Here is a 42,526-nt window from a genome sequence, read left to right on the forward strand (position 1 = left end):
CCGGCCCCGGCCACAGGCCGAGCCCGCCGCAGAATCCCCTGCCGAATCCCCCCGTCGGCCCCCCCCGTCGAACCCGGTCCCGCCGCGGAGCCTCCTGCCGGGCCCGGTCCCGCGCGGGCGGAGGGAGCGGAGCGGCCGAGGCGCAGGGCATCGGCCAGGCACGCCAGCGTCCGGGCGATCAGACCGCCGGGGGCGCTCCCGAAGAAGGAAGGCCCGCCCGAGGGAGGATCCCCGGAAGGCCCGTCCACAGGTGGGCCGTCCGGCGGGGATCCGTCCACAGGCGGGAGCGGCGGGCCTCCGGCGAAGGGCGGACCGGGGGAGACTTCCACCACGGACCCGGGCGGCGGTGAGGAGGAGTCATGACGCAGGCGGTGCCGTCCTACCTGTCGCCGACCGGGCAGGAGGTCGTCTTCCTCCTCCTGGGAGTGCTGGCCGTCGGTTCGGCGCTGCTGGTCGTGACCACTCGGCAGCTCGTCCACGCCGCGCTCTGGCTGGTCGTCTGCTTCGGCGCGCTCGCCGGGTGCTATCTGGTCCTGACGGCCGAGTTCGTGGCGTGGGTCCAGGTGCTGATCTACGTCGGGGCCGTCGTCGTCCTGCTCCTGTTCGGCATCATGCTCACCCGCGCCCCGATCGGGAGGGCCGCCGACCTCGACAGCGGCAACAGGGTCGCCGCCGCGGTCGTCGCCCTCGCGACCGCCGCCGTCCTGGTCACCGTGGTCGTCGACGGCTTCCACACGGCCTACGCCCCTCTGGAGCCGGGCCGCGGTTCGGCGGATGAGCTCGGCTCCAGCATCTTCCGCACCTGGGTGCTCCCCTTCGAGGCGCTCTCGGTCCTGCTGCTGGCCGCGCTGATCGGAGCCATCGTCATCTCCCGCACCGACATCCACGGGAGGCGGTGACGTGCACATCGTCTATCCGGCGGTCGTCTCGGCGCTGCTGTTCTCCATCGGTGTGTACGGCGTGCTCGCCCGCCGCAACACCATCCTCGTCCTGATGTCCGTCGAGCTCATGCTCAACGCGGTCAACCTCAACCTGGTCGCCTTCGACGTCTGGCTGCGCGACCGGCTCCACGGCGGCCAGGTCCTCACGCTCTTCGTCATCGTGATCGCCGCCGCCGAGGTCGGCCTCGGCCTCGCGATCATCCTCGCGCTCTACCGCAACCGCCGGACCGTCGACCTCGACCGCCTGCGCGCCCTGGCCGAACCCGGCGCCCCCGTTCCGGACGGCGCCTCCGGTCCGGACGGTCCCGGCAGCGATGCCTCCGGTCCGGGCGGTCCCGAACCCGGCGCCCCCGGTTCAGACGGTCCCGAACCCGGCGCCCCCGCGCCGGGAGCTCCCGCCGGGGCGTCCCGCTTCGAAGCCCTCACGACCCTCACGACCGCGTCCGGTGCCCCGGCACCGGACCGTGACGGCATCGGCGAGGATCCCGGGACGGTGACGCCGTGATCGCCCTCGCCGCCCTCGCCGTCGCCCTGCCGTTCCTGTCCGCGGTCGTGGCGCTGCTGGGATCGCGCTGGCCGGGGCACGCCCGGGGCGGACCCGCCGACACGGCCGCGAACCGCCGGGCCGCCTGGATCGCCGTCGTCCCCACCGCCGCCTCCACCGCCCTCACGGCCTGGCTGGCCTACACCCACTGGACGCGGTTCGGCGACGAGGGGGGAGCGCCGTTCCCGTTCGCGGACGCATCCGACGTCCCCTCCGTCACCGGGACGCTCACCGTCGTGGAGACGGGCTCGGTGCCGATCTCCCTCGGCCTCCAGCTCGACGGCCTGTCCACGGCCATCGCGGTCCTGGTCACCGTCGTCGCGCTCACCGTGCAGGTCTACTCGATCGGCTATCTGCGCGGCGACCGCCGCTACCCGTCCTACAGCGCGTTCATCAGCCTGTTCACCGCCGCGATGCTGCTGGTCGTCTACGCCGCCGACCTCCTCGTCCTCTACGTGGGCTGGGAGGTCATGGGCCTCTGCTCCTACCTGCTGATCGGCCACTGGTGGGAGGACCGCGCCAACTCCCGGGCGGCGGTCAAGGCGTTCCTGGTCACCCGCGTAGGCGACGTCGGCTTCCTGTTCGGCGTCTTCGTGCTCGGCACGGCCGCCGGCAGTTTCAGGATCGACGACGTCCTCGCCGCGGCCATGAACATCTCGCCCGTCGATGCGGGGGGCACGGGCACGGCGATGCCCGTCAGCACGCTGACCATCGCGACGATGCTGATCCTCGCGGGAGTGGCGGGCAAGAGCGCCCAGGCCCCGCTGCACACCTGGCTTCCCGACGCGATGGCCGGTCCGACTCCCATCAGCGCCCTCATCCACGCGGCCACCATGGTCGCCGCCGGGATCTTCGTCGTCGTCCGGCTGCACACGCTCTTCGTCCTCGCGGACCTCACCCTGAACGTCCTCGCCGTCCTGGCCGCCCTCGGCATGCTCGGCGCCGCCCTCGCGGCCCTCGCCCAGGACGACCTCAAACGGGTCCTGGCCTACTCCACGATCAGCCAGCTCGCCTACATGGCGGCGGCGCTGGCCGCGGATTCCGACGAAGCCGCGGTCTTCCACCTGATCACCCACGGCGCCTTCAAGGCCCTGCTCTTCCTCTGCGCGGGAGCGGTCATCCACGCGGTCGGCTCCAACCTGATGAGCGCGATGGGCGGCCTGCGCCGGGAACTGCCCGTCACCTTCGCGGCGATGACGATCGGCTTCGCGGCCCTGGTAGGCCTCCCGCCGACCAGCGGCTTCTTCAGCAAGGACGAGGTCCTGGTCGCCGTCGAGCGGGCCGTCTCGCACGGGCCGCTCACCGACGCCGCCGCCCTGCTGCTGTACGGCAGCGCCCTGGCCACGGTCGCGGTGACCGGCGCCTACGCCACCCGCGCCTGGCTGCGCACCTTCTTCGGGGAGCGTCCCGCGGTCGCCCTTCCCGAGCCGGCTCCCGGCACGGCCCACGTGATCGACGTCCACGAGGCTCCGGCCACCATGCGCCGGCCGATCCTGGTGCTCGCGGTGCCCGCCCTCCTGCTGGGCTTCGCCGGTACCGCCGGCGTGCACTGGGGCACCGCCGCGCTGAGCGTCGCGGTGGCGCTGCTGGGCGCCGGGGCGGTCTACGCGATGTGGCGCAGCGACCCGCGGGCCGACCCCGCCCGCCTGCTCGGCCCCTTCCGGGTCCCCTGCGAGCGGGCCTTCTCCATCGACTCCGCCTACCGGGCGCTGTTCGTCCGCCCGGTCCTCGCCCTCGCCGGACTGGTCGTCCGCACCGACGACCGGGCGGTGGACGGCGCGGTGCGCGGTTCCGGCCGGGCGACCCTCGGACTGTCGGGCCTGATGCGGTCGGCGCAGAACGGCAACCTGCAGCTCTACCTGACGGGCCTGCTCGCGGGCGTGCTGCTCATCGCGGTCGGGGCGGTGGTGTTCGGATGAGTTCCCTCCTGGCACAGGAGACCGGCGCGGCGGGGCTGCTCCCGGTCCACAGGGTATGTCCGCTCCCGACTCCCCGGGCGGGGCTGCTCCCGATTCGCCGGGTATGCCCGCTCCCGACTCCCCGGGCGGGGCTGCTCCCGATTCGCCAGGTATGTCCGCTCCCGATCCGCCGGGAGGCGGTGTGCCGATGAGCTGGGTGCCGATCGCGCTTCTCGCGGTGCCGCTGGCCGGGGCCGCCGCGCTGCTGGCGCCGCTCCCGGCGGACGCGGCGGCCAGGGGACGGCTGCTGAGGCTACACGGGCTGACCGTCTCCGGGATCACGTTCCTGCTGGCGGTGATGCTGGCGGCCGGGTTCGACCACACCGACCCCGCACGCGTGCAGTTCACGACCGACCTCGCCTGGATCCCCGGGCTGGACCTCCGTTTCCACCTCGGCGTCGACGGGATCTCGCTCCCGCTGGTCGTGCTGACCGCGCTGCTGACCTTCCTGTGCTTCGTCTACCTGTGCTGGGGCCGCTCCGACGGCCCCGGGCAGCTGCTGCGGCCCCGGCCGGGCGGCAACCGCCCCCGGGCCCTGGTGTTCACCCTGCTGGTCCTCGAAGTCGGCATGATCGGCACGTTCCTCGCGCTCGACCTGCTGCTCTTCTTCGTCTTCTTCGAGATCGTCCTCATCCCGATGTACTTCGTGATCGCCGTCTGGGGCGCGGCCGGCGCGCGGCGGCGACCAAGTTCATCCTCTACACGCTGCTCGGCTCGGTCGTGCTCCTCGTCGGCCTGCTGCTCGTCTGGGCGCAGACCGGCACTCTGGACATGGTCGCCCTCGCCGGGGCGCAGGGCACCGGGATGTCCCGGGCCGTGCAGATCATCGCCTTCCTGGCGATCGGCGCCGGGCTAGCGGTCAAGACTCCGATGTGGCCGCTGCACACCTGGTTGCCGGACGCCCACACCGAGGCGCCCACGGTCGGTTCCGTGCTGCTCGCCGGCGTGCTGCTCAAGATGGGCACCTACGGCTTCGCCCGCATCGCGATCCCGGTCCTGCCCGACGGCGCCGCCGCCGTCGCCCCCTGGCTCGGCGCACTCGCGGTGGTCGGCATCGTCTACGGCTCGCTCGCGTGCCTGGCCCAGCGCGACCTCAAGCGGATGATCGCCTACTCCTCGATCGGCCACATGGGCTTCGTGCTGCTCGGCTTCGCCACGCTCACCCCGGTCGGGGTCAACGCCGCCCTGTTCGGCAACATCGCGCACGGCCTGATCACCGGCCTGCTGTTCTTCGTCGCCGGAGCGGTCAAGGAGCGGTACGGCACCGCCGACATGCCCACGCTCGGCGGAGGCCTGCTGCTACGGCTGCCGCATCTCGGATCCGTGCTGACCTTCGCCTGCGTCGCCTCCCTCGGACTGCCCGGCCTGGCAGGCTTCTGGGGGGAGATGCTCGCCCTGCTCGGCGCCTTCGAGCCCGCTCCCGGCCTGTCCCGCCCGCTCTTCCTGACCTTCATGGCCGTCGGCGGCCTCGGCACCGTGCTCACCGCCGCCTACTTCCTGATGATGCTCTCGCGCGTCACGCACGGCCGCCCCACCGAGACCGTCCACGCCCCGGTGCTGGCCGGCCCCGGCGGGAGCACGGGTGGAGGCATCACTCTCAGCGAGGGCACCGGTGGAGGCACCGGTCCCGGCGGAAGCACCGATGAGGGCCCCGGCCCCGGAGACGGCGGTGGTGGCGGAGGGGGGATCCGGGACGTCAGGGCCTACGAGGTGGCCGCCTGGACACCCCTGATCGGACTGATCCTGCTGTTCGGCCTCTGGCCGAAGGCCCTGCTGCTCATCACCGACCCGGTGGTCCGGACCTTCGTGGGGCCCGTGATCCAGTCGATCGACCACTACGCGATCGCGCCGCCGCTGATCCTCGCGCTGACCGCGGGGCTCGTCCTGCTCCTGGACGCCTTCCTGCCCCGCAGGCCGTACTCCCGGCCGCTGCTGGGCGCGGTGACGATGGCCGGGGTGCTCGGGGCGCTGGGCGTGGTCGTGACGCAGGCCCTGCGCACCGGTGCCCCCCTGCGGACCTTCTGCGTGCCCGAAGGCCTGGCCGGGCCCTCCCAGAGCGGGCTCATCCCGTCCGGGCCGGTGGGCGGCGGATCCCCGGTGGGGGACATGCCCGCCGTCGCCGGGGGCCCCTCCTGCTCGTTCGTGGTGGACGGCTTCACGCTCGTCTTCGCGGGACTCGCGCTGGCGGCCGGGGTCGTGGTGGTGCTGCTGTCGATGGCGGAGATCTCTTCCGGAACCGACGTCCCCGCCGGGGAGTGGCACTTCCTGCTGCTCTGCGTGCTGACCGGCGCGGTGGCCCTGCCCGCGGCCCGCGACCTGGTCATGCTGGTGGTCGCCCTGGAGCTGGTGTCCCTGCCGGTCTTCGCGCTCACGGCGCTGAGACGCTACGACGGCCGCGCCTCGGAGGCCGCGGTCAAGCTCTTCCTGGTCTCGGTGGTCTCCACGGCGGTGATGCTCTTCGGGGTCTCCCTGCTCTATGGCGTGACCGGGACCGTCCACCTCGACCGGATGGCGCACGCCCTGCGGCGGTACACGCCGTGGTCCGGCGCGGCTCCCGCTCCGGTGGAGGAGAACGGGCAGGCCTACGCCTCCTCGCTGCAGATCTTCTATGACCTGCCGCCCGTGCTCACCGTGGCCATGGTGCTGGTCCTGGCGGGATTCGCCTTCAAGGTCGCGGCGGTGCCGTTCCACGCGTGGGCCGCGGACGTCTACCAGGGGGCGCCGGTCCCGGTCGCCGCACTGCTCTCGGTGATCTCCAAGGCCGCGGGGTTCGCGGGCCTGATCCTCATCCTGGTCGCGGCCCTGCCCGCCCAGGCGGCGGTCTGGGCTCCGATCATCGCGATCGTGGCGGCGCTGACCATGACCGCCGGGAACCTCCTGGCCCTCCGGCAGCGCCACGCGGTCCGCCTGCTCGCCTGGTCGTCCGTGGCCCAGTCCGGCTACATCCTCGCCCCCCTCGGCGTCCAGACCCGCGAGGCGGCGAACGCCTCGATCGCCTACCTGGTGTTCTACGCCGCGATGAACCTGGGGGCGTTCGCCGTGGTCATGCTCGTGTCGAGGCGGGACGGGCAGGAGGGGATCGACGGCTACCGGGGACTGGCCTTCCGCAGTCCCGTGGCGGGCCTGTCGCTGGTGTTCTTCCTGATCTGCCTGGCCGGACTGCCGCCGGGCCTGGCCGGGCTGTTCGCCAAGATCGTGGTTTTCCGGGAGATCGTCGACGGCGGCGGGGCATGGCTGGTCGCCGTGATGGCGGTCAACACCGTGATCGGCCTCTACTACTACGTCACCTGGGCCGCGCGGATCCTCACCCCGGCCGCGGCCCGAGTGCCGGCCGCCGACGGGACCGGCACGACCACCGAGCCGCCGGGTGCCGCCACCAGAACGTCTGGCGCCGAGCGGGCCCCCGATGCCGTCTCCGGGACGCCGGATGAGAATCGGGCGGCGTCCGATGAGACCGGTGGGGCGCCCGGCTCGCGTGCCGGATGGCTGCCCGTGGGCGTGGCGATCGTCCTGTCCGGCATCGCCGCGGTGGCCTTCTCGGCGGCCCCGCAGGCGGTGCTCGACCTGGTGCCGGGGTTCCTGCTCGCCTCGCGCTGAGCGTTCCGGGGAACGCTCGGCCAGGCCGGAGACGTTGTCACTGCAGAACCAGCATCAACGTCACTGTAGGAACCAGCGTCAACCGGGCGGGAGATGTCGTGCGGCACAACGGTCTGCGCACCGCGATCCTTCTGGGCGCGCTGTCCGCGGTGATCATCGCGGTGGGGGCGTGGCTGGGAGGCGGCGTCGGCGTACAGATCGCGGTCGTGATCGCCCTGCTGGGCAACGGCGTCTCCTACTTCCTCTCCGACCGGATCGCGCTGTCCGCGATGCGTGCCCGGCCGGTGGGAGAGGTCGAGCAGCCGGTCCTCTACCGGATCGTGCGCGAGCTCTCCACCGAGGCCCGCCAGCCCATGCCGCGGCTCTACGTCTCTCCGACCATGCAGCCCAACGCCTTCGCCACCGGACGCAACCCGCGCAACGCCGCGGTCTGCGTCACCTACGGCATCACCCGGCTCCTCGACGAACGGGAGCTGCGCGGGGTCATCGGCCACGAGCTGTCGCACGTCTACAACCGGGACATCCTGATCTCCTCGGTGGCCGGAGCACTCGCCACGATGATCACCTACCTCGGCTACGTCGGCATGTTCTTCGGCGGCGGGGACGACGACGAGGGGCCGGGTTTCCTCGGCGCGCTGCTGATGATGGTGCTCGGCCCGGTGGCGGCCGGCATGATCCAGATGGCGATCTCCCGCTCCCGGGAGTACCAGGCGGACGAGTCGGCGCCCGGCTGACCGGTGACCCGCTGGCACTCGCCTCGGCGCTGCGGAAGATCGAGATGGGTGCGAGGGAGCTCCCGCTCCCGGAGAACGGCCGCCTCGCCTCGACCTCGCACCTCATGATCGCCAATCCCTTCCGGGGTGCGGGGATCGGCCGGATGTTCTCCACCCACCCGCCCACCGCCGAACGGGTCGCCCGCCTGGAGCGCATGGCCGGTTACCGCCGCTGAGCTCCGTACCGGGAGCCCTAGGAGTGCAGGACGGCCGGGTCGGTCTCCTCCGGTGAGAGTCCGGGGATGCCGTCGATGCTCTCGCGGTTGTTCTTGGCCCGGTAGGCGCGTTTGGCCTTGGTGTCCTTGCGCTGGGCCCATTCGTCCAGCAGCGTGCGGTCCTGGTCGTAGGACATGAAGGGGACGGAGAAACCGCAGGAGTCGGCGATGCGGTCGCAGTCGACGACGATGACCGATCTCACGCCCGGATGCGGGCCGAACCTCGCGAGCAGTTCGGAGAAGCCGGGGTCCTCCGGCACGACGACGCGGCCCGTGCCGTACAGGCGCACGATGTTGGGCGGGCCCGAGAAGGCGCAGAACATGATCGTGATGCGACCGTTCTGGCGGAGGTGGGCGATGGTCTCCACGCCGCTGCCGTCGAGATCGAGGTAGGCGACCGTGGTGTCGTCGATGACGGTGAAGGTGTCGGAGTATCCCTTGGGGGAGACGTTGACGTGGCCGCCCTGCTCAGGAGCGGTGGCGACGAAGTAGACCGGCTGCGCTCCGATGAACGCGCGCAGCCGGTCGTCGATTCTGTCGTGGATTTTCCCCATGAAAGGGAAGATAACCGAGCTCACCCGCCCGGCAACCACCACGTCCAGAGACCGGACTCGATCTTGAAGGAGTCCGGCCTGCGGGCGTGCCGGTCCCCGCGCCGACCGTCCCCGCACGGCGGAGGTGATGTCGGCATTGTCGCCGGATGACAGTCCGGCGGCCGGAGTTTGACTCCGGGGCGGCTATTAAGTGTGACACGCATCACACACAATTGCCGATCATGTCTGATGTCGGGGGCCGTCGAAAGGATCGGGGATGGCTGTCTCCCGCACCGCTCTCCGCAGGCGCCTGCGTCGGCTGGCCGCGTCGGTGAGCACCGCCGCCGTCACCCTCGCCGGCACGAACGCGGCCTGGGGCACGGCACGCACCGAGCCGCTGCGAGACGTGCTGCTGGTCGGCAACGCCCAGGCGGGCACGGTCAGCTTCATTGACGGCCGCACCTTCCAGAACCTGGGCTCGCTCGACGCGATTCCCGACCTGCAGGAGCGGCTCGCGGCGATGAACCCCGTGGAGAGGGCCGGATACGAGGCGGTCAACGCCGCGCAGGGCTACCGGAAGTTCGTCGACGACATGGCGCTCTCCCCGGACGGCCGGACGCTCTACGTCTCCCGCGGCAACCTCGCCGACGTGGTCGCCTTCGACGTCAAGGCCCGCAGGATCCTGTGGCGCCACAAGATCGAAGGGTTCAAGGCCGACCACGCCGCGCTCTCCCCGGACGGCACCGAGTTCGTCGTCTCCGCGCTGACCGCCGCCAAGGCGGTGGTCCTGGACACGGCCGACGGGCGGCCCGTCGCCTCCTTCCCGACCGGGACCTATCCGCACGGCAACGACTACTCCCCGGACGGGACGCTGCTGTACAACCAGAGCATCGGCATCACCTCGCTGCCCAGGGCGATGAACCTCCTCAAAGGGGACAAGCGGGTGACGGTGGTCGACGCCCGGACGCACCGGGTCCTGCGGACCCACCGATTCGCCTACGGTGTGAGGCCCTCGGTGTTCACCGCCGACAACAGGTACATGTACGCCCAGCTGTCCTACCTCAACGGGTTCATCGAGTACGACCTGAACACCGGCAGGACCGTCCGCACGGTCACCATGCCGTTCAGCGACAGGGCCCGGTCCATGTCCCCGGACGCCTACCCGCAGAACTCCGCCCACCACGGCATGGCGCTCTCCGGGGACGAGCGGAAGCTCTGCATGGCGGGCACGATCGACGACTACGTGGCGATCGTCGACCGGCCCTCGCTCTCCGTCGCCGGATATCGCCACTACACCGCCGACAGCCTGCCGTACTGGACCGCCACCAGCGTGGACGGCCGGCACTGCTTCGTCTCCCTCAGCAACCAGGACGTCGTCTCCGTGATCGACTACGCCACCGCCGAGGAGGTCGCACGTGTCCCGGTGGGACGATTCCCCCAGCGGGAGCGCCTCGGTGCCGCGCCCCAGGACGTGCTGGACTCGCTCGCCACCGGCTGACGGCCGGTCGAACCGATCAGGCGGGGCGGACGTCCCAGCATCATGAGGATCACCCACCGGATCGCCGTCGCCGTCGAAACGAGGGGCACCCGTCGGGTCACGGCCGCCGTCGCAGTGAGGGCCACCCGCCGGATCGCTGTCGCCGCCGTCCTCTCCGTGGTCGCGGTGAGTGCGACGGCCGTACTGCTCGCCCGGTCGGCGGACGAATCGCCGCCGGTGCCGGCCACCTGCCCGCAACGCTGGGGCGGTGAGCGCCCCGGCGGCTGGGTGCCCGCCGCCGCGGACATCGACGGAGCCGACGAGTCGCTGGTGCCCGGCTCACCGATCCAGGCGTTGATCTGCGCCTATCCCGGTGACAACACACGACCGGGCGGTGAACGGCTGGCCGGGTCTCGGACCTTGACGGACCAGGTCGGAGCGATGGCCCGCGACCTGGGATACGTGCCGGTGACCGCCAGCGACCGCCGTCGCCCGTGCACGCTGATGGGCGGGACGGCGACGAGCTACCTGATCCGGTTCGCCTACCCTGACGGCCGGGCCCTGTGGCTGGGCGAGGAACCGCCCACGACGAGTTCCGGCTCTCGTTCGGCTATCCGGACGGGCCTTCGGCCGGGGTGACCGTCCTGCCGGGCTGCAGGCCCGGCGTGAACAACGAACTGCTCCAAGCCGATCTCGACGACCCCGTCAAGAACCTCCTGATGCGGCTCGCTCCGCCGGGCTGAGCGAGACCTGGCTCTCGGGCTACTTCGTCTTGTCCGACCGCCTGGATGGGGAAAGCATCGTCCAGGTCCTGAGCCCTGACATCTTGATCGGAGTCTCGATCCACGTTGATGTCTGGCACGACAGGCTGAACATCGATCATCTGCTCGGTACCGTGTTGGTCGTGAAGCCGCATCGACGTCTGCAGCGGGACCGTCGTCCGCGGAAGATCCGGACCGGGGGGAGAGCGCCGCATCTTCCGCCCGTGGTCCTGGCAGGCAAGGACGCTCTCCTCGTCGGATACTTCTCCGCCAAGCAGAAGCGGTACGCCGTACTCATGGACGAACTGGCCGCTGCGGTCGGGAATCTCGGCGCCCGGGTGGTGGGCCGCTTCGTGCAGCGCCGGGGCGTCTCCGACGGCGGTGTGAGGACGATGGACCGGCCCTATTCGTCCCGCACGCTGGTGAGCGGAGGCAAGGCGCGAGAGATCGCGTCGGCTTGCGAAATGACCGGGGTGGAGGCGGTCGTCTTCCTCAACCCGTTGACGGACCATCAGCGCGAGGTGCTCTCAGAAACCTTCGGTTGCCCCGTGATCAGCGCTGTCGACCTGCAGGGATGACCGGTGCCTACTCCGGGCTGGGTGGTTCGGCGCCGGTCCAGACACGTTCGAAGAAGCTACCGAGGTAGATCACCGCGGTGTTGTCGGTCTCGGTGCGGGTCAGATAAGTGACCGGCGCGTCGGGGGGCTCGGGCGCCGTAGGCGCGCAGGTCGACCAGGAGGTCATCTTCCGCGTGGTAGATCGGGTTGTAGAGCACCGTGCGGTGGAGCCGGACCTCGATCCCGTCGGCATCTCGAAGCGGCCGCAAGGGGGTGAAGGCGTTCCGCACGTGGGCGGCCATGACGTCACCTCCGGAGAGCGCCGGTTCGCGCCGCGGTAACCGCCATAGTGGTGCAAGGCATCGTGAAGCCACCCCCGATCGCGTCGACGGCGGCTCCGACGCCTGCCAGCACTTCAGCTTGCTCGTCCTCCGGGAGCCAGGTGAGGCTCGAAGGCGTGCGGTCGCCGCCGAGGCGGGCGTCACCAAGGGTGTCCTGCATCGGCACTTCGCCGACTTCGACGCCTTCCTCGTCGATCTCGTGCAAGAGCGCATCGCCCGGATCGACGATCAGGCCGCGGCCTTGCGCGAGGCCGCCGGGAGCGACAACCTCACCGGCGCGCTGATGGACCTGTTCGACCCGGTCGCGGTGGCGATCGTCGGTCTCGTCATCTTCCGGGACGAGCTGCGCGTCCGGCTGCGCCAAGCCAGGCCGGGCCGTGGCATCACGGTCCTTGCGGAGGCCGCGACCATGATCTCCTCTTACCTCGACAACGAGTGCGAGCTGGGCCGCATCGCGGTCGATACCGACGCCGACGCGCTCGCGCTCCCGCTGATCGGGGCCGGGCACCTGCTGTTCGCCGAGAGGGAGGGCGGCCCACCGGACGCCGGAGCCGTCGGCAAGGTCGTGATCGCGGTCATCGCCGACGTCGTGCAAAGACGGTTGCTCTGAGCTCCTCGGCAGCGGCCTTCCGGTCCGAAGCCTTCGGCCCACCTGAAGCTTCAAACCGAGAACAGACCCCAGGGGTCCGGCTTCTGAGTTCTGGAGGCCGCGGACGGGCGTGAGTCCGTGGCCCGGGACCTGAGTGCGGCGGCTGTGCTCCGCCGCGGTCGTCCGCGGGCGCCGGCGCTCAGGACGCCGTGGTCTGCAGCGCGGAGGCGATCGCGAGCGGATTCTGATACTCCCGCCAGCGGGCGATCCGTCCCTCACGGACGGTCAGCACGCCGACGAACGGGGCCGCGGCGGACACTCCCGTCGTGGCCATCGTCGCGGCCAGCTCGTACTCGACGACGATGGTGCGGGGGTCGGTGGTGTCGTGTACGGCCAGCGCGCGGCAGTCGTCGAAGCGGAAGGCCAGGACCGCGGTCCGGCCTTCGACCCGGCTGGGCCGTCCGGGCGCGGCGAACGGCATCTCCAAAATGACGTCCTCGGTGAGCGATTCGTCGTCGAAGACGGTCTCGTTGGCGATCCAGCGCTCACGCATGCGGTCGAAGGCCTCGCGTGGGGTCATACCTGCCTCCGGGATAAGATGAGTAGCGACTCGACTTAAGATAATGAGTCGAGACTCATTTTCCAAGGGGGTCGGCGTGCGGGCGGATGCGCAGCGCAACCGGGAACGCATCCTTGACGCGGCCGAGGAGGTGTTCGCGCACCGCGGTACGTCGGCGTCCACCGAGGAGGTGGCCCGGCTGGCCGGCGTGGCGATCGGCACGGTCTTCCGGCATTTCCCGACCAAGGACGACCTGCTGGCGGCGATCCTGAAACGCCTGCTGGCACGGCTGGCGGAGGAGGCGGCGACACTTGGTGGGGCGGACGGCCTGCACGTCTTCTTCCGCCGACTGGTCGAGCAGGCGGCGACCAAGCGCGCGGTGGTCGACCTGGCCGGCGTCAGCGTCCCGGGGGCGGTGGGTCAGCTGGGCGAGGCGGTGGGTGAGCTGTTGCGCCAGGCGCAGGCCGCGGGCACGGTACGCGGTGATGTCGGCCGGCCCGAGGTGATGGCTCTGCTGGTGAGCGTCTGCCAAGGCGCCTGCAGGGCGGCTGGGACGTGGAGCTGCAAGAACGGACACTTGCCGTCATCTTCGCCGGCCTGGCCGCGTAGGCGTCGTCCGCCGGGTCGGGACGTCGGCTTCCGCGGGATGAGCAGGATGGCGAGGCCGAGGTCTTTCCGCCGTTCCGAGGGAGATCTCGTGGCACCGGACGGGCCGCACCGCTCGGAGCGGGGAGCGGCCGGGGCTTAGGAGATCTCCGGCCCCGGCCGTGTGCCCTGGATGTGCGCTGATCAAGACGGGAATCACAAGACCCCAGGTCAGAGCGTTGATTGCCCGCCAGGTTAACGGTAGTTCGTGAACTGGAGGGCGAGGTCCAGGTCCTTGCCCTTGAGGAGGGCGATGACCTCCTGGAGCTCGTCCCGCTTCTTGGAGCTCACGCGCAGTTCGTCACCCTGGATCTGCGCCTTGACGCCCTTGGGGCCCTCATCCCGGATGATCTTCGAGATCTTCTTGGCGCTCTCCTGGTCGATGCCCTCCTTGAGGGTGACCACGAGGCGGTAGTCCTTGCCGGACAGCTTGGGCTCACCCGGGTCAAGGATCTTGAGAGACAGGCCTCGCTTGATCAGCTTCTCCTTGAACACGTCAAGGACGGCGTTGGCGCGCTCTTCGCTATTGGCCTTGATCTCGACGGCCTTCTGGCCGCCGGACCATGCGATGCTCGCGCCGGTGCCCTTGAAGTCGAACCGGTGCCCGATCTCCTTGACCGTCTGGTTCAGCGCGTTGTCGGCCTCCTGATGGTCGATCTTGCTGACGATGTCGAAACTGCTGTCGGCCATGCGTCGACTGTCCTCTCTAGCTCTCTCGATGACCCTAGCGCTTTGCCTGTCAGCCCATGATGAAGGTGATCGTCGACATCATGGTGCCGGTTCCAACACTGAAACCGGTTCGGATGGCGGGACGGAAGGTGGCGGGAGCCGGAGGCCGAGAAGACCGCTCGGCACGGACCCATCGGCCGTGTTCACGGCCTCGGATGCCGTAGCCGGACCGTGGGCGCGGGTCCGTGGACTCCGGCGCGACAGGCCGGTGCTGGGAGCCGCCGCCGATGTCACGTCACGTCCGGAAGTCCGCTATTCTTCTTCATGTCGCCGCCTCGAGCGGATGATGCGGCAGGTTGCCCGAGTGGTCAAAGGGAGCGGTCTGTAAAACCGTCGGCTCAGCCTACGCAGGTTCAAGTCCTGCACCTGCCACCAGCAAAACTGGCAGCTTAGAGGCCCTCCGGGGCCTCTTTTGCTTTCCCGGGACATGCGTCCCCGGGCGACCGGCCGACGCCACGGCCCCGTTCGGGGGTGATCCTCGTAGTCGTCGGTCAGGAGTCGAGCACCTGGGTGTTCTGGCAGGCGGCCAGGCGCCAGTGGCCGTCCTCCTTGGACATGACGTACAGCGGGCTCCCCTCGTCCCCGACCGGTCGGCCGTCGAGGGTCAGATACCGCTGGCGCACCTTGACGGCGGCGACGTCGGAACGGATGAACAGTACGTGCACCACCTCGTAGACGGGTGTCATGTCGTTCATCGCGCCAGGGAGCACCCGGCGGGTGAACAGCGCGCGTGGCGCCCGTCACCCGCTGAGCGCGGCCCACAGGGTGGCGAACTCCTCGGCGGTCAGTGGGCTCAGGCCGAAGTCGTCAGGATAGAGCGGGCCTTCGGCCAGGAAGCCGTGCTCATCCTCCATGCGGTGCCACGAGTACTGGCGGGCGAGACCGTCGGCGCCGAGTTCGGCGTGCCTGACCGGCCAGTACTCGCCTCCGTCGTCGAGGACCGTCTCGAACAGCCACACATGGCCGGCGGCGTCGACCCCGTGCCAGTACAGGTGGGGGCGGTCGCTCTCGTCGAGGGCCCGGATCGCCTGCCTGCGCTGATCCTGCACTGGTCCTCCCCATCGGTGGGAAATCGGTAGGAAAGTCGGCAGGCGGACCCGGCCGTGCTTCCTCTCCTCATCATCGGGGAGACGGGGGGTCGGCCGGAACCGCGGCGACCGCCTCGATCTCGATCAGGATGTCAGGCCGGAACAGGCCAGCGACCTGGACGAGCGAGCTCGTGGGCGGCCGCTCCGGATCGATGAACTCGTCGCGTACGGCCCGCACGACGGGCAGCGCCGAGGTGTCGACAACGAAGATCGTCAACTTGAACACGTGCTCCCAGGCCGCTCCGGCCGCCTCGAGGGCGGCACCGACGTTCCGCATGACCAGGCGGGTCTGGGCCTCCCAGTCGCCGGCGGCGGCGGGCGTGCCGTCCGCGGCGATCGGGACCTGGCCCGAGGTCCAGACGAGCCGGCTGCCCGGTGGAACGCTCGCGACGTGGCTGTAGCCGTTGGTCGCGGGCAGCGTCGGCGGGGTGCCGAACTCGATGTGCGTCATGCGTTCTCCTTCGTGCGCGCCCGGGCGGGCGGTGCCCGGGCCGGACGGGACCGTACCGGAACGGGGTGTGCGATCTGATTTCGCATCGCGCGCGCCGGACGTGTATGGTTACACCTGTCCGCAGCGCGAGAGCGACAGCGGACAGGCCCCTATAGCTCAGTCGGCAGAGCGTCTCCATGGTAAGGAGAAGGTCAACGGTTCGATTCCGTTTGGGGGCTCCACAGCCTGAATGCCCTGGCCTTATGGTTGGGGCTTTTGGCTTGGGTGGACTCGATGCAGCCACCTGGAAATGCTCAAGGTTCCCGGCGCGTGGGCGGGCACATCGGGGCAAACCCCTGATAGTGGCTCCGACCTGCACAGGTACGCGGTCGCTCCGCGAGTCGGGTATCCTTGCGGAGGCCGGTCGATTTCGTCGGCCTCAAGGCGGAGTAGCTCAGTCAGGCAGAGCAAACGGCTCATAATCGTTGTGTCGCCGGTTCAAGTCCGGCCTCCGCTACTACCCTCCCGGGCTCCCTTCCCTAGAAGGAGCCCTGGCGTGGGTTGTCCCAGTCCCGAACGTAGAAAGGCACTCCCACGTGGCTGCCACCGACGTTAGGCCCAAGATCACGCTGGCCTGCCAGGAGTGCAAGCACCGCAACTACATCACGCGGAAGAACCGGCGTAACGACCCGGACCGGCTTGAGCTCAAGAAGTACTGCCCCAACTGCAAGACGCACCAGGCGCACCGCGAGACCCGCTAGTCTCCGCGCGGCCCTCCGCTCCGGTGGAGGATGAGCGCTTCTGCAGCTCTACAGCTCTGCGGCATTCACATATTCATTCGACGGCCGGCGTCCTCTCCGAGGGCGCCGGTTTGTTGTTTCCGGACAGCTTTCCCTCGCGGGTGTTGACCGTGCTCCACACCCGGATGAGCCCTTGATCAGGCTACGGTTTCCTGGTGGCCGTCGGGGGACTGCTCTCCCGAATGTTGTTCTGTTAATGTCGGCCTCACCAGCTCGGATTCCGCAAAGGAGCACGATGGCTCTGAACCGTGATTTCGTCGGGCGGGCGTCCGCGCCCTCCTCGCCCTACGAGGTCAGTCGCGTGAAGATCAAAGAGTTCGCGACGGCGATCGGGGACAACAACCCCATCTACCGGGACAGGGAGGCCGCGCAAGCAGCCGGTCACCCGGACGTCGTGGCCCCGCCGACCTTCCCCATCGTGTTCAGCCTGGCCGGAGGGGCGATCCTGGCCGACCCCGAGCTCGGCCTGAACTTCGCGATGGTCGTCCACGGCGAGCAGCGCTTCCAGTACCAGCGGCCCATCTACGCCGGTGACGAGCTGGTCAGCGTCTCGACCGTGACCGACATCCGCAGCGTCGGCCGCAACGAGTTCATCACCGTGCGAAGCGATGTGACGACCGTCGGGGGCGAGCCCGTCTGCACGACCTACAACACCATCGTCGAGCGTGGAGGAGCGGGCTGATGGCCGCGACGGTCAAGTACGACGACATCGAGGTGGGCCAGAAGATCCCGGCCGCGGACTACCCGGTCCGCCGCGCGAGCCTGGTGATGTACGCCGGCGCCTCGGGCGACTTCAACCCCATCCACTGGAACGAGCGCTTCGCCAAGACCGTGGGGCTGCCCGACGTCATCGCCCACGGCATGTTCACCATGGCCCAGGGGGGACGCTTCGTCACCGACTGGGCAGGGGACCCCGCCGCGGTCGTCGACTACGGTGTGCGCTTCTCCTCCATGGTGGTCGTCCCGGACGACGAGAAGGGCGCCGTCATCACGGTGAGCGGCGTGGTCGAGGAGAAGCTCGAGGACAAGCGCGTGGTGGTCGCCCTGACCGCCAAGTGCGACGGCTCGCGGGTGCTCTCCAAGGCTCGCGCGGTGGTCCAGCTCTCATAGGGGGCGCCGGAGCTCCTTCGACGCCGCTGCGGATCGAGCGGTCCGGCCGCGGATCGGGGCGAGAATCTTCCCCCGGTCCGTGGGTAGGCGTCCGGGCATGAGCGAAACACCACGTCACGTCAGTGAGCGGGCCGAGGAACGGGCCGGTGAGAGGGTCCACGACCGGCCCGTGGAGGAGGCCGCCGAGACCGCGAGGCGGGGCGGTTCCCCCGAGAGGGCGGACCCGCCCGGCGCCAAGCTGCTCGCCGACGAGGAGGCGGCACCGGAGCAGGTGCCCGAGGGGTCCGAGCTCGTCGGCCGGGAGGGTGACAACGAGCTGGAGGGCAACCCCGAACGGGCGGTCTCCTCCCAGCGTCTCTGGGATGGGAGCCTGTCGGTGTCGCGGCTGGACGAGGCCATGCCGCAGGGCCAGGACGAGGATCCCGCGGGCTCCCCGGGACCGTCCCCACGTGACGCGGCCACCTGACCGCCCGGACCGGTGCGACGGCGCGGCCACCTGACCGCCCGGACCGAGCCTGTCCGTGTCCGGGATGTTCGGGGCCACATAGGCTGGTCGCGAATTTTGTCGGGTCTGCTGGGGATGGGGCATGGCTGAGCGGGTCGCAGGGGTACGGCTGGCGCCGTACACGACGTTGGGGCTGGGCGGACCGGCGCGGGCGTTCGTGGAGGCGGGGTCGGCGGAGGAGCTCGTCGGGCTGGTCGCGGAGGCGGACCGGGCGGGCGAGCCGGTGCTCGTGCTCGGCGGTGGCAGCAACCTGGTCGTGGCCGACGCGGGATTCGACGGCCTGGTCGTGCGCGTCGCGTCGCGGGGCGTCGAGACCGACGGCGGCGAGAACGGTGCCGGTGGAGGGAACGGCGGCGGGAACGGTGCCGGTGCCGGTGGAGGGAACGGCGGCGGTGCCGATGGTGGGGACTCCGGCGCCGGCGGCTCCGGCCGGGACGGCGGGGACAGGATCACCGCGCAGGCCGGGGAGGACTGGGACGCGCTGGTCGAGCGGGCCGTGGCGGAGGGGCGGCCGGGGATCGAGTGCCTGTCCGGCATCCCCGGGCTGGTCGGCTCCACCCCGATCCAGAACGTCGGGGCCTACGGGCAGGACGTCTCGCAGACGATAACCGCGGTCCGGGTCTACGACCGCGTGGCGGGCGAGGTGCGGGACCTGACCGCGGACGAGTGCGGGTTCGCCTACCGGAACAGCGCCTTCAAGCAGGAGCCCGGGCGGCACCTCGTGCTCGCGGTCACCTACGCGCTCCCGCGGGACGCCGGGAACGGCGGCCTGTCCGCGCCGATCGCCTACAAGGAGCTGGCCGCCCGGCTGGGCGTCGGCCTCGGCGACCGGGCGCCGCTGGCGGAGGTACGGCAGGCGGTCCTGGCGCTGCGCGCGGGCAAGGGCATGGTCCTCGACCCCGCCGACCCGGACACCCGGAGCGCGGGCTCGTTCTTCACCAACCCGGTGCTGACCGCGCGGGAGGCGGCCGAGCTGGAGCTGCGCGCGCCCGGCTTCCCCCGCTGGGACATGCCCGGCGGCGCGGTGAAGGTCCCCGCGGCCTGGCTGATCGAGAACGCGGGCTTCCCCAAGGGCTACCGGCGCGGCCCGGCCGCGATCTCCACCAAGCACACCCTCGCCCTGACCAACCCGGAGCTGGCGGCGACCACCGAGGACCTGCTCGGCCTCGCCAGGGAGGTCAGGGACGGCGTGCGGGAGAAGTTCGGGGTCACGCTGGTCAACGAGCCTGTGATGGCCGGCACACGGCTGTAGCGGAATGAGCCTCGGGCACCGGGTGTTAAGGTCGGGTGGAAACACCCGAAGGGGAGTAGTCCCAATCGCGTGATCGACATACTGGCGCCCCAGGGCGCCCGGTCACGCGGGCCTGGCATCCGCAGGCGGACGAGACCTTCGGCCTGGCAGGCATACCGAAATCCATGCCGCCGGGCCGAAGACGTGCCCGAGACTCCCCGGGTGCCCCTTCCGGCTCGGTCGCATGCGCGTGAAGGGCGACCCCGTTGGAAGCGTTCTGGATCAGTCTCGCTGTGATCTTCGTCGCCGAGCTCGGCGACAAGAGCCAGCTCATGGCGATGACCTTCGCCACCCGGTTCAAGCCGTGGCCGGTCCTGGCCGGCATCACCCTGGCCACCGCGGTGGTCCACCTCGTCAGCGTCGGTCTCGGCGGGCTGCTCGGCGACTTCCTCCCCACCACCGCCATCACGATCGTGGCGGGCATCGCCTTCCTCGGCTTCGCGCTGTGGACGCTTCGCGGCGACGAGTTGACCGAGGAGGAGGCGGCCAAGGCCAAGCGCACCACCCGGTCGGCGATCATCGCGGTGACCGTGGCGTTCTTCCTGGCCGAACTCGGCGACAAGACCATGCTCGCCACCATCACCCTGGCCACCCAGCACGGCTGGTTCGGCACCTGGATCGGCTCGACGGTCGGCATGGTCGCCGCCGACGCGCTGGCCATCGCGGTCGGCCGCCTGCTCGGCAAGAACCTGCCGGAGAAGGTCATCCGGTACGGCGCCGCCGCCGCGTTCGCGGTCTTCGGCGTGCTCCTGCTGCTTGAGCCGGTGCTCACCTGATCGGCATGATCCCCGGCTGGGGGACGTGCCGCCGGGCGGCCCCCACCGGTCCTCCGGCCAGGCGGCACGCGAGGCAGTCGGCGTGGGCCGTCATCGGGTCCCTCAGCCTCCAGTCCCACTGGTCCGCGGGCCGGGGTCCGCTGGGCTTGCCCCAGCCCATCAGGTGCAGCACCCACGTGACCGCTCCGGCGGCCGCGATGATCCCCGCTCCCAGCCAGACACCGGGGAGCCACGTCGCGCACATGGACGCCCCGACGGTCGCGGATCCGGTGAGGGCGACGCCGCACCCGGTCCAGCCCGCGACCGTGTGGCCCAGGTCGTAGTCGCCGTGCGTTCCGCTCATGACTCTCCTCGATGGGACACGATGTCCGGCGTAGAGTGGATGAAGATTTATCTCACTTACTAAATATCTTAGATGCTAAGGAGAATGGTCGTGGAAGGCAAGCCCCGTCCTGAGGCGTCGAGCGCCGAGGCGCTGGCAGGCATGGATCGGCTCATCGCGCTGAGCATCGTCGGGCAGCACGACATCGCCCAGCGGCTGGGCCTGAACGTCACCGATCTGACCTGCCTGGCCCACATCTGGGACGCCGGGGACGAGCCCCTGACCGCCGGCGACCTCGCGGAGAAGGCCAACCTGACCACCGGCGCGATCACCGGGGTCGTCAACCGTCTCGAACAGGCCGGTTACGCCCACCGCCAGGCCGATCCCGCGGACCGCAGGCGGGTGCGGATCGTCGCGGACGCCTCCGCCGCGGCCCGGGTCGCCGTGGTCTACCAGCCCTTCTACGACCGGCTCTCCGAGGTGTTCGCCGACTATTCACCCGACGAGATCGCCGTGCTGGCCGAGTGGTTCACCCGTGCCGCGGACGCGATGCGCGTCTCGCTGGAGGAGATCCGCGGAGGACGCTCCCCGGCCGCGCCCTGACCTGCTCCGGTCGGGTCCTGGCCGGGTCCTGGCCGGGTCCTGGCCGCGCCTTGGACGGAGATCCGGGACGGGGCCGAGGAGATCCGAGAAGGGACCCGGAAAAGGGGCCCGAGGAGGGCTCCGGGGATGTCTCAGCCGATCAGGGCCAGGCGGTGGGCGGCCGCGGCGGCCTCGCCGCGGGTCGAGACGCCGAGCTTGCCCAGGATGTTGGAGACGTGCACGCTCACCGTCTTGGCCGAGATGAACAGCTCCGCGGCGATGTCCCGGTTGGAGCGTCCCTGCGCGACGAGCCGGAGCACCTCCTGCTCGCGCGGGGTGAGCGCGACGGCGTCCGCGACCCCCTCCGCCGCCTCCCGCGCCCCGGTGCGAGCACGGCGCCGACCCGGCGGGCCAGGGACTCGATCTCGGCGATCAGCGGCCGGGCCGACAGCGCCTCCGCGATCGGATGGGCCGTGCGGAGCCGTACGGCGGCGCCCTCGCGGTCGCCCGCCGCCGCGGCGGCGCGGGCCGACTGGAGCAGCGACGAGGCGCGCAGGAACGGCCGGTCCAGCCGCTCCCAGGCGGAGGCCGCGGCGTCGTGGTCGCCGGTGAGGCAGCACCGGTAGGCCTCGGCGACCGGGCCGTCCGCGGTCATCGCGGCGGTGGTCTCCTCGATCCGGCCGCGCAGCGCCGCCGCCCGCTCGGGCGCGATCGGGCCGGCGGCCTCGCACACCGCGGCGATCTGGGCGGCCAGCCGCCAGCCCAGCTCGGGCTTGCTCAGGATGTGCGCCTCCAGCGTGACCCTCTCTGCCACGTCGAGGGCGGCCGCCGGCTCGCCCTCCAGCAGGTGCAGCCGCATCGCCAGGCAGGCGTTGACCACCGCCTCCTGGGTGAACTCCGCCTGCTCGGGGGAGAAGGCCAGCTCGGCCAGGACGGCCCTGAGCACGCCGGTCTCGCCGCGGACGGCGGCCACCGCCGCCCGGCTCCGGTTCAGGTGGTGCCGGTCACGCGTGGCGGGATCCCTGGCGAGCTCCCGCTCGACCAGCTGGGCCGCCTCGTCGAAGCGGCCCAGCGACACCAGCGCCTCGGCCCGGTTGTTGGCGATGAAGGCGCCGTGGGCGCGGTAGCGGCCGTACTTCCTGGCCAGCCTCTCACCCTCCAGCGCGAGCTCGACGGCCTCGGCCGAGCGGCCCAGGTTGACGAGCGCGTCCACGGTGTTGGCCAGGGCGCGCAGCACGATCCGGCCGGAGCCCAGGCGCCTGCCGATCTCCATCGCGGTCTCGTTGGCCTCGACCAGGAGGTGGAGCCGGCCCGCGATCGAGTGGCCCACCCCCAGGTTGAGCAGGAGATCGGCTTCCAGGCACTCGTCACCGTGGGCGCGGGCGATGGCCAGCGCCTCCTCGGTGAGCGCGGTCCCCTCGTCCACCTCGCTGCGGAACATCAGGTAGGAGCCGAGCCTGGCCAGCACCTGGGCGCGGGCCAGGCCGGGACCGGGCACCAGCCGCTCGGCGTAGCGGAGGTCGTCGAGCGCCCCCGGCTTCCGCTTGGCCAGCTTGAGCTGCGAGAGCCGTACGACCAGCTCGGCCACCCGTTCCGGTTCCGCCGCCTCGTCCAGCTCGGCGAGGGCGGCCTTGACGAACTTCGTGCCGCGGTCGAGCTCCCCGCAGGCGTAGGCGGCCTCCGAGGCCTGCTCCAGCACCGTGGTGTGGTCCGCGCCGATCCGCGCCGAGGCGTCGGGGACCTTGCTCCACAGCGCGAGCACCCGCTCCAGCAGCTGCACCTTCTCGTTGTAGGCGAAGGTCCGCGCGGCCTTCTGCGCGGCCTCCCAGGCCGAGACGAGGGCCCACAGGTCGTCGCGGGCGGAGTACCAGTGGTGGGCGATCTCGATGGCGGCGCGGCCCGGCGGGACCAGGGCGCGGTCCCGCTCGATCTCCTCGGCGAAGCGGGCGTGCAGCCGTACGTGCTCGCCGGGCAGCAGCTCGTCGTGCACGGCCTCGCGGATCAGCGCGTGCCGGAAGGCGTACGCGCGGCCGTCGGCGACCTGGATCACGTTGGCCGCGACGGCGGGCCGGATCGCGTCCTCCAGCTCCACGTCGGACAGGCCGCTGACGGCGGCGAGCAGGTCGTGGCCGACCCGGATGCCGCCCGCGGCGGCGACGCGCAGCACGCGCTGGGTCTCGTCCGGCAGCCGCTCGACCGAGCCGATGATCAGGTCGTGCAGGGAGTCGGGGAAGGAGCAGTCGTCGCACTCCATCAGCGCCTCGACGAACAGCGGGATGCCCTCGCTGCGCCGGTAGACCTCGCCGACCCGGGCGAACTCCGGGAGCGTGCCCAGGATGCCCGCCATCTGCGCGGCCACCTCGTCCTGGGTGAGCCGGGGCAGGTCCATCCGCAGGACCCCGTCCACCCGGCCGAGCTCGGCGAGCACCGGCCGGAGCGGGTGCTGGCGGTGCAGGTCGTCGGAGCGGTAGGTGAGGACCATCAGGACCGGCGCGGCGCTCAGGTTGCGGCTGAGGAAGGCGATCAGGTCGCGGCTGGACCGGTCGGCCCAGTGGATGTCCTCGATGACGAGGACGACCGGGCGCTGCTCGGCCAGGCGCTCCAGCAGGGTCAGGATCTGCTCGAAGAGCCGGGCCCGCGCGGTCTCGCTCTCCACGTCGCCGCTGGGCTCGCCGAACTCGGGCAGCAGCCGGGCCAGGTCGCGGGCCGCGCCGTCCGGCAGCAGCGCCGCCACCTCGTCGGCTCCCCGCTCGCGGACCAGCTGGCGGATCGCGGCGGTGAAGGGCGCGTAGGCGAGGCCCTCGGTGGACAGCTCCACGCAGCCGCCGGCCAGCACCCGGGCGCCGTCGAGCGCGGCCCGCTCGGCGAAGCACGCGACCAGGCGGCTCTTGCCGACCCCCGCCTCGCCGCCGAGCAGCACCGCGGCGGCGTTCTTCTTCCGCGCCTGCTCGAAGGCCTCGGCCAGATCCGCGAGCTCCCTCTCCCGCCCCACGAAGACGGGGCTCACCGCCCGACCCATCATGTTTTCCAGCATGTCATGTCTTCTGTCGTGATTCCTCCGTTTAAACCGGAGGGCCGCCCGCCGGGAAGCCGCGCGCCCCGTCGGCGGGACGCCCGCGGCGGCGAAGACGCCCCTGCGGGCGGGGACGCCTGCGGAGGCGGAGGCACGTCCGCGGAGGCAGAACCCCTGCGGGGGAAGAACCTCTGCGAAGGCGGAATCCCTGCGGAGCAGGACTCCTACGGAGGCAGAGATGCCCGGCCGGGCAGAGGCGTGCGGCCGGGCTCTCGTACGGACCTCATGCGGCGCTGGTCTTGCCGAAGAAGCGCAGGCTCCTGCGGAGACCGCCCTCGGAACGGACCTTGCGGGCGGACTGGACCTCGCGCGCCCGGCGGTGCGCGGCCGCCTCCTCGCGGAGCTCGGCGTTGCGGTTGATCATTACCTGGAAGTGAATCTCGGGACCCATGTCGGGCTCCTCCTTGAAGCGGTGCGATTTCCTTACACACTCAAGGTTCGTCCTAAGGCCCCTTGCCCCGCATCGGACAGATGCCTTATCTCAAGCGGTGAATGCGGCCTGAGAGGCACCTAAGGCAACCCTAGGCAGGCACATCAACGCGGGCACACGTAATGGGTTAGGACATCGGCGAGCTGATCGATCCAGTCGACAGCTTCTCGCGCCTCGTCTGCTCTCATCGGACGCCGCTGGCCCTGGCTGTCGAGATCGGCCTGGTGGGCAATGGAGTTCCGCCGGGCCGCGATGGTGCTGTCGTGGAACTCCTTCGCCTCGGTCAGGCTCATCCCGGCCGCCTGAGCGACCTTGCCCCAGATCATGTCCTTGGAGTCATCGGTGAGGAGTTGGACTCCTCGGGTGATGCCTTCGACACTGTGGTAGCTGTCGCGCCGTAGCTCCTCGGTGAGGTAGTCGTGGAGGACTTCGCCTCTTTCTTTCTTGAGCATGCCGTCCACGGCCGCGAAGGGCAGCTTCAACTTGAGCAGACGTTGGGGACGCGGTGTGGTGACGCTCCGGACGAGGATGGCGGCGCGTTTCGGGATCTCCAGATGGAGCCAGTGCTCCATGGCCGAGACTGCCTGGCTCCAGGCAGCCCGGTAGAGGTCCTCGGGGTGGGCTGCCACGAGGGTGCCTTCACTGATGAGGCCGACCTGTTTGATCTTTTCGATCGCCTCGCCGCCAGTGATCATCCCGCGTGCGAACGTGAGGTTCGCCCGAAAGAGATCATGGGGGGTTGCACGTTCCAGGGGATCGGTCACGCTAACTCCCGAGTCGTAGCGCTCGGTGACCACCCTCATGTCTAATGCGTCCGACTAATCGGGTATGTCACCTTCTCCAGGAGAAGACTTTAACCCCTCTAAGGGATTTATGATCAAGCTCATTCGACCGGACTGGCTCGGCTCTGTACCGATCATGCGGACTCGTCAGTGGACGGGGCATGTGCCGAGGTGGAACGGATGTTCGTCGATCGAGCGGAGGAGAGGTTGCCAAGGCTTCCAGTCGGGATTGATATGGCGGCCAAGCACTACGGTCACGACCTTGGCGGCACCGGCGTTCTTGAGCGTGTAGGCGGCGGACTGCACCCGGGAGCCCGTGGTCCAGGTGTCGTCCAGCAGGAGTACACCGGCGCCACGCAGGGATCCGCCGGGTGCGTCCACGGGCGGAGCGTTGAACCGGTCGGTACGGAACTCCCGTAGTTCGGCAGGATGCCTGGGGTCGGCCACGAGGTCGACCCAGGGCAGGGTGATGTGGCTGCCGGCCAGGCGCTTCAGGGGGTGCTCTCCGGGCCGTCGCCGGGTGCTGGGGACGACTGCGGCATGGGTCAGGGACGAGGTGCCCGCCGCGTCGAGCAGGCAGGGAAGGTGGTCGCGTAGAAAGACCAGCAGCAGAGCGAGGAGGTTGGCACGCGCCTCAGGCGCGTCGAAGGACCCCTTGTACGCGTACAGGGCGTGGTTGTGCTGCTGCTTGCGGATGGAGTATGAGATCGGAGCAACCACGTCCGAGATCTGGCCCCGGGCGGCCTGACGGTGGCTCTCGCAGGCAATGCAGCGAATGTATCCCGCATTGGCGGGTCCACGGCAGACGCCGCATACCCCGGTCTGGGGAGGGAGAAGATTGCGGAGGTAGTGGACTTGCTGCTGGACCCGGGCGCGAAGGCCGCTCCACGGGTCGTCAACGGCTCCAGGCAAATTGAGGGATCTCCGGAAGGGCTTCGGGACCGGTGTCGAGTGTGTGGATCAACGTCTCAACGATCAAGAGTAGCTCCTGAAGGCCCGAGACGACATGCACACCGGGTTTCTGTGCCATCTCACGCGCCCAGTCATGCATGAGCAGTTCTGTTGGTATGACCACCGGGCGACCGTGCTCCAGGGCAAGCCGGGCCTGGATCCGCGCCCCGCTCTTCCACGGAGCTTCGACCACGACGGTGGCGGCAGCGTAACCGCTCATCACCGCGTTGCGCATCGGGAAGCTCTGCTTCGTCGGGGACGCATCGGGCCAGAACTGGCTGATGACCAGTCCCTCGCGAGTGATCTGCTCCTGGAGCGGGCGGTTCTCTGGTGGATAGAACCGACTGATGCCCGTGCCGACCACGGCGACCGTACGGCCGCCAGCCGCTAGCGCCGCACGATGGGCGGCAGAGTCGATGCCGCGCGCGAGCCCGCTGACCACCGTCACGTCGTTCCGGGCGAGCTCGGTCGCGATCGACGCCGCCACCTGCAGGCCGCGCTCGCTGGCTTGCCGGGTGCCCACTACGGCGATGGCCCGCTGGTCCCGGACAAGGGATCCCTTGCTGAAGAGCAGCGGAGGCATCTGATGGATGCCCCGGAGCCGTACGGGATAGCGATCATCGAAGAAGGCACACACCGTGATGCCTTCGGCCTCCCATGCGGCGAGTTGCTTCAAGGCCTCGGCGAGGACGGACTCGAACCGTCCCGTGTCCGGGAACAACGTGTCGCGCCCGCTGAGATGCCGGTCGAGCACGGTCAGCGCGCTATCGGCCTCAAGAACCTCGAACGTGATCTCGGACCACCTGATGCCGGGCAGCCGCAGGAGCGCGACCAGCGCAGCCCGTTCTCGCAGCTTCTCTCCCATGCCTCCGATGCTAGGCGAGCCGGGCCGGACTTGAACATGTGTTTGTATCACGTGTGCCGACACGGAAGGATTGTGGGGGCTCATGGTTCCCAATCAGTCCTACATCCCGGCAGCCTGGTCGGGAAGGTCGTGGTCCTGTCCCGAGGACTTCAGCGCCTTCAGCGACTCGGTGATCGCGGTGAACTCGGCGAGGGCGGCCTCCAGCTCGTTCACGATCTCCTGGGCGATCACATCGGGGTCATCGAAGGTGTCGGCTGAGTCGTCCCGCATGAAGGTGAGGTTCAGGTCGACCTTGTCACGGGTGATCAGATCGGTGTAGCCGTACTTCTTGAACTGCTCCGTCTCGATCCGGGTACTATGCCGCTCCCCGGGCCGATAGCACTTGATGAAGTCGTCGAGATGCTTGCTGGCCAGCGGATTCTTCTTTGGGGTGAAATTCTGACCCGTCCGCAGGTCGTAGACCCAGAGTTCCTTGGTGTGGGGTGCACCGTCGGCGCGGGGTGGCTTCTTGTCGAAGAAGAGCACGTTGGCCTTGACACCGTTGGCGTAGAAGAGGCCCTTATCCGGCAGACGGAGCAGCGTGTGTACGTCACAGCGCTGAAGTAGTTCGCGTCGGATCGTCGTGCCCTGCCCGTCGAAGAGCACGTTGTCGGGCAGGACCACCGCGGCCTTACCACCTGTCTTCAGACAGGTGTAGATGTGCTGGAGGAAGTTGAGCTGTTTGTTGGTCGTCTCGACCCAAAGCTCCTGTCGCGATTTGGCGTAATTCTCGCCGGTGATCGTTCCTGTTCCGAAGGGAGGATTGGCGAGCACGATGTCAGCGAACCTGGTCGGAGGCTTGGCGAGCGCGTCACGGATCTCGATCAGCTCTTCCCCGTTGGGGTGGCCGATTCCATGCAGCAGCATGTTCATCGACGCCAGCCGTGCCGTCTCCCGGACGAGTTCGACGCCCCAGATCGCCCCATTGCTGAGCTTGCGCCGGCTGTCGGCGTCCAGGTCGCTCTCATGAGTGCGGACGATGTAGTCGTAGGCGGCGATCAGAAAGCCACCGGTGCCGCAGGCCGGGTCGAATACGGTGTCCTTCGGGCCGGGCTGGACGCAGCGGACCATCGCGTCGATGATCGGGCGTGGTGTGAAGTACTGCCCGGCACCGGTCTTGCGGTCCTCAGCACCTCGCTGGAGCAGCCCTTCGTAGGCGTCTCCCTTGACGTCGGTGTCCTCGCTCGACCAGTGGTAGGGGTCGATCAGATCCTTGACCAGCCGCTTAAGGATCGCCGGCTCCTGGATTTTATTCTTGGCACCTTTGAAGATCGCGCCGAGCATGCCCTTCTTCTTCGCCAGCTCCGCGAGGACGTGCTCGTACTGTTCAAGTAGATCGTCGGCGTCCTCGTAGAGGATGCTGGCCCAGTCCAGCCCTTCGGGCACGATCCGCTCTGGCCGGATCCGTCGGTTCGCCCGTTCGTGCGCCATCTTCAGGAAGAGCAGATAGGTGAGTTGCTCGACGTAGTCGAGGGTGGAGACACCGCTGTGCCGCAGTAGCTCACAGTAGCTCCACAGCCGGTTGACTAGGCCACGCGGATCGAGACTTTCAGCGGCGGTGCTCACGACAGCAGGTTCCCCTCGACTCCGGCACCCTTAGATGTGGTGCTCTTCCTCACACGGCGTGCGCGCTTGGTCTTCGACGCTGCCGCCTGTTCCGCCCGGACTCGCTCCAGCATTACTGCGGCTGGCTCGTCATCTGGATACTGAGGTGTCAATCTCCCTGTAAATGCTGATTTGAGGATGGACTGCCGTAATTTATCTGCGTGTTTGAGGGTGCTTTTGATGGTTGAACGCATTAGTTCAACCTCGAAGAGTCTTGCCGATATATCGGCAACTATTCTCTTCTGTTCGCCGATTGGGGGTATCGGAAACTCAACTGACTTGAGCCGACCTGCCGAAAGATGGGCGATGTTGGTGGTGATCCTGACTTCGCGGATGAAGCGGCCTGCGTGCATATGACGGCGGAAGACCAGGAGTGCCCACTCCGGGTCGATTCCATCCTTTGCCTGGAACCTCAAGAGGCTGTTCGTAAAGGCGACGTTTGGTGGGTCACCTCGATACATCGCAGGTCGTCCGAGATACTCAGGGCTCTGGCCTTCGTTGAGGAGGATATCACCTGGATGGAGCTGGAATTTCTCGAACGCGTCCGGAGAAAAATCCATCTCCATTAGGCTGGTGGTATCGATGTAGTCTTCGAAGACATTCGCTACGCGGAGGTATGGCCTCATGTTTTTGCCTTTATGCCAGGCGGGATGGCGCTGGCGACCCAGCTCAATTTTTCCTGCCTCTCCAGTGGTTATGACTTCCCAATGTCGAGGGCCGGGAATTGGAACTGCGGATATGATGATCTTCTTGGTCAGGTCATCGAGGCGCTGTAGGGCGATGTCGAGTCTCGATACTGAAGCCTCCATGCGAGAGAGATGGTATTCAATCGAGGCGGTAATTCGTTGCTGTTCTGCCGGTGGTGGTAGCAGGATGGGCCATGAACGCAAAATTGTTTGACTGATGTTCTGTTGAGTTGCTCCCTTCCCTTGCTGTGTCAAGGCATCTCGCTGAGACCGCAAGTACCAGAATAGGTATTTGCTGGAGAGGATTTTTTGGTTGGGGATAGCGAATGCGATTGCCTGATTTGTAGCGAGTTTGCGGGAGGCGATTCCAAGCTTTCCGATCGAGCCGTACATGGCGATCAACACGGTGCCCTCTGGGACTAGCTTGGCGGAGCTGTTCTCGAGGCCGATGCTCGTTATTGAATTTGCTGTGGACGTCACAACGCCATCGGTTAGGTCGCCGATCACGGCCCATGGGATATCACCGCCGTAATAGCGTTTATCGCCAGCTTTGGGCGTGCCGCCACTGCCCCAGATCGCCACGTCTTCAAGCTTTGCTCGAACCCAGTTAGGCGGTAGATCTTCTAGGGTCATGCGGTGAGATCCTGATCCAGTTCATCGAGGATGGCCTCGGCTCTGTCGTCGCCGAAAGCCTTGAGGAAGCCGTCGACGCCGTTACGGCGGCTGAACGGCACGTTGTCCAGGTCAGACGCGTCGAAGCGTACCGTTTCGGCGGTGGTGCGGGTGATGTTCTCCAGCCACCACATCTGGTCGCCGGTGAACCGGGCGCCGGCCTGCTCCTGGCGGGCGAGCCAGTCGCGGAAGCGCTCTTCGATGACCGAGGCATACGGTCGGGGCCGCTCGTCGAGGCCGAGCTCGAAGCGGACGATGGAGACCAGGTCGGCGACGCCGCTCCGGGCGCCGTCGTGGCTGACGGCGATCCCGGCCTGCTCGTAGGCCTTCCACAGCACGTCGTGGGTCCACCGGCGGGGCGGGCGGGCCAGCCGGGCGGCGATCTCCTTCAGCTCGGCGAACACCTCGGCCGGGGGCCTGCTCCGCTGGGCATAGGCCAGATGCCAGGCGGTGATCTCGTCGCGGTTCTCCTCCAAGTACTCCCGCCAACTGGTCACCATGGACTTGGCCGTCTCGGGGGTGACGACGGCCTCGGCGGAGATCACCCGGTCGGAGTTGACCTCGTCGAAGAGGATGTCCATGGCACGCCGGATCTCCAGCAGTCGCTTACGGAGTTCGGGATTGCGCTCCAGTGGTTCGAGTGACGCACGGAGCAGTTCCTGAACGGCCTTCTCGCCGCCGTGGGCCTTGGCCTCCTCCTGCGCGTCGACGGAGACGGCATCCGTCATAGCGCGGACGATCTGCCGCAGGGGCTGCCCGGCAATGTGCTCGATCTCCACCTTCTCCTGGGGACGTTCGTTGAGGTCCTTGTCCAGGCGGGCGAGGCGGGAGGCCAGAGTGGAGATCTCGTCGCCGGTGCACTCACCGGTGGCGGCCTTGCGCAGCAGCTTCTCAAGACTGTCCCGCTTGGCCGAGTCAGGATCACGGTCGAGCGGTGCCGCGTCGACCTTGGGGTTCTCGGTGACACCGATGGCGTCCACGATCACGAACCGCGTCTTCTCTCCGGCATGCGGGGTGACCGACTCGAACTCGGCTTTGGCGATGGTGCGAGCTCCACGCCCCTTCATCTGCTCGAAGTAGGCCCAGCTCTTCACATCCCGAAGGAAGATCAAGCACTCCAGGGCCTTCACGTCGGTCCCAGTGGCGATCATGTCCACGGTCACGGCGATACGGAGCTGGGCGGAGTTCCGGAACTGCGACAGAAGCTCACCGGGTTTCTTCGCCTTGTGGGTGATCTTCACGCAGAAGTCGTTGCCCTTGCCGAAGGCGTCCCGGACGGCCTCGACGATCTGGTCGGCATGCTCGTCGTTCTTGGCGAAGATGAGCGTCTTGGGGACCATGCGCTTGCCGGTCGCGATCCGGGAGCGCTCAGGGAAGATCTCGGTGTAGAGCTTGTCGCGGAAGGTCTCGATGACGGTCTTCAACTGGCCCTTGCTCATGACCCGCACACCGACGTCGCGTGAGCCGTACTCGAAGTCGTCGTCCAGGTCCCGGTATCGCTGTCTGCGCGTGCGGCGGTCTTTGACCGGCACCCGAGTCCCGGCCTCGATCAGCGCACCGGACTCGGATATCTCAGTCTTGATCCGGAACACGTCGAAGTCGACGTTGACGTTGTCGGCGACGGCCTGCTCGTAGGTGTACTCGCTGACCAGATTCCCGCGGAAGAACCCGTAGGTCTGAGCGACCGGGGTAGCGGTCAGCCCGATCAGGGGTGCGTCGAAATACTCCAGGACCGAACGCCACTTCCCGTAGATCGAGCGGTGGCACTCGTCCACGATGACCAGGTCGAACGATTCAGGCGGGAAGTCGGGGTTGTAGCCCACGGTAACGTCTTCATCGGTGTCATAGTCGTCCAGCCCCGCGTCGTCTTCCTGAGGGATCGGTCTGCCGGACAGACCGAGGTAGAGGCGCTGGATGGTGGAGACGACGACGCTGGAGGAGGCCAGCATGTCGCTCCCGGTCAGCTGCTGCACGTTGTAGAGATCGGTGAACTTCCGGCCGTCTTCGGGGAGGGTGTAGTTCTCGAACTCGGTGCGCGCCTGGGTGCCGAGGTTGTTCCGGTCGACCAGAAACAGGATCCGCCCGGCTTTCGCATACCTTAGCAGCCGGTAGGAAAAGGTGGCTGCGGTGTAGGTCTTTCCTGCACCGGTGGCCATCTGGATCAGTGCGCGTTCCCGTCCGGCCGCGAGCGAGGCCTCCACTCCGTTGACCGCCTGGATCTGCGCCGGGCGCAGTCCCTCGCTGATTAACTCGGGCAGGCGCCGACGCAGCTTGGCCCGGTAGGTCGGGGCCTGAGGATCGGTCTGGGCGTCGTGCATCCACCGGGCCAGGGTGTCGGGCCGATGGAAGAAGAAGACGCTCCGGGACCGCGAGTCGGGGTCCAGGATGTTACGGAACCGAGTCAACCCGCCATCGCTGGCATACCGGAAGGGCAGGCTGTCGCGCCAGGCGTTCCGGCGCTGTCCGGCGGTGAGGTTCTCGGCGTACCGATCGGCCTGCTGCTCGGCGGCGGCCAAGTCCGCGCCCTCACGCTTGGCCTCGATGACGCCGACGAGCTTGCGGTCCACGTACAGCAGGTAGTCCGCCCTGCCGGCCTTCGTGGTGACCTCGCGGACGGCGACACCTTTCCCAGCCCACAGGTCCAGACCCGTTCCGGCATCCTGCACTGACCAGCCAGCCCAGGTGAGCATCTTGTCCAGCTGTACCCGGACCTGCGCCTCGTTGAGGGGTTCACGAGCCGCGGCCTCGGCGTTGACGAGTAGCTTCTCGCGCTCTTCCACCGTCGTGCTGCGGGTGGAAGCTTTGAACTCCTGCCGAAGGTTCTCCAGCTCACCGCGCATCGCGGAGACCAGTTCCGCCAGTTGGGCCTGGGCGGCGTGAGCGCGAGCCAGTTCGACTTCGGCAGCCTTCCGGGCGTCCTCGGCCGCCTGCTCGCGTGAGGTCTTGTTCGCGTAAGTGAGCCGGGCCTCTTCGAGAGCCTTCTGCGCCTCTCTGAAATCTCTACGCAGAGCTGCGATCTCGGTGCTGTCCGCTTCCGTGGTCGCCTGTTGCTCCGGTGGCCGGGGAGGCACGAAGGGGAGCTGATCGCGATTACCGGTCAGCAGCCGGTGAAACCAGACACCCAGCCGGAAACATGTCCGGACCGCTTCGAAGGCGGTGCGCTGCGCCGCCGGGGTGTTCTCAGCCGCCAGCCCATCATGGACGGCCTTGTTGCCGATACTGCGGATGTGGTCGAACGCCTGACCAACCTGTCCATGAAGGAAGCCCTCACGCTCCAGGGCGTGTAGCCGGTCGACCTGGCGCTCGCCCTCGACGCGCACCTGGCCCCGCCGTACCAGATCCGTGGCGAGGACTTCGCCGAACTGGCGGGCTTTGAACAGGGCGACGTTCGGATCGGTGAAGACAGCGGCCTCGGCACCCGCGCCGTAGAGGACGAGGAGCGGTTCATGAACGATGAGGTAGCCGAAGTTCGGTGATCGCTCGGCCAGGTCCTTGACCTGCTTCCCCATCCGGACTCCCGGTTGTCTCACGTTTTCCATGGTCGGTGCAGCCTTGCAGGCTATAGCAAAAGACATACCAATCGCACCATCCGTAACCATTTTCAATGGTCAAACGGACGAGCTGAGGAGGTTGATTTGGATCATGAAAATATGCTGTGCCGTCCTCCTGCCCGAGGGCTCCTCCGCATGCCGTACCACTGCCCTGAGGAACTCCAGGGCGGGCCGTGACCATGTCCGGTCCGTTTCGTCGCTGAACTCGGCGAATGTTCACGAAAACCCGTTACCGGTCTCGGCCATGTCCAGTTTGGAACTGAACACACGAGTCGGCATGCTGGAGTGGTGTCAACCATGACTACTCCGCTCGCTGACGTGGCCTCGTCCGACGCCACGCTGCGAGCCTTCCTGCACGGCCTGCCCGGTGTCGACCGGGTGGGCGCGGACCAGCGAGCCGTGATGCTCGGTACCCGGTCGATCAAGACGACCGCCAAGGCGGAGGCCGTCGACCTGGCCATCCGCATGGTGGACCTGACGACCCTGGAGGGCGCGGACACGCCCGGCAAGGTCCGCGCGATGTGCGCCAAGGCCGCCCACCCCGATCCGAGCGACCCGTCCGTGCCCAAGGTGGCCGCGGTCTGCGTCTATCCCGACCTGGTGGCCCTGGCGGCGGACGCGCTCGCGGGCTCCGGCGTGAAGGTGGCCAGCGTCGCCACCGCGTTCCCGAGCGGCCGCTCGTCGCTGGACGTCAAGGTCGCCGACACCGCGCTCGCGGTGGCCGCCGGCGCCGACGAGATCGACATGGTCATCGACCGGGGCGCGTTCCTGTCGGGCGGCTACGCGAAGGTCTTCGAGGAGATCGTCGCGATCAAGGCCGCCTGCGCCCGCCCCGGGGGCGGGCACGACGCGCACCTCAAGGTGATCCTGGAGACCGGCGAGCTCGCGACCTACGACAACGTACGGCGTGCGTCCTGGCTGGCGATGCTGGCCGGCGCCGACTTCATCAAGACCTCCACGGGCAAGGTCCAGCCCGCCGCCACGCTCCCGGTCACGCTGATCATGCTGGAGGCGGTCCGGGACTTCCTGGCGGCGACCGGCCGCAAGGTCGGGGTGAAGCCCGCGGGCGGCATCCGGACCACCAAGGACGCGATCAAGATGCTCGTCCTGGTCAACGAGACCGTCGGCGAGGGCTGGCTGGACCCCGACTGGTTCCGCCTGGGCGCCTCCACCCTGCTCAACGACCTGCTGATGCAGCGCCAGAAGATGGCGACCGGCCGGTACGCGGGCCCCGACTACTTCACTCTCGACTGAGGCGTTCACATGTTTGAATACGCACCGGCGCCCGAGTCGCGGGACGTCGTCGACATCAAGTCGTCCTACGGGCTGTTCATCGACGGCGAGTTCACCGACGGGGCGGGCGCCGCCTTCAAGACGATCAACCCCGCGACCGAGGAGACCCTGGCCGAGGTGGCCGCGGCCTCCGAGGCCGACGTGGACCGCGCCGTCCGGGCCGCACGCAGGGCGTTCGGCGCCTGGTCGGCGATGCCCGGCTCCGAGCGGGCCAAGTACCTGTTCCGGATCGCCCGCATCATCCAGGAGCGCTCGCGCGAGCTGGCGGTGCTGGAGACGCTGGACAACGGCAAGCCGATCCGCGAGGCGCGCGACGTGGACCTGCCGCTGGTCGCCGCGCACTTCTTCTACTACGCGGGCTGGGCCGACAAGCTCGGCCACGCCGGCTACGGGCCGGACCCGAGGCCGCTGGGCGTGGCCGGCCAGGTCATCCCGTGGAACTTCCCGCTGCTCATGCTCGCCTGGAAGGTCGCCCCGGCGCTGGCCTGCGGCAACACGGTGGTGCTCAAGCCCGCCGAGACGACGCCGCTGACCGCGCTGCTCTTCGCGGAGATCTGCCGCCAGGCCGACCTCCCGCCGGGTGTGGTGAACATCGTCACCGGCGCCGGGGAGACCGGCGCGGCCGTGGTGAACCACCCGGACGTGAACAAGGTCGCCTTCACCGGCTCCACCGAGGTCGGCCGCCTCATCGCGCGCAGCGTGGCGGGTTCCGGCAAGAAGGTCACCCTGGAGCTGGGCGGCAAGGCCGCCAACATCGTCTTCGACGACGCCGCGATCGACCAGGCCGTCGAGGGCATCGTCGACGGCATCTTCTTCAACCAGGGCCACGTCTGCTGCGCGGGCTCCCGGCTGCTGGTCCAGGAGTCGATCGCCGACGACCTGCTGGAGGCGCTCAAGCGCCGCCTGAGCAGGCTCCGGCTCGGCGACCCGCTGGACAAGAACACCGACATCGGCGCGATCAACTCCGCCGAGCAGCTCGCCCGGGTCCGCGAGCTGTCCGACATCGGCGAGGCGGAGGGCGCCGAGCGCTGGTCCCCGGCGTGCGAGATCCCGGGCCGGGGCTTCTGGTTCCCGCCGACGATCTTCACCGGGGTCGCCCAGTCGCACCGGATCGCCCGCGACGAGGTCTTCGGCCCGGTCCTGGCCATGCTGACCTTCCGTACCCCGGCCGAGGCCGTGGAGAAGGCCAACAACACCCCGTACGGCCTGTCGGCCGGAGTGTGGACGGAGAAGGGCTCGCGCATCCTGTGGATGGCCGACCGGCTCCGCGCGGGCGTGGTGTGGGCCAACACCTTCAACAAGTTCGACCCCACCTCGCCGTTCGGCGGCTACAAGGAGTCCGGTTACGGCCGGGAGGGCGGACGGCACGGGCTGGAGGCGTACCTCGATGTGTGAATACCGGAGGTCGGGACCCGGCGGGTCCAGGGCCCGCCGCTCCCAGAGCACCCGGGGCCACGGCTTCGCCCGCGCCGGTCGCCCGGCGCTGCGGGGCTGGTTCGCCCACCGGTGCGGGGTGAGCCGCTGCGGTCAGGTCTTCGTGCCGGTACGGCTGGCACAGCAGCAGAGCACGTGGAGAGGGCGCGGAAATGACTGACGCGGAGCAGCCGGGCAAGGCGCGGGCGGGAAAGGCGCGGGCGGGCAAGGAGCCGGGCGGGCGCGAGCGCTCGCCGGAGTCCGGGCCCGGGCGGCTGGCCGTACGGAAGACGTACAAGCTGTACATCGGCGGGGCGTTCCCGCGGTCGGAGAGCGGAAGGTCCTACCCCGTGGCCTCCTCTGAGGGCGAGTTCCTGGCCAACGCCTCGAAGGCCTCCCGCAAGGACGCCCGCGACGCGGTCGTCGCCGCCCGCAAGGCCTTCGGCGGCTGGTCGGGCGCGACGGCCTACAACCGGGGGCAGATCCTCTACCGGATCGCCGAGATGCTGGAGAGCCGCCGGGCGCAGTTCGCCGCGGAGCTGGCCGAGACGGGCGCCGAGCGGCCCGGCGAGGTCGTGGACGCGGCGGTCGACCGGCTGGTCTGGTACGCCGGGTGGTCGGACAAGATCACCTCGGTGGCGGGGGCGGCCAACCCGGTCGCCGGGCCGTACTTCAACCTCTCCTCGCCGGAGCCGACCGGCGTGGTCGCGGTGATCGCGCCGGACGAGCCGCTGCTGGGGCTGGTCTCGGTGATCGCCCCGGTGATCGTCACCGGCAACACGTGCGTGGTGGTCGCCAGCGAGCGGGCGCCGCTCCCGGCGATCACGCTGGCCGAGGTGCTCGCCACCTCGGACCTGCCCGGCGGCGTGGTGAACGTCCTCACCGGCTCGGTGAAGGAGATCGCCCCCTGGCTGGCCGCGCACATGGACGTCAACGCCCTCGACCTCACCGGCGTGGCCGACGCGGACCTGGCGGTGGCGTGCGAGCGGGCCGCGGCGGAGAACCTCAAGCGGGTGCTCCGCCCGTCCGCCCCGGACTGGTCGGCGACCCCGGCGTCCGCCGGATGACGGCCTTCCTGGAGACCAAGACGGTCTGGCACCCGACGGGCGTCTGACCCTTTCCCGCCGCGTCCTGCCCGTTCAGCGGGGCGGGGCGTGGCGGGGCCAGGGCTGGGCGGCCTCGATCTGGGCGGCCAGGGTGAGCAGCTGGGCCTCGCCGCCGGGGGCGGCGACGAGTTGCACGCCGATGGGCAGGCCGGTGGAGTGCCTGCCGTACGGGACGGTCATGGCGGGCCAGCCGGCCAGGTTCCAGGGGGCGGTGGCGGGGGCGTAGGTCAGGTTGGCACGGGCGTTGGCCAGCAGGCCGCGCTCGCCCCAGCGGGCGGCGGGCGGCGGGACCGCGGCGAGCGCCGGGGTGACGAGCACGTCGGCGTTGCCGAACCACTGGTCGGCGCCGTGGGCCCGCCAGCGGTCGCGCCCCTTGGCCCCGTCCGCGCCGAACCGGGCGAGGAGCCTCCCGGTGCGGGCCAGGGCCTTCGTGCGCCGTTCCAGCCTGCGGCGGTCGAGGCCGGCGACGTCCTCGCGGGCGCACGCGAACCAGGCGGCCACCGCGGCGGAACCGAGCCAGACGGCAGCCGGGCGTCGTGCTCCACGACCGTGTGCCCGGCTTCGCCGAGGGCGCGCGCGGCGCCGGTCACCGACTGCTGGAACTCCTCGTCCACCGCGAACCCCGGCGGGAGCGGCCGCGGCGCGACGGCGACCCGGAGCCGCACCGGCTCGGACGGGAGCAGCCCGCCCGGGTAGTCGTCGATCGTCTCCCCCACCCGCAGGGACTCGATCCGGTCGGGTGTGGCCAGGGACATGTCGCCGGCCATTACGGCGAGGGCGAGGGCGAGGTCGGCCACCGTCGTGGCGAGCGGGCCGTTCTCCGACATGGCGTGCCAGTCGTGCTCGGGCGGCGGGACCAGGCCGTGACCGGGCTTGATCGTGACGAGGCCGCAGCAGGCGGCCGGGATGCGCAGCGAGCCGAGCCCGTCGTTGCCGTGGGCCAGCGGGACCATCCCCGCCGCCACGGCCGCGGCGCTCCCGCCGGACGACCCGCCGGCGGTGCGGGCCGGATCCCAGGGGTTGCGCGCCGTGCCGTACACGCTGTCGGAGAAGCCGGCCAGGCAGAGCTCCGGCACGTTGGTGAGGCCGACGACCACCGCGCCCGCCGCGCGGAGCCTGGCCACCACGGGGTGGTCCTCGCGCTCGGGCGCGTCCGACGTGGCGGCCGAGCCGTTGCGGAGCGTCTCACCGCGGACCGCGACGTTGTCCTTGACCGCCACGGGCACCCCGGCGAGCGGCAGCTCCGCCAGGTCCCCGCGCTCCTGTACGGCGTGCGCCTCGGCGAGCGCGGCCTCGGCCCTGACCGTGCGGAACGCCCCGATGCGCCCGTCGCGTTCGGCGATCGCACCGAGGTGCTCCTCGACGACCCGCGGGGCCGTGGCCTTTCCCTGCCGCACGGCCTCCGCGATCTCCGCTGCGGATCTCCCCACCCACGACATACACCGAGTGTGGTCCTGCGGGCACTCCGAGGGGAAGCGCCCTATGTCTCAATCGGGTGACTTGTCGTCCTCCGGCGCCCTGCGCGGCTCGCGGCCCGCCTCCTTGAGCGCCCGGCGCAGGGCGTACTCGATCTGGGCGTTGACGCTGCGCAGGTCGTCGGCCGCCCACCTGGCGATCGCCTCGTAGACGGCCGGATCGAGCCGGAGCAGGAGCTTCTTGCGCTCGGCCATGCCGTCAGGAATAGAGGCTGCCGGCGTTGACCACCGGCTGGGTCGCCCGGTCGCCGCACAGGACGACCAGGAGGTTGGAGACCATCTGCGCCTTGCGCTCCTCGTCCAGATCCACCACGCCCTCCTCGGCCAGCTTGTCCAGCGCGAGCCGGACCATGCCCACGGCGCCGGACACGATGTGCGTGCGGGCCGCGACGACCTGGGCGGCCTGCTGGCGGACCAGCATCGCCTGGGCGATCTCCGGAGCATAGGCGAGATGGGTGATCCGCGCCTCCAGGACCTCGATGCCGGCGAGGTCGGTGCGCTCGCGCAGCTCGGCGGTGAGCTCCCCGGCCACCTCGGCGCCGTCGCGCAGGCTGGTCCGGCCCTCCTCGTGGGCGTCGTAGGGGTGGCTGGTGGCCAGGTGGCGGACGGCCGCCTCGGACTGGATCGCGACGTACTCCTCGTAGTCGTCGACGGAGAAGGCGGCCTTGGCGGTGTCGGTGACCTTGTAGACGACGACCGCGGCGATCTCGACCGGGTTGCCGTCGGCGTCGTTGACCTTGAGCTTGGCGGTCTCGAAGTTGCGCACCCTCAGGGTGACGTGCTGCTTGGTGGTGAACGGCAGGACCCACTGGAAGCCCGTCTCCTTCACCGTGCCGACGTAGCGGCCGAGGAACTGCACGACCTTCGCCTCGTTGGGGTTGACCACGGTGAACCCGCTGAGCAGGACGAGCGCGGCCAGGCCCCACGGGCCCACGGTGCCCAGCAGCGCCACGGCCGAGTCGGTCCAGCCGGCCGACACCACGACCGCCGCCAGCGCCGCGCCCAGCGCCAGCAGGCCGATCAGGACGAGGAAGCCGTTGACCCGGAATGCGCGTCGTTCCATGAATCCCACCTCTGCTATCGGGGGTCTATCGAAGTGATATCACCACGATAGCCCATAGGGTGGCGGGGTGCGCAAGCCGTACGGCGGGCGGGGCGCGCGAGCGGTACGGCGGGCGGCGTCCCCGGCCGGGCACGGGCCTGCAAGTGAGTCCCAAGTGCGCCCCCGCACACTGGGAGGCATGTGGTTCCTCGATCGCACGGCACGCCAGCTACGACGTCATCCCGCCCTGCTCACCTACCGGCCCCCTGAGCCGGCCCGGCTGGAGAGCCTGCTCCGCCAGTACGACCCCGACCTGACGTCGTCGGGGGACTGGTTCGTCGTGCGGGGGACCAGGGTCCGCTGGGTCGAGCTCACCGAGGACCGCGCCGCCAGGGCGCGCGTGCCCGCCGACCGGCGCGGGGCGATCATCGCCTGCGGCGGCGGGCACCGGACCGCGGGGACCTTCCTGCTGAACGGCCTGGCCAGCCGCCTGGGCGGGGCGCTGCACCCGCCGAAGGAGCACGACGACCACGTGGACGTCGAGGTGAACCTGGGCGGCCGCGCCGCGCTCGACTGCGAGGAGGTGGCCCACCTGGTGCGCCCGGTCCTCGGTGAGCGGGCCGTCGAGCATGACCACGAGCTGGGCCTGTGCCGGATCGGCGGCGAGGACGAGCGCCTCCAGGTGCACTACAGCCATCCGGAGCCCGACTGGACGGACGACACCGACCACCTGGTCGACCTGGAGCTCCGCCCCGACGGCCCGGACGACCCGGAGCTGGAACGCCTCTACCAGGCCGCCGTGGCCCTCGCCGCGGCCCTCGGCGGCACCATCCGCTCCAAGGACATGCCCGTCACCCGGTTCGAGGACATCGTCCCCACCCGGGACCGCCTGCCGGCTTGAGGGCCTGGAGCCGCTTGACGGCCCGCTTGACGGCCCGCTTGACGGCCTGAGACCGCCTGGCGGCCTGGGACTGCCTGGCGGCCTGGGACCGCTTGACGGTCCGGGGACGGGCTCAGCGGCGCGGGTTGGCGCGGCGGGTGGCGACGGCGGACAGGGGGTCCTCGGGCCAGGGATGCCGGGGGTAGCGGCCCCGCAGCTCGGCGCGGACCGCGCGGTAGCCCTCCCGCCAGAAGGAGGCCAGGTCCGAGGTGACCGCGGCCGGGCGGCCCGCCGGGGAGAGCAGGTGCACCACCGGGGCGACCCCGGCGATCCGCGGGGCGTCGTCCCAGCCGAACAGCTCCTGCAGCTTGGCGGCGAGGACCGGCCGCTCACCGGAGTAGTCGATCCTGATCCGGGACCCGCTCGGCACCTCGATCCGCTCGGGGGCCGTCTCGTCCAGCCGGGCGCTCCACGGGACCAGTCGGCGCAGGGCCGTAGCCGCGTCGAGGCGCTCCAGGTCGGCGCGGCGGCGGGCCCGGGACAGCTCGGGCTCCAGCCAGAGGTCGGCGGCCTCGACCAGGGCGGCGTCGTCCACGGCGGGCCAGGGTCGCCGAGCGCGCGCCGGCAGAAGGCCAGGCGCTCGCGCAGGGCGGTGGCCTCGGGGGTCCAGCGCAGGAGTGACGGGCCTTCGGCGCGCAGGCCGTCCAGGAGGGCGGGCCTGACGTCGGCGTCGCGCAGGGGGACCGAGGAGAGCTCGACGGCGCCGAGGTGCTCGACCCGGCGGGCCGTGACGTCCCCCTTGCGCTCGCCCGGCGGGACGCGCCAGACGACCTCGTCCGCGACGGAGTACAGGGGTGCGGCGGCGGATCTGGCGGTCTCCTCGTCGATCACGACGGCCTGCCTGATCCGCGCCGCCGCCGAGCCCGCGGGCCGGTCCGCGACCGCGACCGCGAGCCACTCCGCGGTGCCGAGCCGGGAGCCCGCGGGCAGTTCCGCGGCGGTCCCCGAGGCCATCAGGTAGGCCCCGCCCCGCCGCCTGGCGACCCGCTCCGGGTAGGCCAGCGCCACCACCAGCCCGGCGGTCTCGTCGTCGGTCCGCTCTCCGGTCCGGCCCCCGCTTCCGCGGCCGTTCTCCCCCGGTACGGCACGGGCCAGGCGCCCGGCCTCCTGACGCCAGCGGGCGGAGAACCCGTCACCGCCTCGGCGGGCCGTACGCCAGACCGCGACCAGGTCGTCGCCCGCGTCGCGGGGGAGCTGCTCCGACAGCAGCGCGACGACCTCGGCGGCCCGCCCGCCGGCGTCGACGAGGGCTCTGGCCAGGCGCGGGTGGACGCCGGCCGCGGCCATCCGACGGCCTCGGTCGGTGACCCGGGCCTTGGAGAGGTCGGGAGCGCCCTCCGCTCCCGCGCCGTCCGCGCTGCCTGCGGTGCCCGGGGTCACGAGGGCGCCGAGGGCGTGCAGCGTGCGGTGCGCGGCCTCCAGCGCGGCGGGCGGCGGCGGGTCGAGCAGGGCCAGGCCCTGCGCGGCCGGGTCGCCCAGC

40 protein-coding genes, 3 tRNA genes and 4 pseudogenes are annotated in these 42,526 nt (G+C 69.9%); 25 read left to right on the plus strand and 22 right to left on the minus strand.

All coding sequences use genetic code 11. The annotated features are described in order from the left end of the window. Positions 1-359: 359 nt before the first annotated feature. From ACWJ6R_RS01500 to htpX, 5 genes and pseudogenes are all read left to right on the plus strand, one after another. Complete coding sequence (locus ACWJ6R_RS01500; RefSeq protein ID WP_449060463.1) at positions 360-899, plus strand: NADH-quinone oxidoreductase subunit J family protein; 540 nt, start codon at positions 360-362, stop codon at positions 897-899. Position 900: 1 nt separating this feature from the next. Then, positions 901-1,203, plus strand: a pseudogene (gene nuoK / locus ACWJ6R_RS01505) (NADH-quinone oxidoreductase subunit NuoK); the annotation flags it as partial. Positions 1,204-1,442: 239 nt separating this feature from the next. Continuing rightward, positions 1,443-3,404 (plus strand): NADH-quinone oxidoreductase subunit 5 family protein, encoded by a 1,962-nt coding sequence (locus ACWJ6R_RS01510; RefSeq protein WP_449060464.1) that lies wholly within the window; start codon positions 1,443-1,445, stop codon positions 3,402-3,404. Positions 3,405-4,163: 759 nt separating this feature from the next. Next, the gene (locus ACWJ6R_RS01515) at positions 4,164-7,040 is read left to right on the plus strand and encodes an NADH-quinone oxidoreductase subunit M (RefSeq protein ID WP_449060465.1); all 2,877 of its coding nucleotides are present in this window, start codon (positions 4,164-4,166) and stop codon (positions 7,038-7,040) included. 98 nt (positions 7,041-7,138) lie between these two features. Beyond that, positions 7,139-7,989, plus strand: a pseudogene (htpX, locus tag ACWJ6R_RS01520) (zinc metalloprotease HtpX). A gap of 17 nt (positions 7,990-8,006) precedes the next feature. Here the strand turns inward: htpX and ACWJ6R_RS01525 are convergent. Beyond that, positions 8,007-8,582: a pyridoxamine 5'-phosphate oxidase family protein gene (locus ACWJ6R_RS01525; protein WP_449060466.1), complete on the minus strand. Its 576-nt coding sequence runs from the start codon at positions 8,580-8,582 to the stop codon at positions 8,007-8,009. A 256-nt stretch (positions 8,583-8,838) separates the two neighbouring features. Here ACWJ6R_RS01525 and ACWJ6R_RS01530 point away from each other — a divergent pair, with 256 nt between their 5' ends. The 3 genes from ACWJ6R_RS01530 (at position 8,839) to ACWJ6R_RS01540 (ending at position 11,377) form a co-directional block, all read left to right on the plus strand. Next, positions 8,839-10,059 (plus strand): YncE family protein, encoded by a 1,221-nt coding sequence (locus tag ACWJ6R_RS01530; RefSeq protein WP_449060467.1) that lies wholly within the window; start codon positions 8,839-8,841, stop codon positions 10,057-10,059. 42 nt (positions 10,060-10,101) lie between these two features. Further along, complete coding sequence (locus ACWJ6R_RS01535) at positions 10,102-10,677, plus strand: hypothetical protein (RefSeq protein ID WP_449060468.1); 576 nt, start codon at positions 10,102-10,104, stop codon at positions 10,675-10,677. Positions 10,678-10,810: 133 nt separating this feature from the next. After that, positions 10,811-11,377 carry an HflX-like GTP-binding protein gene (locus ACWJ6R_RS01540; RefSeq protein WP_449060469.1) on the plus strand — a complete coding sequence of 189 codons (567 nt, stop codon included), beginning with the start codon at positions 10,811-10,813 and terminating at the stop codon, positions 11,375-11,377. Between the two features lie 7 nt (positions 11,378-11,384). On the opposite strand, the gene ACWJ6R_RS01545 is transcribed toward ACWJ6R_RS01540, so the two are convergent. Continuing rightward, positions 11,385-11,543, minus strand: a complete 159-nt coding sequence (locus ACWJ6R_RS01545) for a hypothetical protein (protein ID WP_449060470.1) — start codon at positions 11,541-11,543, stop codon at positions 11,385-11,387. Between the two features lie 233 nt (positions 11,544-11,776). Here ACWJ6R_RS01545 and ACWJ6R_RS01550 point away from each other — a divergent pair, with 233 nt between their 5' ends. After that, positions 11,777-12,307: a TetR/AcrR family transcriptional regulator gene (locus tag ACWJ6R_RS01550; RefSeq protein ID WP_449060471.1), complete on the plus strand. Its 531-nt coding sequence runs from the start codon at positions 11,777-11,779 to the stop codon at positions 12,305-12,307. A 178-nt stretch (positions 12,308-12,485) separates the two neighbouring features. On the opposite strand, the gene ACWJ6R_RS01555 is transcribed toward ACWJ6R_RS01550, so the two are convergent. After that, entirely contained in the window at positions 12,486-12,866 is a 381-nt protein-coding gene (locus ACWJ6R_RS01555) for a nuclear transport factor 2 family protein (protein ID WP_449060472.1), read from the minus strand. A 76-nt stretch (positions 12,867-12,942) separates the two neighbouring features. On the opposite strand from ACWJ6R_RS01555, the gene ACWJ6R_RS01560 reads away from it, so the two are divergent. Continuing rightward, positions 12,943-13,593 (plus strand): TetR/AcrR family transcriptional regulator, encoded by a 651-nt coding sequence (locus ACWJ6R_RS01560; RefSeq protein WP_449060473.1) that lies wholly within the window; start codon positions 12,943-12,945, stop codon positions 13,591-13,593. Between the two features lie 92 nt (positions 13,594-13,685). On the opposite strand, the gene ACWJ6R_RS01565 is transcribed toward ACWJ6R_RS01560, so the two are convergent. After that, complete coding sequence (locus ACWJ6R_RS01565) at positions 13,686-14,180, minus strand: YajQ family cyclic di-GMP-binding protein (protein ID WP_189237025.1); 495 nt, start codon at positions 14,178-14,180, stop codon at positions 13,686-13,688. Between the two features lie 329 nt (positions 14,181-14,509). Here ACWJ6R_RS01565 and ACWJ6R_RS01570 point away from each other — a divergent pair. Further along, positions 14,510-14,594: transfer RNA gene (locus ACWJ6R_RS01570), tRNA-Tyr, on the plus strand. 116 nt (positions 14,595-14,710) lie between these two features. Here the strand turns inward: ACWJ6R_RS01570 and ACWJ6R_RS01575 are convergent. From ACWJ6R_RS01575 to ACWJ6R_RS01585, 3 genes are all read right to left on the minus strand, one after another. Continuing rightward, entirely contained in the window at positions 14,711-14,929 is a 219-nt protein-coding gene (locus tag ACWJ6R_RS01575; protein WP_449060474.1) for an SgcJ/EcaC family oxidoreductase, read from the minus strand. Positions 14,930-14,959: 30 nt separating this feature from the next. Then, positions 14,960-15,268 (minus strand): hypothetical protein, encoded by a 309-nt coding sequence (locus tag ACWJ6R_RS01580; RefSeq protein ID WP_449060475.1) that lies wholly within the window; start codon positions 15,266-15,268, stop codon positions 14,960-14,962. Positions 15,269-15,338: 70 nt separating this feature from the next. Beyond that, entirely contained in the window at positions 15,339-15,758 is a 420-nt protein-coding gene (locus ACWJ6R_RS01585) for a RidA family protein (RefSeq protein WP_449060476.1), read from the minus strand. A 145-nt stretch (positions 15,759-15,903) separates the two neighbouring features. Between ACWJ6R_RS01585 and ACWJ6R_RS01590 the strand changes: the two genes are divergently transcribed. The 8 genes from ACWJ6R_RS01590 (at position 15,904) to ACWJ6R_RS01625 (ending at position 20,219) form a co-directional block, all read left to right on the plus strand. Next, a tRNA-Thr gene (locus tag ACWJ6R_RS01590) sits at positions 15,904-15,979 on the plus strand. A gap of 201 nt (positions 15,980-16,180) precedes the next feature. Continuing rightward, a tRNA-Met gene (locus tag ACWJ6R_RS01595) sits at positions 16,181-16,254 on the plus strand. 79 nt (positions 16,255-16,333) lie between these two features. Further along, entirely contained in the window at positions 16,334-16,498 is a 165-nt protein-coding gene (gene rpmG, locus ACWJ6R_RS01600) for a 50S ribosomal protein L33 (RefSeq protein WP_030921771.1), read from the plus strand. A gap of 274 nt (positions 16,499-16,772) precedes the next feature. Then, entirely contained in the window at positions 16,773-17,219 is a 447-nt protein-coding gene (locus ACWJ6R_RS01605; RefSeq protein WP_449060477.1) for a MaoC family dehydratase N-terminal domain-containing protein, read from the plus strand. Further along, a complete protein-coding gene (locus ACWJ6R_RS01610; RefSeq protein WP_449060478.1) occupies positions 17,219-17,647 on the plus strand; it encodes a MaoC family dehydratase in 429 nt (142 codons plus the stop codon). The genes ACWJ6R_RS01605 and ACWJ6R_RS01610 overlap by 1 nt, the downstream gene beginning before the upstream one ends. Positions 17,648-17,744: 97 nt before the next feature. Continuing rightward, complete coding sequence (locus tag ACWJ6R_RS01615; protein ID WP_449060479.1) at positions 17,745-18,113, plus strand: hypothetical protein; 369 nt, start codon at positions 17,745-17,747, stop codon at positions 18,111-18,113. Positions 18,114-18,234: 121 nt separating this feature from the next. Further along, the gene (locus ACWJ6R_RS01620; protein ID WP_449060480.1) at positions 18,235-19,404 is read left to right on the plus strand and encodes a UDP-N-acetylmuramate dehydrogenase; all 1,170 of its coding nucleotides are present in this window, start codon (positions 18,235-18,237) and stop codon (positions 19,402-19,404) included. A gap of 245 nt (positions 19,405-19,649) precedes the next feature. Continuing rightward, complete coding sequence (locus tag ACWJ6R_RS01625; RefSeq protein ID WP_449060481.1) at positions 19,650-20,219, plus strand: TMEM165/GDT1 family protein; 570 nt, start codon at positions 19,650-19,652, stop codon at positions 20,217-20,219. Here ACWJ6R_RS01625 and ACWJ6R_RS01630 read toward each other — a convergent pair. Beyond that, positions 20,212-20,562 carry an HGxxPAAW family protein gene (locus tag ACWJ6R_RS01630; RefSeq protein ID WP_449060482.1) on the minus strand — a complete coding sequence of 117 codons (351 nt, stop codon included), beginning with the start codon at positions 20,560-20,562 and terminating at the stop codon, positions 20,212-20,214. The genes ACWJ6R_RS01625 and ACWJ6R_RS01630 overlap by 8 nt on opposite strands. Before the next feature lie 90 nt (positions 20,563-20,652). On the opposite strand from ACWJ6R_RS01630, the gene ACWJ6R_RS01635 reads away from it, so the two are divergent. After that, the gene (locus ACWJ6R_RS01635; protein ID WP_449060483.1) at positions 20,653-21,144 is read left to right on the plus strand and encodes a MarR family winged helix-turn-helix transcriptional regulator; all 492 of its coding nucleotides are present in this window, start codon (positions 20,653-20,655) and stop codon (positions 21,142-21,144) included. Positions 21,145-21,275: 131 nt separating this feature from the next. Here the strand turns inward: ACWJ6R_RS01635 and ACWJ6R_RS01640 are convergent, their stop codons facing one another. From ACWJ6R_RS01640 to ACWJ6R_RS01680, 9 genes are all read right to left on the minus strand, one after another. Next, the gene (locus tag ACWJ6R_RS01640; protein ID WP_449060484.1) at positions 21,276-21,443 is read right to left on the minus strand and encodes a LuxR C-terminal-related transcriptional regulator; all 168 of its coding nucleotides are present in this window, start codon (positions 21,441-21,443) and stop codon (positions 21,276-21,278) included. Beyond that, positions 21,368-24,157: an ATP-binding protein gene (locus ACWJ6R_RS01645; protein WP_449060485.1), complete on the minus strand. Its 2,790-nt coding sequence runs from the start codon at positions 24,155-24,157 to the stop codon at positions 21,368-21,370. Before ACWJ6R_RS01645 ends, ACWJ6R_RS01640 begins: the two co-directional genes overlap by 76 nt. Positions 24,158-24,419: 262 nt before the next feature. Beyond that, positions 24,420-24,587, minus strand: coding sequence for a hypothetical protein (locus ACWJ6R_RS01650; RefSeq protein ID WP_449060486.1), 168 nt, complete (start codon positions 24,585-24,587; stop codon positions 24,420-24,422). A 143-nt stretch (positions 24,588-24,730) separates the two neighbouring features. Next, complete coding sequence (locus ACWJ6R_RS01655) at positions 24,731-25,390, minus strand: hypothetical protein (protein WP_449060487.1); 660 nt, start codon at positions 25,388-25,390, stop codon at positions 24,731-24,733. Positions 25,391-25,555: 165 nt separating this feature from the next. Beyond that, on the minus strand, positions 25,556-26,128 hold the full coding sequence (locus tag ACWJ6R_RS01660; protein ID WP_449060488.1) for a hypothetical protein: 573 nt from the start codon (positions 26,126-26,128) through the stop codon (positions 25,556-25,558). Between the two features lie 175 nt (positions 26,129-26,303). Further along, the gene (locus ACWJ6R_RS01665; RefSeq protein ID WP_449060489.1) at positions 26,304-27,224 is read right to left on the minus strand and encodes a DNA-processing protein DprA; all 921 of its coding nucleotides are present in this window, start codon (positions 27,222-27,224) and stop codon (positions 26,304-26,306) included. A gap of 99 nt (positions 27,225-27,323) precedes the next feature. Next, the gene (locus tag ACWJ6R_RS01670) at positions 27,324-28,829 is read right to left on the minus strand and encodes an N-6 DNA methylase (protein WP_449060490.1); all 1,506 of its coding nucleotides are present in this window, start codon (positions 28,827-28,829) and stop codon (positions 27,324-27,326) included. Then, positions 28,826-30,187 carry a restriction endonuclease subunit S gene (locus ACWJ6R_RS01675; RefSeq protein WP_449060491.1) on the minus strand — a complete coding sequence of 454 codons (1,362 nt, stop codon included), beginning with the start codon at positions 30,185-30,187 and terminating at the stop codon, positions 28,826-28,828. Before ACWJ6R_RS01675 ends, ACWJ6R_RS01670 begins: the two co-directional genes overlap by 4 nt. Then, entirely contained in the window at positions 30,184-33,735 is a 3,552-nt protein-coding gene (locus ACWJ6R_RS01680) for a DEAD/DEAH box helicase family protein (protein ID WP_449060492.1), read from the minus strand. The genes ACWJ6R_RS01675 and ACWJ6R_RS01680 overlap by 4 nt, the downstream gene beginning before the upstream one ends. 339 nt (positions 33,736-34,074) lie before the next feature. On the opposite strand from ACWJ6R_RS01680, the gene deoC reads away from it, so the two are divergent. From deoC to ACWJ6R_RS01695, 3 genes and pseudogenes are all read left to right on the plus strand, one after another. Then, the gene (gene deoC / locus ACWJ6R_RS01685; protein WP_449060493.1) at positions 34,075-35,031 is read left to right on the plus strand and encodes a deoxyribose-phosphate aldolase; all 957 of its coding nucleotides are present in this window, start codon (positions 34,075-34,077) and stop codon (positions 35,029-35,031) included. Positions 35,032-35,040: 9 nt separating this feature from the next. Next, a complete protein-coding gene (locus ACWJ6R_RS01690; protein WP_449060494.1) occupies positions 35,041-36,465 on the plus strand; it encodes an aldehyde dehydrogenase family protein in 1,425 nt (474 codons plus the stop codon). Positions 36,466-36,656: 191 nt separating this feature from the next. Further along, positions 36,657-37,597: pseudogene (locus ACWJ6R_RS01695) on the plus strand (aldehyde dehydrogenase family protein). Between the two features lie 25 nt (positions 37,598-37,622). Here the strand turns inward: ACWJ6R_RS01695 and ACWJ6R_RS01700 are convergent. The 4 genes from ACWJ6R_RS01700 to ACWJ6R_RS01715 are packed head-to-tail and all read right to left on the minus strand — an operon-like array spanning position 37,623 to position 40,127. Continuing rightward, positions 37,623-37,907 carry an amidase family protein gene (locus ACWJ6R_RS01700; RefSeq protein ID WP_449060495.1) on the minus strand — a complete coding sequence of 95 codons (285 nt, stop codon included), beginning with the start codon at positions 37,905-37,907 and terminating at the stop codon, positions 37,623-37,625. Further along, complete coding sequence (locus tag ACWJ6R_RS01705; protein WP_449060496.1) at positions 37,817-39,028, minus strand: amidase family protein; 1,212 nt, start codon at positions 39,026-39,028, stop codon at positions 37,817-37,819. The genes ACWJ6R_RS01700 and ACWJ6R_RS01705 overlap by 91 nt, the downstream gene beginning before the upstream one ends. 48 nt (positions 39,029-39,076) lie before the next feature. Further along, positions 39,077-39,259 (minus strand): hypothetical protein, encoded by a 183-nt coding sequence (locus ACWJ6R_RS01710; protein WP_449060497.1) that lies wholly within the window; start codon positions 39,257-39,259, stop codon positions 39,077-39,079. Between the two features lie 4 nt (positions 39,260-39,263). Then, positions 39,264-40,127: an SPFH domain-containing protein gene (locus tag ACWJ6R_RS01715; RefSeq protein ID WP_449060498.1), complete on the minus strand. Its 864-nt coding sequence runs from the start codon at positions 40,125-40,127 to the stop codon at positions 39,264-39,266. A gap of 178 nt (positions 40,128-40,305) precedes the next feature. Between ACWJ6R_RS01715 and ACWJ6R_RS01720 the strand changes: the two genes are divergently transcribed. Beyond that, positions 40,306-41,007, plus strand: coding sequence for a hypothetical protein (locus ACWJ6R_RS01720; RefSeq protein ID WP_449060499.1), 702 nt, complete (start codon positions 40,306-40,308; stop codon positions 41,005-41,007). A 112-nt stretch (positions 41,008-41,119) separates the two neighbouring features. Here ACWJ6R_RS01720 and ACWJ6R_RS01725 read toward each other — a convergent pair whose 3' ends face one another. Next, positions 41,120-41,581, minus strand: a complete 462-nt coding sequence (locus ACWJ6R_RS01725; protein WP_449060500.1) for an ATP-dependent helicase C-terminal domain-containing protein — start codon at positions 41,579-41,581, stop codon at positions 41,120-41,122. Positions 41,582-41,754: 173 nt separating this feature from the next. On the opposite strand from ACWJ6R_RS01725, the pseudogene ACWJ6R_RS01730 reads away from it, so the two are divergent. Next, positions 41,755-42,526, plus strand: a pseudogene (locus ACWJ6R_RS01730) (hypothetical protein); the annotation flags it as partial.

The organism is Planomonospora algeriensis, assembly GCF_977012225.1.

Bases quoted from the DNA above. Each gene is read 5' to 3' on its own strand.
- ACWJ6R_RS01675 (WP_449060491.1), bottom strand. From the start codon at position 30,187: ATGACCCTAGAAGATCTACCGCCTAACTGGGTTCGAGCAAAGCTTGAA.
- ACWJ6R_RS01715 (WP_449060498.1), bottom strand. From the start codon at position 40,127: ATGGAACGACGCGCATTCCGGGTCAACGGCTTCCTCGTCCTGATCGGC.
- ACWJ6R_RS01605 (WP_449060477.1), top strand. From the start codon at position 16,773: ATGGCTCTGAACCGTGATTTCGTCGGGCGGGCGTCCGCGCCCTCCTCG.
- ACWJ6R_RS01645 (WP_449060485.1), bottom strand. From the start codon at position 24,157: ATGCTGGAAAACATGATGGGTCGGGCGGTGAGCCCCGTCTTCGTGGGG.
- ACWJ6R_RS01690 (WP_449060494.1), top strand. From the start codon at position 35,041: ATGTTTGAATACGCACCGGCGCCCGAGTCGCGGGACGTCGTCGACATC.
- ACWJ6R_RS01555 (WP_449060472.1), bottom strand. From the start codon at position 12,866: ATGACCCCACGCGAGGCCTTCGACCGCATGCGTGAGCGCTGGATCGCC.
- ACWJ6R_RS01585 (WP_449060476.1), bottom strand. From the start codon at position 15,758: ATGACGCACATCGAGTTCGGCACCCCGCCGACGCTGCCCGCGACCAAC.
- ACWJ6R_RS01610 (WP_449060478.1), top strand. From the start codon at position 17,219: ATGGCCGCGACGGTCAAGTACGACGACATCGAGGTGGGCCAGAAGATC.
- ACWJ6R_RS01710 (WP_449060497.1), bottom strand. From the start codon at position 39,259: ATGGCCGAGCGCAAGAAGCTCCTGCTCCGGCTCGATCCGGCCGTCTAC.
- deoC (WP_449060493.1), top strand. From the start codon at position 34,075: ATGACTACTCCGCTCGCTGACGTGGCCTCGTCCGACGCCACGCTGCGA.
- ACWJ6R_RS01665 (WP_449060489.1), bottom strand. From the start codon at position 27,224: ATGGGAGAGAAGCTGCGAGAACGGGCTGCGCTGGTCGCGCTCCTGCGG.
- ACWJ6R_RS01650 (WP_449060486.1), bottom strand. From the start codon at position 24,587: ATGGGTCCCGAGATTCACTTCCAGGTAATGATCAACCGCAACGCCGAG.
- ACWJ6R_RS01565 (WP_189237025.1), bottom strand. From the start codon at position 14,180: ATGGCCGACAGCAGTTTCGACATCGTCAGCAAGATCGACCATCAGGAG.
- ACWJ6R_RS01720 (WP_449060499.1), top strand. From the start codon at position 40,306: ATGTGGTTCCTCGATCGCACGGCACGCCAGCTACGACGTCATCCCGCC.
- ACWJ6R_RS01545 (WP_449060470.1), bottom strand. From the start codon at position 11,543: ATGACCTCCTGGTCGACCTGCGCGCCTACGGCGCCCGAGCCCCCCGAC.
- ACWJ6R_RS01680 (WP_449060492.1), bottom strand. From the start codon at position 33,735: ATGGGGAAGCAGGTCAAGGACCTGGCCGAGCGATCACCGAACTTCGGC.
- ACWJ6R_RS01525 (WP_449060466.1), bottom strand. From the start codon at position 8,582: ATGGGGAAAATCCACGACAGAATCGACGACCGGCTGCGCGCGTTCATC.
- ACWJ6R_RS01530 (WP_449060467.1), top strand. From the start codon at position 8,839: ATGGCTGTCTCCCGCACCGCTCTCCGCAGGCGCCTGCGTCGGCTGGCC.
- ACWJ6R_RS01615 (WP_449060479.1), top strand. From the start codon at position 17,745: ATGAGCGAAACACCACGTCACGTCAGTGAGCGGGCCGAGGAACGGGCC.
- ACWJ6R_RS01535 (WP_449060468.1), top strand. From the start codon at position 10,102: ATGAGGATCACCCACCGGATCGCCGTCGCCGTCGAAACGAGGGGCACC.
- ACWJ6R_RS01500 (WP_449060463.1), top strand. From the start codon at position 360: ATGACGCAGGCGGTGCCGTCCTACCTGTCGCCGACCGGGCAGGAGGTC.
- ACWJ6R_RS01620 (WP_449060480.1), top strand. From the start codon at position 18,235: ATGGCTGAGCGGGTCGCAGGGGTACGGCTGGCGCCGTACACGACGTTG.
- ACWJ6R_RS01705 (WP_449060496.1), bottom strand. From the start codon at position 39,028: ATGTCGTGGGTGGGGAGATCCGCAGCGGAGATCGCGGAGGCCGTGCGG.
- ACWJ6R_RS01630 (WP_449060482.1), bottom strand. From the start codon at position 20,562: ATGAGCGGAACGCACGGCGACTACGACCTGGGCCACACGGTCGCGGGC.